General features: G+C 65.8%; 52 protein-coding genes and 1 tRNA gene (1 of these 53 running past the window's edge). 10 read left to right on the forward strand and 43 right to left on the reverse strand.

Annotation, left to right across the window (positions count from 1 at the left end; all coding sequences use genetic code 11):
* The coding region (locus GVL61_RS11555; protein ID WP_200844902.1) for a fumarylacetoacetate hydrolase family protein at positions 1-454 on the forward strand (454 nt) is incomplete at its 5' end.
* A gap of 9 nt (positions 455-463) precedes the next feature.
* On the opposite strand, the gene GVL61_RS11560 is transcribed toward GVL61_RS11555, so the two are convergent.
* Genes GVL61_RS11560 through GVL61_RS11575 form a run of 4 tightly spaced genes read right to left on the reverse strand, consistent with a single transcriptional unit; the run spans position 464 to position 4,618 of the window.
* Positions 464-964, reverse strand: a complete 501-nt coding sequence (locus GVL61_RS11560; protein WP_159980111.1) for a spore coat U domain-containing protein — start codon at positions 962-964, stop codon at positions 464-466.
* Positions 965-984: 20 nt separating this feature from the next.
* Complete coding sequence (locus GVL61_RS11565) at positions 985-3,333, reverse strand: fimbria/pilus outer membrane usher protein (RefSeq protein ID WP_235037645.1); 2,349 nt, start codon at positions 3,331-3,333, stop codon at positions 985-987.
* A gap of 33 nt (positions 3,334-3,366) precedes the next feature.
* Positions 3,367-4,050: a molecular chaperone gene (locus GVL61_RS11570; protein ID WP_159980123.1), complete on the reverse strand. Its 684-nt coding sequence runs from the start codon at positions 4,048-4,050 to the stop codon at positions 3,367-3,369.
* Between the two features lie 37 nt (positions 4,051-4,087).
* On the reverse strand, positions 4,088-4,618 hold the full coding sequence (locus GVL61_RS11575) for a spore coat U domain-containing protein (RefSeq protein ID WP_159980125.1): 531 nt from the start codon (positions 4,616-4,618) through the stop codon (positions 4,088-4,090).
* A gap of 235 nt (positions 4,619-4,853) precedes the next feature.
* Between GVL61_RS11575 and GVL61_RS11580 the strand changes: the two genes are divergently transcribed.
* Positions 4,854-6,080, forward strand: coding sequence for an MFS transporter (locus GVL61_RS11580; RefSeq protein WP_159980127.1), 1,227 nt, complete (start codon positions 4,854-4,856; stop codon positions 6,078-6,080).
* 78 nt (positions 6,081-6,158) lie between these two features.
* Here GVL61_RS11580 and GVL61_RS11585 read toward each other — a convergent pair whose 3' ends face one another.
* The 35 genes from GVL61_RS11585 to GVL61_RS11755 form a co-directional block, all read right to left on the reverse strand.
* Positions 6,159-7,193, reverse strand: a complete 1,035-nt coding sequence (locus GVL61_RS11585; protein WP_159980129.1) for an alcohol dehydrogenase catalytic domain-containing protein — start codon at positions 7,191-7,193, stop codon at positions 6,159-6,161.
* Entirely contained in the window at positions 7,190-8,380 is a 1,191-nt protein-coding gene (locus GVL61_RS11590; protein ID WP_159980131.1) for a sulfotransferase, read from the reverse strand. Before GVL61_RS11590 ends, GVL61_RS11585 begins: the two co-directional genes overlap by 4 nt.
* A 16-nt stretch (positions 8,381-8,396) precedes the next feature.
* Positions 8,397-9,569, reverse strand: a complete 1,173-nt coding sequence (locus GVL61_RS11595; protein ID WP_159980133.1) for a hypothetical protein — start codon at positions 9,567-9,569, stop codon at positions 8,397-8,399.
* Between the two features lie 11 nt (positions 9,570-9,580).
* Positions 9,581-10,420, reverse strand: coding sequence for an SDR family oxidoreductase (locus GVL61_RS11600; RefSeq protein ID WP_159980135.1), 840 nt, complete (start codon positions 10,418-10,420; stop codon positions 9,581-9,583).
* 241 nt (positions 10,421-10,661) lie between these two features.
* The gene (locus tag GVL61_RS11605) at positions 10,662-11,648 is read right to left on the reverse strand and encodes a bile acid:sodium symporter family protein (protein ID WP_159980137.1); all 987 of its coding nucleotides are present in this window, start codon (positions 11,646-11,648) and stop codon (positions 10,662-10,664) included.
* A 19-nt stretch (positions 11,649-11,667) separates the two neighbouring features.
* Entirely contained in the window at positions 11,668-12,612 is a 945-nt protein-coding gene (locus tag GVL61_RS11610; protein WP_200844903.1) for an NAD(P)-dependent oxidoreductase, read from the reverse strand.
* Complete coding sequence (gene proB, locus GVL61_RS11615; protein ID WP_159980141.1) at positions 12,609-13,757, reverse strand: glutamate 5-kinase; 1,149 nt, start codon at positions 13,755-13,757, stop codon at positions 12,609-12,611. Before proB ends, GVL61_RS11610 begins: the two co-directional genes overlap by 4 nt.
* A 253-nt stretch (positions 13,758-14,010) precedes the next feature.
* On the reverse strand, positions 14,011-15,069 hold the full coding sequence (gene obgE / locus GVL61_RS11620; RefSeq protein ID WP_159980143.1) for a GTPase ObgE: 1,059 nt from the start codon (positions 15,067-15,069) through the stop codon (positions 14,011-14,013).
* Between the two features lie 181 nt (positions 15,070-15,250).
* Positions 15,251-15,326: transfer RNA gene (locus GVL61_RS11625), tRNA-Ala, on the reverse strand.
* Positions 15,327-15,456: 130 nt separating this feature from the next.
* Entirely contained in the window at positions 15,457-16,224 is a 768-nt protein-coding gene (locus GVL61_RS11630; protein WP_235037646.1) for a hypothetical protein, read from the reverse strand.
* Positions 16,225-16,390: 166 nt separating this feature from the next.
* Complete coding sequence (locus GVL61_RS11635) at positions 16,391-17,131, reverse strand: Bax inhibitor-1/YccA family protein (protein WP_159980145.1); 741 nt, start codon at positions 17,129-17,131, stop codon at positions 16,391-16,393.
* 168 nt (positions 17,132-17,299) lie between these two features.
* Positions 17,300-18,109, reverse strand: coding sequence for a pyrroline-5-carboxylate reductase (locus GVL61_RS11640; RefSeq protein WP_159980147.1), 810 nt, complete (start codon positions 18,107-18,109; stop codon positions 17,300-17,302).
* 120 nt (positions 18,110-18,229) lie between these two features.
* Positions 18,230-18,751: a YbjN domain-containing protein gene (locus GVL61_RS11645; RefSeq protein WP_043971182.1), complete on the reverse strand. Its 522-nt coding sequence runs from the start codon at positions 18,749-18,751 to the stop codon at positions 18,230-18,232.
* Between the two features lie 184 nt (positions 18,752-18,935).
* On the reverse strand, positions 18,936-20,963 hold the full coding sequence (locus tag GVL61_RS11650) for an SPOR domain-containing protein (RefSeq protein ID WP_159980149.1): 2,028 nt from the start codon (positions 20,961-20,963) through the stop codon (positions 18,936-18,938).
* Positions 20,964-21,215: 252 nt separating this feature from the next.
* Entirely contained in the window at positions 21,216-22,703 is a 1,488-nt protein-coding gene (gene ftsZ / locus GVL61_RS11655; protein ID WP_159980151.1) for a cell division protein FtsZ, read from the reverse strand.
* Between the two features lie 281 nt (positions 22,704-22,984).
* Positions 22,985-24,265 carry a cell division protein FtsA gene (gene ftsA / locus GVL61_RS11660; protein WP_159980153.1) on the reverse strand — a complete coding sequence of 427 codons (1,281 nt, stop codon included), beginning with the start codon at positions 24,263-24,265 and terminating at the stop codon, positions 22,985-22,987.
* A gap of 16 nt (positions 24,266-24,281) precedes the next feature.
* On the reverse strand, positions 24,282-25,241 hold the full coding sequence (locus GVL61_RS11665; protein ID WP_159980155.1) for a cell division protein FtsQ/DivIB: 960 nt from the start codon (positions 25,239-25,241) through the stop codon (positions 24,282-24,284).
* Positions 25,238-26,191: a D-alanine--D-alanine ligase gene (locus tag GVL61_RS11670; RefSeq protein ID WP_159980157.1), complete on the reverse strand. Its 954-nt coding sequence runs from the start codon at positions 26,189-26,191 to the stop codon at positions 25,238-25,240. The genes GVL61_RS11665 and GVL61_RS11670 overlap by 4 nt, the downstream gene beginning before the upstream one ends.
* Complete coding sequence (locus GVL61_RS11675; protein ID WP_235037647.1) at positions 26,188-26,751, reverse strand: DUF4262 domain-containing protein; 564 nt, start codon at positions 26,749-26,751, stop codon at positions 26,188-26,190. Before GVL61_RS11675 ends, GVL61_RS11670 begins: the two co-directional genes overlap by 4 nt.
* Entirely contained in the window at positions 26,748-27,644 is an 897-nt protein-coding gene (murB, locus tag GVL61_RS11680; RefSeq protein ID WP_159980159.1) for a UDP-N-acetylmuramate dehydrogenase, read from the reverse strand. The genes GVL61_RS11675 and murB overlap by 4 nt, the downstream gene beginning before the upstream one ends.
* Complete coding sequence (gene murC / locus GVL61_RS11685) at positions 27,645-29,063, reverse strand: UDP-N-acetylmuramate--L-alanine ligase (RefSeq protein WP_159980161.1); 1,419 nt, start codon at positions 29,061-29,063, stop codon at positions 27,645-27,647.
* A gap of 121 nt (positions 29,064-29,184) precedes the next feature.
* Positions 29,185-30,456 carry an undecaprenyldiphospho-muramoylpentapeptide beta-N-acetylglucosaminyltransferase gene (murG, locus tag GVL61_RS11690; protein ID WP_159980163.1) on the reverse strand — a complete coding sequence of 424 codons (1,272 nt, stop codon included), beginning with the start codon at positions 30,454-30,456 and terminating at the stop codon, positions 29,185-29,187.
* Entirely contained in the window at positions 30,453-31,649 is a 1,197-nt protein-coding gene (locus GVL61_RS11695; protein WP_159980165.1) for an FtsW/RodA/SpoVE family cell cycle protein, read from the reverse strand. The genes murG and GVL61_RS11695 overlap by 4 nt, the downstream gene beginning before the upstream one ends.
* A complete protein-coding gene (murD, locus tag GVL61_RS11700) occupies positions 31,649-33,010 on the reverse strand; it encodes a UDP-N-acetylmuramoyl-L-alanine--D-glutamate ligase (RefSeq protein WP_159980167.1) in 1,362 nt (453 codons plus the stop codon). Before murD ends, GVL61_RS11695 begins: the two co-directional genes overlap by 1 nt.
* A gap of 13 nt (positions 33,011-33,023) precedes the next feature.
* Positions 33,024-34,094 carry a phospho-N-acetylmuramoyl-pentapeptide-transferase gene (gene mraY, locus GVL61_RS11705; RefSeq protein WP_159980169.1) on the reverse strand — a complete coding sequence of 357 codons (1,071 nt, stop codon included), beginning with the start codon at positions 34,092-34,094 and terminating at the stop codon, positions 33,024-33,026.
* Positions 34,095-34,111: 17 nt separating this feature from the next.
* Positions 34,112-35,605, reverse strand: a complete 1,494-nt coding sequence (murF, locus tag GVL61_RS11710) for a UDP-N-acetylmuramoyl-tripeptide--D-alanyl-D-alanine ligase (protein WP_159980177.1) — start codon at positions 35,603-35,605, stop codon at positions 34,112-34,114.
* A gap of 7 nt (positions 35,606-35,612) precedes the next feature.
* A complete protein-coding gene (locus GVL61_RS11715) occupies positions 35,613-37,073 on the reverse strand; it encodes a UDP-N-acetylmuramoyl-L-alanyl-D-glutamate--2,6-diaminopimelate ligase (protein ID WP_159980179.1) in 1,461 nt (486 codons plus the stop codon).
* Positions 37,070-38,848: a penicillin-binding protein 2 gene (locus tag GVL61_RS11720; RefSeq protein ID WP_159980181.1), complete on the reverse strand. Its 1,779-nt coding sequence runs from the start codon at positions 38,846-38,848 to the stop codon at positions 37,070-37,072. Before GVL61_RS11720 ends, GVL61_RS11715 begins: the two co-directional genes overlap by 4 nt.
* Positions 38,845-39,387, reverse strand: coding sequence for a hypothetical protein (locus GVL61_RS11725; protein WP_159980183.1), 543 nt, complete (start codon positions 39,385-39,387; stop codon positions 38,845-38,847). Before GVL61_RS11725 ends, GVL61_RS11720 begins: the two co-directional genes overlap by 4 nt.
* Entirely contained in the window at positions 39,384-40,385 is a 1,002-nt protein-coding gene (rsmH, locus tag GVL61_RS11730; RefSeq protein ID WP_159980185.1) for a 16S rRNA (cytosine(1402)-N(4))-methyltransferase RsmH, read from the reverse strand. Before rsmH ends, GVL61_RS11725 begins: the two co-directional genes overlap by 4 nt.
* On the reverse strand, positions 40,382-40,888 hold the full coding sequence (locus GVL61_RS11735) for a division/cell wall cluster transcriptional repressor MraZ (protein WP_159980187.1): 507 nt from the start codon (positions 40,886-40,888) through the stop codon (positions 40,382-40,384). Before GVL61_RS11735 ends, rsmH begins: the two co-directional genes overlap by 4 nt.
* 337 nt (positions 40,889-41,225) lie before the next feature.
* Positions 41,226-42,023, reverse strand: coding sequence for a GldG family protein (locus GVL61_RS11740; protein ID WP_235037648.1), 798 nt, complete (start codon positions 42,021-42,023; stop codon positions 41,226-41,228).
* Entirely contained in the window at positions 41,995-42,348 is a 354-nt protein-coding gene (locus GVL61_RS11745; RefSeq protein WP_159980189.1) for a hypothetical protein, read from the reverse strand. Before GVL61_RS11745 ends, GVL61_RS11740 begins: the two co-directional genes overlap by 29 nt.
* 40 nt (positions 42,349-42,388) lie before the next feature.
* Positions 42,389-43,414: a cysteine synthase A gene (locus tag GVL61_RS11750; protein ID WP_159980191.1), complete on the reverse strand. Its 1,026-nt coding sequence runs from the start codon at positions 43,412-43,414 to the stop codon at positions 42,389-42,391.
* 199 nt (positions 43,415-43,613) lie between these two features.
* Complete coding sequence (locus tag GVL61_RS11755; RefSeq protein ID WP_059151654.1) at positions 43,614-43,931, reverse strand: 2Fe-2S iron-sulfur cluster-binding protein; 318 nt, start codon at positions 43,929-43,931, stop codon at positions 43,614-43,616.
* A 105-nt stretch (positions 43,932-44,036) separates the two neighbouring features.
* Here GVL61_RS11755 and GVL61_RS11760 point away from each other — a divergent pair, with 105 nt between their 5' ends.
* Positions 44,037-44,654 carry a DNA-3-methyladenine glycosylase gene (locus GVL61_RS11760; protein ID WP_159980193.1) on the forward strand — a complete coding sequence of 206 codons (618 nt, stop codon included), beginning with the start codon at positions 44,037-44,039 and terminating at the stop codon, positions 44,652-44,654.
* 39 nt (positions 44,655-44,693) lie between these two features.
* On the opposite strand, the gene GVL61_RS11765 is transcribed toward GVL61_RS11760, so the two are convergent.
* Positions 44,694-44,984 (reverse strand): 4a-hydroxytetrahydrobiopterin dehydratase, encoded by a 291-nt coding sequence (locus GVL61_RS11765; protein WP_159980195.1) that lies wholly within the window; start codon positions 44,982-44,984, stop codon positions 44,694-44,696.
* A 47-nt stretch (positions 44,985-45,031) separates the two neighbouring features.
* Between GVL61_RS11765 and ccmA the strand changes: the two genes are divergently transcribed.
* The 5 genes from ccmA (at position 45,032) to GVL61_RS11790 (ending at position 49,177) form a co-directional block, all read left to right on the forward strand.
* A complete protein-coding gene (gene ccmA / locus GVL61_RS11770; RefSeq protein WP_159980197.1) occupies positions 45,032-45,655 on the forward strand; it encodes a heme ABC exporter ATP-binding protein CcmA in 624 nt (207 codons plus the stop codon).
* Complete coding sequence (locus GVL61_RS11775; protein WP_159980199.1) at positions 45,652-46,311, forward strand: heme exporter protein CcmB; 660 nt, start codon at positions 45,652-45,654, stop codon at positions 46,309-46,311. Before ccmA ends, GVL61_RS11775 begins: the two co-directional genes overlap by 4 nt.
* 93 nt (positions 46,312-46,404) lie before the next feature.
* On the forward strand, positions 46,405-47,559 hold the full coding sequence (locus tag GVL61_RS11780) for a sulfotransferase (RefSeq protein WP_159980201.1): 1,155 nt from the start codon (positions 46,405-46,407) through the stop codon (positions 47,557-47,559).
* Between the two features lie 33 nt (positions 47,560-47,592).
* Positions 47,593-48,216: a carboxymuconolactone decarboxylase family protein gene (locus GVL61_RS11785; protein ID WP_159980203.1), complete on the forward strand. Its 624-nt coding sequence runs from the start codon at positions 47,593-47,595 to the stop codon at positions 48,214-48,216.
* 481 nt (positions 48,217-48,697) lie between these two features.
* On the forward strand, positions 48,698-49,177 hold the full coding sequence (locus GVL61_RS11790) for a hypothetical protein (protein WP_159980205.1): 480 nt from the start codon (positions 48,698-48,700) through the stop codon (positions 49,175-49,177).
* A 152-nt stretch (positions 49,178-49,329) separates the two neighbouring features.
* Here GVL61_RS11790 and GVL61_RS11795 read toward each other — a convergent pair whose 3' ends face one another.
* Both GVL61_RS11795 and GVL61_RS11800 read right to left on the reverse strand, forming a co-directional pair.
* Entirely contained in the window at positions 49,330-50,211 is an 882-nt protein-coding gene (locus GVL61_RS11795) for a transglutaminase family protein (RefSeq protein WP_159980207.1), read from the reverse strand.
* Positions 50,211-52,706 (reverse strand): circularly permuted type 2 ATP-grasp protein, encoded by a 2,496-nt coding sequence (locus GVL61_RS11800; RefSeq protein ID WP_159980209.1) that lies wholly within the window; start codon positions 52,704-52,706, stop codon positions 50,211-50,213. Before GVL61_RS11800 ends, GVL61_RS11795 begins: the two co-directional genes overlap by 1 nt.
* A gap of 29 nt (positions 52,707-52,735) precedes the next feature.
* On the opposite strand from GVL61_RS11800, the gene GVL61_RS24965 reads away from it, so the two are divergent.
* On the forward strand, positions 52,736-52,885 hold the full coding sequence (locus tag GVL61_RS24965; protein WP_235037649.1) for a hypothetical protein: 150 nt from the start codon (positions 52,736-52,738) through the stop codon (positions 52,883-52,885).
* Between the two features lie 96 nt (positions 52,886-52,981).
* Here the strand turns inward: GVL61_RS24965 and GVL61_RS11805 are convergent, their stop codons facing one another.
* Complete coding sequence (locus GVL61_RS11805) at positions 52,982-56,353, reverse strand: DUF2126 domain-containing protein (protein WP_159980211.1); 3,372 nt, start codon at positions 56,351-56,353, stop codon at positions 52,982-52,984.
* 289 nt (positions 56,354-56,642) lie between these two features.
* On the opposite strand from GVL61_RS11805, the gene GVL61_RS11810 reads away from it, so the two are divergent.
* Positions 56,643-57,671, forward strand: the 5' end (the start) of a protein-coding gene (locus GVL61_RS11810; RefSeq protein WP_159980425.1) for an RNA degradosome polyphosphate kinase. It continues 1,152 nt past the right edge of the window; the window shows 1,029 of its 2,181 coding nt (coding positions 1-1,029); the start codon lies at positions 56,643-56,645; its stop codon lies beyond the right edge, outside the window.

A 57,671-nucleotide genomic window follows, 5' to 3' on the forward strand; every position in this document is an offset into this window, starting at 1 on the left:
CCCCGAGGGCGACCCCCGGCCCCTGCCGTACCTGTGGGACGAGGCCGACCAGGCCGCCGGCTCCTTCGCGCTGAACCTTGAGGTCCACCTGTCGAGCGCGGCGATGCGCGAACAGGGGCTTGCACCGCTGCGCCTCAGTCATGGCTCGGCAGATGCGATGTACTGGACGATCGCGCAGATGGTGGCCCACCATGCCTCCAACGGCTGCGCCCTGCAGAGCGGCGACCTGCTCGGCACCGGCACTCTCTCTGGCCCGAGCGAGGATTCGCAAGGCAGCCTGATGGAAATCACCCGCAGCGGCGCAAAGCGGCTGACCCTGCCCACCGGCGAAACCCGTGCCTTCCTGGAGGACGGCGACGAACTGGCACTGTCCGGCAGATTCGAGGCGGAAGGCTTCCGCCCCATCGGCTTCGGGGCCTGCACCGGCATCGTCGAAGCGGCTCGGACGGTCTGACCCGCTGCTTCAGAACGTGAAGGTCACCACGATCGAATCGGCATAGGCGCCGGCCTTTACGTACTGGCTTACGGGTATCCGCCCATAGGCCGTCTTCGTTGCGTTGAAGCTGAGCAGGTTGTTGATCGTCATCGTCTGCGATGTTCCGCCGTTGCTGCCGTTGCCCCAGATCGCGGCATAGCCGTTGTCCTGATAGATGTTGTAGCCCAGCCGCGCAGTGCCGTTGGCCATCTGCCGCGCCGCCGCCGTAGTGGATGTGCCCGCACTAAGCCCCAGATCGACCGTGGCGGTCATCGGCACGCTGACCGAGATGCAGCTGGCATTGACCGTCGCAGTGGCGGCTGCCGGGCTGCTACTGCCCGGATTATAGGTCCCGAAGCTCAGGTTGGTGGCTGAAACGCTGCAAATGCACACGATGCAGCCCGCCGCCGAAGCCGGCGCGGGCGGCACAAGCCCTCCGGCCAGCCCGCCGAAAGCCAGCGCGGAACGGATAAAGGCGGCACGGCTCATGACCTTGTGTCCTTCTGCTCTCATTTCTGCGCCCATTCGGTATCGGACACGCAGGCGGTCGGCGTGATGGCGGTCAGCCGGGCCTCGCCCGACAGCTGAGGAATGATCGCACGGCACGATCCTGCCGGGCCTGACACGCGCAGCGCAGCGCCGCCGACATAGGCGTCGATCCAAACCTCGCCGTCGTAGCCTACGACACCGATGCCCCCCGCCCAGGCGAATCTCGATCCGATGCGGATCGGATTGCCGTGGCTGTCGACCAGCCGCAGCCGCGCGCCCTGCTCGGCCGCGCCGCCGAAGGACACCCGCACCGCCTGCCGCCAGCCGGGCGCGATTACCTGCGCCGCCGCATCCAGCCCTTCGTCGACGGGCATGTCGGCCGGGTCCACGCCGATGTGGTTCTCGGCATAGGGCTGCAGGCCGGTGACGATCACCCGCCGCCCCGTCTGCGCCTTGCGGGGCCGGGCGCGGTTCTCCACCAGCACGGTGACCGGCGTATCGCTGTCTACATCGACCAGCGCAAAGCCCTGATCGATGTGCTGGGTGGCCAGCAGCGTGCCGTCCACGCGCAGCAGTCCGCCGCGCGCGTTGACCTGCACGCCTTGCTGGCCCTGCCGCTGGGCCGCGTCGATCCGCACGTCGCCCGCGCCGGTGCGATAGGACACCCCGCCTTCTACCCAGGCGGTGCCCCGGTCCACCCCGGCCAGCGCGCGCAGGCCCATGCCGCTATCGTCGGGCAGGCTCTGGTCATAGGTAAGCGCAGCGCGGCCCTGTTCGGCGATAGCGCTGACATGGCGGCGCGGCCCCAGCGGCACGGTGAGCGAGCCGAAAAAGCCCAGATCCCGGCTGCCACGATCGCTCTGCCTCTCCCGGCGCGGCTCGCTGCCGCGCGCGGTGTACTGGACACCGACCGACAGGTAGCCGCCCCGCAGGTTCGTGGAATAATAGACCGAGGCAAGGTCGAAACGGCTCGGCGCTTCCCCGCCGATACCCTGACGCAGGCGCGCATAACTGGCGTTGATGTTGCCCACCCATCCCAGCGACAAACCACCCGCCACCGCCAGTTCGCTGCGTCCGCCGCCGTTCTGGCGTGCCTCGCCCACTTGCCGGAACCGGGCGTCGGCGTGCTCGTAGCTGGCGCTCAGGGTATAGGCTGCGGTGATGCGCTGTGCCTGCGCGCGGATCAGGGTGCCGGTGCCCGCGCTACCCTGCGAAACCGCGCCCGAGAGCGAAACTTCACCCAGCGGTTCGATGACCATGGCCCCGCCCAGCCCGGCCATGCGCGTTGCCTGACTGACTTCGACGCGCCCTTCCACGGTCAGCCTATTGGTCAGGCCCCGACGCAGCCCGGCAGCGGCGAACAGCGGCCCGTAGGCAAAACTGTCAAAGCCGTAGTCCTTGCGCAGCGCCCCCGCCTCCACCGCGAATTCGCTGAGACCGGGGCGCAGCAGGTTGGGGCTGGCATAGAAGCTGCGCGTCACCTGCCGGGTGTTTCCGGCCAGATCGCGCACGCTCATCGTCACCTGCCCGGCGCCCGTCAGGCGCGGCTGCAGGGCAAGATCGAACGTCCCCGGCCCGACACCCAGCGACTGGCGCGAACTTTGTGAAAGCAGCTCCACCGTCGAAGGCGTCAGCGCGCTGCCCGATATTACCGGCAGCGGAAAGTTGATCGCCTGCGGGTCGAGCGAAAAGTCGGTACCCAGAAACACGCCGCCATAGAGCACCGGCCGGCTCCACGGCGCACCGCGGCCCACCGTATCGCCCAGCACCAGCCGCATGCGCCGGTCCGGGAAATCGCGGCGAAGCGCCGTGTCGAGCCGCACCACGCCCCGGTTGCCGCTGTCCACCAGAAAGCTGGAATCGGCGACGCCCCAGCCGCCCGAAAAACCGGCATCGACAAGCCCGCTCAGCTGCGCCTTGCCGCTCCAGTTGGAGGCGGTCAGGTCGTAGTCCAAGAACTGCGCGGGCACAGCGGGCGCGACCGGCACCCTGCGATGGTCGGCATCGATGACGAGGCGCGGGAACAACGTAGCATCGGCGTCCACGCGCAGGATGCCGCCGTCCGTGTCGAGATGCGCGACAAGGCCCTTCACCCCGTCGAGCGAGACATAGCTTTCGCCTTCGAGGACCTGCGCGGGTGTGAACACCCTCCCGGTCAGGCCCCAGGCCTCCAGATCGCTGCGCCGCGCCAGCAGGCGGCCCTCATGCACCAGAAGCAGACCGGGCTCTGCCATCACCTGCCCGTTGACGACCACGCCGACCGGCATCGGCAGCGCGGCCGCGCCGGGCGCTTCCTGCGCCGATACGCATCCCGCGCCAAGGCCCATGGCCGAAGGCAGGGCGAGAACTGCCGCCAGGGCGGCCCTCATATGTCGGGGCGCGAGCGGCATCGGCCGGGCCCATTATTTCGCAGGATCGAGAGCGACGTCGAATTCGCCCTCTTCGGCGCGTACATGCGCGGCCGAAACTCCGCCGGCAGGCAAGCGCTCCACCGGCACCACCTGCGCGCTGCCCGCCAGAAGGTAGAAGGCGCGCTCGGTGGCAACCGCGTCGCCGCCTGCACCTTTCAGGGCGACGGTCAGCACCTTGACGTGGGCAGTGCCCGAATTGGCAAGCCGTAGCGCCTTGCCGGACAGCGAGGCGGTCAGGTGCGGCGCGGCCTTGTCGCCCGCGCGGAATACCGGGATCGAGATGCGCAGCAGCGTCTGCACGGTGCCGGGAACGTCGAAAGCGGGATCGGGAAGCTGGTCGACGATCAGGCGCCACTGCCGTTCGGCCGGGTTTGCCGAAGCATCGGCGGGCAGGCTGCACCGCACCAGCCGGGTAGCGCCCGGCGCGATCGCGGCAATGGCGGGATTGATCACGAAACCGGGGTCGGGCCCCAGGATGTCGGCGCCGCTTTCGTCGCGGCTCCAGGCATAGCTGCGGATCTGCACCGTCACGGGCTGGTCGGAACTGTTGCCCAGGGTCAGCGAGCAGAAACGGCGGCCCGCAGCCACATCGACGCGCACCGGCATGACGCTGAGCGAACCGGCCCGCGCCGGTGCGGCGCCAAGCGCGCCGAACAGGGCAACGAGCGCGAGCACGGCCGCGGTCGATACAGGTACGCGCCGGCTGGTCATCTCAGTAAGTGACCGTGACGGTGACGGAGTCGGTGTAGGCACCGGCGGTGGTGTTCTGGCTGCCGGGAATGCGGCCGTATACGGTGTACGCGGTGGCAGTGGTGCCGGCGGTGCCGGTCACGGTGTCGGTGCCGATGGTGTTGCCCCAGTTGGTGGCGCGGGTGGTGTCCTGATAAAGCGCGTAGTTGAGCGTATGGCCGCTGCTGGTCAGCTTGCGCACGGTGGTGGTGGCACCGGTGCCCCCGCCAGCGCTGAGGCCGACGTTATAGGCCGTGCCCTGGGTGCAGGTCACGTTAAGCGTGGTCGATGCATCGACGTTGGCGGTCGAGATCGGATTGTAGGTCCCGAAGGCCAGCGGGCTGGCCACGACGGTACAGGTAGCCTGCACGGTCGCCGTCACCGCGATGGTGTCGGTCGCCGTTGCCGCCAGTGCGGCCTGGGGAGCGAGGGTGAAACCAGCGGCCAGGACAAGCCCGGCGGCAAGGGGGCGAAGGCAGGCCGGAGCCGTGCGGGTATGGTGAACGTTGCTCATGGCAGACGTTTACCAAGCGGTCCTTGCGCAGCCTTCCAACGTCCCCCCCGGTGTTCCCCGTAAGCGGCACGCAAGCATTCGTCAGGCCCGGACATGTCCGCCCGCAACGCTCGGGCGATTTCGAGTTGCCCCGTTGCGAAAACCCCGATGTCTGACGGCGCTGTGCTTTTGCCGCGCGGGTGCAACTGGCAAGGTCCGCGCCAAGGGAGACCAACTTCCCGGGAGAGACGAAACCTTGCGCTATCTATCGGAAATCGCGGCCGCCTGGCGCCCGCTGCTCGCCGCGACGCTGGGCATGGGCACGGGCATGTCGATCATCGGGACGGTCACCAGCGCCATTGCGCCCACGCTCGTCACCGATGCCGGCTGGTCGAAGGCGGACTTCGCCATGGTGGGCACGCTGGGCCTGCTGACGGCACTGGCGATGCCGTTCATCGGGCGCCTGGCAGACGTTCTGGGGGTCAAGCTGACCGCGCTGATCGGCATCGTCGCCATGCCGCTGACCTTCCTGGCCTACAGCTTCAACGGCGGTTCGTTTCGGATCTATCTTGCCGTCTTCATCTTCCAGAGCGTGGTCTGCGTGACGACCACCGCCACCGTCTATACCCGGCTGGTGGTGCAGCACGTCATCCATGCACGCGGGCTTGCTCTGGCGATCGTCGCCTGCGGACCGGCGCTGTTCAGCGCGGTCGGCGGGCCGATACTCAACGAATTCGTCGAGGCCAACGGCTGGGCGGCAACTTACCGTGCACTGGCGGTCTTCGTGGCGGTCACCGGGGTCGTGACGTTCCTGCTGATCCCTTCCACCGGCCGCAACCACGCGCTGGCCGTCCTGACCCCCAAGCGCCGCGCCCGCGACGACTATCCCGAAGTGTTCCGCGAGCCGGCGTTCTGGATTCTCTTCGCCTCGATGTACCTTTGCAACCTGCCGCTGACGCTGATCCTGGTGCAGCTCAAGATGCTGGTGCTCGACAACGGCATCACCGGCGAAGGCGCCTCGATCATGTTCACCGCGCTGGCCCTGGGAATGCTGCTGGGGCGGTTCATCACCGGCGTCGCGCTCGACCGTTTCGCGCCGAACCTGGTCTCTTTCTTCACGCTGGGGCTGCCTGGCATCGGGCTATACGTGCTCGCAACCAGCTACGACGCGCCTTCGGTCGTTACCGCCGCCATCTTCAGCCTGGGCTTCGCGGTGGGCGCGGAAGGCGACATTCTGGCTTATCTCGTCGCACGGCATTTCCGCTCGGGCATCTATTCCAGCGTGCTGGGGTTGCTGACGGGTGTATGCTCGCTGGCAGCGGCCTCGGGAGCGATGCTGCTCAGCCTGACGCTGGCGCGCACCGGCAGCTTCAACACGTTCCTCGTCATCACGGGGACATCGGTACTGATCGGCTCGCTGCTGCTTCTGCTGCTGCGCCGCCCCGCGCACGTCGAAGTCGTCGGGGAGCCGACGCCGGCCTGAACGCCTTGCTGATCCGCCCTGAATACTGCCCCACCGTCCGCTTCTCATGAGCGGCGACAGGGGTTCAGGGCGGCAGGCTCAAAGCCCGTTGCAGTGGACGTGAACTTTCGTTTCGGCATTCGGCCCCCGCAGGTTCTCGAACATCGCCGGCAGATCGGCGAGGCCCACACGTCCGCTGACGATGGCCTTGGGGTCGGCATGGCCGCCGCCGTGGATGCTGTCCCGGTCGAGCATCTGCGCGATGGTGAGAAATTCGCGCATCGAATAGCCGACCGCGAAGTGCATCGAGACGCACTTGTAGCTGGCCATGCCGGGGATCACCGGATCGGGCGAGGTACAGAAACCAAGGCTGACGATCCGCCCGAACGCCGCTGCATGCAGCACCGACCTGCCGAGCATCCCTTCCGCGCCTACGCATTCGAGTACCACCTGCGGCGCCCCGCCCAGAGCCTCGACCACTTCGCCCACCTCATTGTCGCCGAAAGCGACGAAAGCGTCGGCGCCCATCTCGATGCACAGGTCCTTCCGGCGCGAAGAGCGCGACATCGCGACTATTCGCCCCGCGCCCAGCCGCCGCGCCCAGTAGATAGCGTAAAGCGCCACCGTCCCGCCGCCCAGCACCAGAACCCGCTCGCCCGGACGAATCCTGGCCATCTGCGCGCCGTAGAGGCTGATCGCCATCGGCTCGATCAGTGCACCGTCCGCCATCGAGAGCGTCGAGGGCAGGCGCGTTGCCACGCTCACCGGGACTTTCGCCAGCTCGGCGAAGCCGACCGAGGCCGTCACCGTGCTCTCACGGCACAGCACGTTGTTGCCGTGGGCCGTGCATATCTCGCAGCTCCCGCAGGCAACCGAGGGCAGGACTGCCAGCGGGTCGCCCACCTTCCAGCCCGTCACACCCTTGCCCACTTCGGCGACGGTGCCGGCATATTCATGCCCGAACTGGACCCCGTTTCCAAAGTCCCAGGCACCGCCCCTCGTCATCGACAGATCGGTGCCGCAGATGCCGCAGCGGTCCACGCGAATCAGAAGTTCGCCGGGGCCGGGCTGGGGATCGGCGATCGTCTCGATGACGATGGGCTTGCCCTGCCCTGGATATATTGCTGCCTTCATGACCTTTTCTCCAGCAGGTCGTAGCGCTGGATATAGTCGGTAAACGGCGCGCGCGCCTCATCCGTGCTCATGCCGTAATCGGTAATGGAGTAGCGGTGGACACCCCGGCTGAGTTCCGGCTTTTCATCGATACGCCGCCCCAGCGCCGCGCGGGTTTCCTCGGGAATCTCCATGTCGATGAAGCGATAGATCGCCTCCACCGTCTCCATCGGCCGGGCATGGAAATCGGCATGGACGACATCGAGCACCTGTCCGGGGAAAGCTGCGCGTACCGCGTCCGCCTTCTTCACCGCGTTCGCCCATTTGGCGACTTCGCGGCGCAGCAGGTTCTCTGCGCGCTGCCGGGTCCGGTCAGGTTCCATCAGGCCGTTCAGGTTCATCAGCAGCGAAACGAGGCTCGGCAACGCCTTGCCTGGATCGCGGTGTGTCTGGATCACCCGCGCATCGGGGAACACTGCAAAGAGCAGGTCGAGATGCTCGATATGTCCCGGATTCTTGAGCAGCCAGCGCTTGCCCGGATCGTTCGCGCCGATCAACTGGACGCAGCGGTGGAAGTGACGATAGGCGCCCGCCTCGCTGGTGCATTGCCACCAGGCATCATAGGTCGCGGCCGACCAGCCGCACGACCACAGGTTTGAGACGAACGACTGACGCAGTACCATGCAGCATTCGTGCACTTCCTCGGCGGCGCGAAAGTGCGCGGCCTTGGCATTCGGCGCGGCGGTATATTGCGCGTCGAGCGCGGCCACGGTCTTGCGGTACTGCGGATACTCGGCCCAGCGCTCCATCGGCGGGCGCGGCATCGGGCTGTCGAGCAGCCACGTCTCCAGTCCCTGGAACCGAGGGTCCACCGCCAGCAGCCGGTGCAGTGCGGTGGTGCCGGTGCGCGGCACTCCGGTGATGACCACGGGCGAGAGGATCCCCCGCGCGTCGAAACCGGGATTGGCCTTCATCGCCGCGACCGCCTGCGCCCGCCCGCGCAGTACGCCCACGACCATCCCCCACGCGGCCCGGCGCCCCATGTCCGAAAAGCGCGGATCGTAGTCCATCGACTGCAGCAGCACAGTGAGGCCGGGCAGGTAGTCGCCCGGACCGAAATCGTCCGAGCCGACCTCGGCCGCGACGATTTCGTGCAGCTGGGCCAGCGAATGGCGGAACGCGCCGGGCGGATCGTAGCTCAGGTCCATGCGCTGCGCCGTTCCTTCACCAGCGCCTCCTGCGTTGGCAGGCAACCACGCGGCGGCGGATTTCCTCGGCGCGCTGCTCGGGACTTACGGCGGGGGTATCGGAGGGAAGATGGGCGCGCAGGTCCGCCAGCTTGACGCGCGTGATCGTGGGGACCGGCTCGCTGTCGCAATCGTACCAGCGGCCATAGATGCCGCCCTCGGTGTAGCCGGCGGGGTCCAGCCAGTTCGGGACGCCCGGATCGGTAAGTGCGATCACGCCCCGGTACTTCCCGTCGCTGGACAGCGTAGCCATCGCGCCATTGGTGCTACTCAGGCGGTAGACGTATTCGAGCGCGTTGAAATAAGGATCGTTGAGCTGGACGTTCCAGTAAGGCGCGCGCGCCGGAATGTCCGTCTCGATGATCAGTGCCTCGTCGTCCTCCAGTTGGAAGCAGGCCGGCCAGTAAGTCTGTTTCACCAGCGCGCCAGGGTAGCGGACCGGCTGGAACGTGTTGAAGCCCACGCTCTCCTTCACCCCGTTCTGCATCGGATAATAAAGCGCCGTCTTGCGTGCCGGCAGCTTAGCCATCTCCTGGATGCGGCGCAGGATTTCCTCGGGCGAAAGCCGCGGCTTCGGACCTACTGCATCGAGGCACTCGATCGAGATCACCGGATCGATCTCATTCGCCCAGTCATACATCCGATAGCGCGTGAACATACCGCGCGCGGATGGGTCGATCGGTGCCCAGTGGCCGTCATACCCGTCTGGCCGCCTGGCACTGAAGATGATCGAGAAATCCTCACCCAGAGCAATACCAAGATCATTGGTGTCGAGTTCGTTGTGCCCATTGGGGCGCGGCATCTCGTCCACCGTGCCCGATAGCGCGGCCTGCGTGGTGAAGGACAGGATGCGGCAGGTGCCCCGATTACCAGAGACCCGGTAGGTCAGGTCGCCCCGGATCGGCGACTGGACGTAGATGTCGTCGGGGTTGGGCTGCAGCGTGTAGACCGGATTCCACAGCGGCGCCCAGTCGGGATGCTCGGAATCGGCGTGGAAATACATGAAGTAGGAATAGGACAGACTGGCCATCGACTGCCGATAGACGTCGGCGCGGTATGCCGGATCGTCAGGCCGCCAGGTATCCTTGAGGTTGTCGACCGCGCCTTCGAGGTTGGCGAGATAGGAAAGGATGCTGTGCTCGATCTGCATGCTCATTCTCCTCAGCGGCCGCCGGTCATGAAGGATGGGTCGATGGCGCCGGTGTAGACACCGCTGGCAAAGCCTTGGTCAGTCAGCAGGAAAGCCCCGGTGACGGGGGCATTGAGGCGCGAATTCAGCAGTACCAGTGGCCAGGCCTGTTCCTCCGCCGTAGCCATCCGGCCGAGTGAGGGGTAAGGCCAGGCATCGAGGAAGCCCTCAGGCAGGTGCTGCCCCTGCTCGTCCATGAAGGCTGTCCTGGTCGGACACGGACCGATTGCGTTGAGGCGGATGCGTCGCTCGTTGCCCAAGCGCACGGCGGCGTTCTGCACCCAGACCACTAGCATCTCCTTGGACGAGGTATAGCCATCCCGCACGCGGTTGGCCGGGTCTGCCTCGCACCACGCCGTAGCGGCATCCGGGTCGGCGATCGCCAGCATTTCCAGGCTCTGCACCAGGTTCTTCTGCCAGCCCAGCGCCGCGTCGGACGAGATCAGGGCGATCCCCGCGCCGTCGCCCAGGGCAGGCTCCAGACACTCCACGAAATAGCGGGTGCCGATGTAATTGACCTTCATGCAGTAAAGCGGGCCCTTCACGCTCGGCGGCAGGCCAGCGCAGGGAAACACGAAGTCGATGGGCGCCTGCGCGCCAAGCGCTTCGGCCACGGCGCGAACGGCCGCGAAATCGGCGAGATCGCATTGGTGAAAACTCTCGTGCGCGACCGTTGGCGCGCGAATGTCGACGATATGAACGCGCGCGCCCAGTTCGCTGAGGATGCGCGCAACCTGTTCGCCCATCCCCGAGGCCCCGCCGGTCACCACCACCGTCTTGCCGCCATAGCCCAGGCCATCGAGGTTCAGCATCGCACCGCTCTCCTTGCTCTGCCCCCATTTATCGGGGAGTCGCCGATATTGATAGTACGTACTATCTTATGCGACCAGAGAGCGCCCATCGCCCGGGCGGAAAACAGATAGTGCGCAAGTGCTACTCAATCAGGAGCATTCGAACCCCTCCTCGTCATTGCAGGCATAACGAAGCAACCCGGGACCGCGTAAAACCGCGCCGGGCTGCTTTGTTAATTTGGCAATGACGAAAGGCGGAGGGCTACTCTGCCGCCACAGCCTTGGCGGTTTCGTTCTCCGCCGCGAATTTGCGGGCGAGAACGGCGCAGACCATCAGTTGGATCTGGTGGAAGAACATCAGCGGCAGGATGATCGCCCCCACCTGCGCCGCCGGGAACAACACCCCGGCCAGCGGCACGCCCGTTGCCAGGCTCTTCTTGGAACCGCAGAACAGCAGCACGATACGGTCCTCGCGCGGGAAGCCCAGCATCCTGCCGACCAGCGACGCCGCCACCATCACCACTGCCAGCACACCGAGCGAAAGCAGCGCGATCAGGCCCAGTTCACCCAGCGTCACCTTCTGCCACAGCCCCTCGATCACGGCGGCCCCGAATGCGGTGTAGACCACAAGCAAGATCGAGCCGCGATCGACGTATCCGAGCAGCTTCTTGTTGCGCGTCACGAACTTGCCGATCCAGGGGCGCAGGAAATGACCCGCCAGAAACGGCAGCAACAGCTGCGAGGCAATGGCGATGACCGGATCTGCCGAGAAGCCCTGGCTCTTGCCGGTAATCAGCAAGGCGGTCAGCACCGGCGTGATGAAGATGCCCGCGAGGTTCGAGAACGAGGCGCTACACACCGCTGCCGCCACGTTGCCGCCGGCAATCGCGGTGAACGCAATCGACGACTGCACGGTCGAAGGCAGCAGCGTCAGGAATAATACGCCCGTCGCCAGCGACGGTTCGAGACCGGGTATCGCCCGCACGCCCAGCCCGATAATCGGGAACAGCACGAAGGTAGTGGCCGCCACCGTCAAGTGCAGCTTCCACGCTTTCGCCCCATCGAGCACCGCCTGCCGCGAGAGCTTGGCGCCGTGAAGGAAGAACAGCAGCGCAATGCCAGCATCGGCCACGCCGGCGGCGATATCGGCCCAGATCCCCCGTGCGGGAAGCACCGAAGCCAGACCGACCGTGCCAACCAGCAACAACAGGTAAGGATCAATGTTCAAGCGCGCCAGCAGAGCCTTCATCGGTATTACGTCCTAACCGTCAAAGCCACTTCTGCTCGCGATACCACTGCGCGGTGGCCTTCAGGCCTTCTCGCGTTTCGATGCGGGGTTGCCAGAGCGTGGCGGGAACCGCAGCCTCGGGCGAGACCACCCAGTCCGGATGGCTGAAATAGGCGGCACGGTCGAGCGTCATTTTTGCGCGGGTGCCGCGCAAAAAATTGTCGATGCGCGCCACTGCGGTCAGCATGCGGCGCGACATGCCGATCACGCGCGGGCGTTTGCCCATGGCCCAACCGATCGCCATCGCTGTCTCGTAGTGGTCCCAGCCCTGCGGCTTGCCGTCGTCCGGCTCGAAAACACGGCCGCTGACGCCGTCCGTCACTTCGCCCACCATCTCGCCGTCGCCGGGGACCAGTGCCACCAGCAGCCGCGCCAGATCCTCGACGTGGATCATCGAGGCGCGCCCGTCCTTGGGCATTGGCAATACGCCCCAGCGTACAGCCCGGAAAAGCTCGAACATTTCCTTGTCGCGCGGTCCGTAGATCGCGGGCGGACGCACGATGGTCCAGTCCAGCGGGCTGGCCATAAGGTATTTCTCGGCCTTGGCCTTGGACGCGCCGTAAGCGGAAAGCTCAGGCTCGCGCGCAGAGAGCGAGGAAACGTTGACGAAGCGGCGCACGCCGGCTTCAATCACCGTCTCGATCATGTTGAGCGTGCCGGTGACGTTACCTTCCTCGAACCCGGCGGCATCGGGCGCATTGACCACCCCGGCGACGTGGATCACGCCTTCGGCCCCGCGCATGAGGTCGGCCAGCGCGGCACGGTTGCCCAGGTCGCCGCCGACCCAGTCGACGTTCCGGCGCTCGGGCTGGGTGCGCCGGGTCAGCGCGCGCACCGCATAGCCCGCCTCGAGCGCGGCCTCGAGCACGGCCTGGCCAACAAATCCGGTCGCGCCGGTCAGGGCGATGATGGGGCGTTCTATCACTTCGTGACCACCTGAGACTTCATCACCATCTGGTCGCGGTGGACCACCGACGAGCGTGGCGCATAGCCGAGCACGCGTTCCTGATCGCTGGAATGGAGACCGACGATCGCCGCGCATTCAGCGCCGTCATACTCGGACAGGCCATGCGCCAGCACGCGGCCCTCCCCGTCGACGATGGCCACCGGATCGCCCCGGCTGAACACACCCTCGACCGCCGTGACACCCTTGGCCAGCAGGCTGGAGCCACGACCCAATGCGGCAGCAGCTCCGTCGTCGACGATGAGTTCGCCCTTGAGCCGCAGACGCCCGCCCAGCCACGCCTTGCGCGCACCGGCCTTGCCGCGCGGCACGAACAGAGTGCCGATGCCTGCCGTGATGATACGTTCGACCGGCCTGTCGTGCTGGCCATTGCCGATGACGAGGCAGATGCCTGCCAGTTGCGCGATCTCGGCGGCCTGCAGCTTGGAAACCATGCCGCCCGAACCCATGCCGGAATTCGATTCGGTGCTGGCCATTGCCTGCACTTCGGCGGTCACGCCCTCGACCACCGGGATCATCTGCGCGCCCGGCAGCTTGGGGTGGCGATCGTATAGACCGTCGATGTCGGAAAGCAGTACGACCGCGCTCGCCCGCGCCGCCTGCGCCACGCGCGCGGCAAGGCGGTCGTTGTCGCCGAAGCGGATTTCCTGGGTCGCCACAGAATCGTTTTCGTTGATGACGGGCACCGCGCCCGCATCGAGAAGGCGGCCCAACGTGGCGGTAACGTTGAGGTAGCGGCGGCGGTCTTCCAGATCTTCCAGCGTGAGCAGCATCTGCGCGGCAGTGATGCCGTGGCTGCCCAGCAGCTGCGCCCACAGCCCCGAAAGCGCGATCTGGCCAACCGCGGCGGCGGCCTGCGCATCGGCAAGGCTGCCGCGTCCGCCCTTTTCCAGCCCCAGCGTCGCCGCGCCCAGCGCGATGGCGCCAGAAGACACGACGATCACGTCCTGACCCCGGCTGCGCGCCTCGGCGATCTCGGCGACAAGACCCGCCACCCAGGCACGCCGAACACCTTCCGGGCCGACAAGCAGCGCCGATCCCACCTTGATGACAAGACGGGGAGACAGGGATGCGTCGGAAAGGTCGGAGAGTCGGGAAATGGGCATGGGAACGCCAGCCTCTAGGGTAATCGCCACGTGGAGGAAAGCACGAGCTTACGCGGATGGACGCGGACGAGGAACGGGTGAGACGCTAAAGCCGGGGTGCGCGGGGCGGTGGCTTTGGCAGGCCAAGCCTGCACCGGGTGCGCGATATTCGAGCCGGCTCCGTGCGGCGGCCTGCCACCCGGAGCGCACTGCACCTAGCCTCCGCTCAGGCCGATCCTGTCGAAGCCTCCGCGCCCGCCTCCCCGCAGCTACCTCAGATGGGCGACCACGGCTTTTCGTCCAGCTCTTCCTGTGCGCCCTGGGGACGCTCGGTCACCGTCGCGGCAGGGAGATAGTCGATGATCGCGTCCAGCAGCTTGGACATACCCCTGCCGGTGGCGCCGGAGATCGGGAAGACTTCGTCGGCCCCAGCCTTCAGGAGCAGCTTGGCAAAGTCCGCCGCAAGCGCATCGTCGACAAGGTCGCACTTGTTGAGCGCGACCAGGCGCGGCTTGTCCGACAGCTCTTCGCTGTAGGCTTCCAGCTCCTCCTCGACGATATGCATCGCCTCGACGGGATCGGCGTTGGAAATATCGATGAGATGCACCAGCACGCGGCAACGCTCGATGTGGCCGAGGAACCGGTCACCCACGCCCGCGCCTTCGGCGGCGCCGGCGATCAGGCCCGGAATATCCGCCACGACGAACTCGCGGTGCTTGTGCGTAACGACGCCCAGCTGGGGTCGCAGCGTGGTGAAAGCGTAATCGCCCACCTTGGCCTTGGCGTTCGACAGCTTGTTGATGAAGGTCGACTTGCCCGCGTTGGGCATGCCCACCAGGCCGACGTCGGCCAGCAGCTTGAGGCGCAGCCACACCCACTGCTCAACAGGCGCAATGCCGGGTTGGTGCTGGCGCGGGGCGCGGTTCGTGCTGCTCTTGTAGCTGGCGTTGCCCCGGCCGCCCATGCCGCCTTCCATGAAGACTACGCGCTGGCCGGCCTGCGTCAGGTCGAGGAGCACGGTATCGCGGTCCTCGTCATCGGCGATGACCTGCGTGCCGATCGGAACCTTGATCACCAGATCCTTGCCCGCCGCGCCGTTGCGGTTCTGGCCCATGCCGTGGCCGCCGCGCGGGGCTTTGAAGTGCTGGGTATAGCGGAAGTCGATCAGCGTATTGAGGCCTGCAACGGCCTCGAAGATGATATCGCCGCCCTTGCCGCCGTTGCCGCCGTCAGGGCCGCCGTATTCGACGTACATCTCGCGCCGGAAGCTGACCGCACCGGGACCGCCGCCGCCCGAACGAGTGTAAATCTTGGCCTGATCTAGAAAATGCATGGTTCGTCGCTTCCGGCGCTACTACGGCGCCTAACTTGCGACTGGCCCCGGCTGCCGGGACCCGAAACCGTCCCGTATGTGCCACCTGCCGCAGATAAACAAAAAACCCGGCCGTGTTCCGGGCCGGGTGATGCCCGGATGATTTCCGAACATGCCTAAAACTCTAAATGCTCGTCCTCACTGGTGGAGCCGAGGGGGATCGAACCCCTGACCTCGTCATTGCGAACGACGCGCTCTCCCAGCTGAGCTACGGCCCCGTTCCAGTACTACGCCCCCAATGCAGCTTGCGCCGTATCGGGTGCGTCCCTTTAGCGAAGAGAACCGCGCCCGAAAAGGGCAAAAATGCATGGCGCGCGAATCACAAGAGCCGCGCGCCATGCGAAAGACTTACTGGGCGGAAGCCTGCGTCTGCGCGGCCGGCTGCGCCAGCGTCTGTTCGGATGTGGGTCGCACGGTGATCAGCCCGCCTGCACCATAGCGCGACTGCCATGCGGCAAGGTCTGCCCGGTACTGCTCGTAAGCGGTGAAGAACTCCTTGAACGGCGCCTCCAGCTTGGCGAGGCCCTGATAGGAATAGGTTTCGAACTGGCCCGGCTCGACCGTGACAAGCTCGGCACTGAGTTCCATGGCCGCCTTGCAGAATCCCGCGTCGACCGGCGGCAGCGAGAAGAAATTGTAGACCTGCGTCTGGTAGGTTTCGCGCGCAACGATCGCAGCGCGGCCCTTATGCTGGGTAAGGAAACTGCGGTCGATTTCCTTCGACGCCTTGTCCAGCGACTTGTCGTACGTCTTCAGGAAGCGCTTGTAGCCGTCCAGGATCGGCGCAAACTGAGGCTCGATGCAGTTCAACGCGGCAACGTTATAGCCGGAACGCAGGTTCCAGATCGTCTGCGACGTGGAAATTCCGTAGTTCACGGTGTGACGCTGGCCATCTTCCGCGACCGGCGGAACCTTCATTTCCAGCGGCGCGCCCATCGGAGGGCTTGGCATGGGCGGAATGACGACAACCGGCGGGGGTGGGGGCGGAGGCGGAGGCGGAGCCTTCGCGCAGCCTGCAAGCGCCGCAAGGGTCACGGCGACTGCCGAGCCCGCCAGCAGCGACAGGCGGCGACGCATGCCCTGTTCGCCAGCCCTTATGTCCATCGCGTTGCTCACCCAAAGTTCTCCATTACAGCGCAAAATGTTTAGCGTTACGAGCCCGTAAAGCAAATGCCCGGTGCGACGAAACGCACCGGGCATCATGACTTTTGCAATCTGCACTGTGGATTAATCGCTTGGGAGGCAGTTTCCTCCGCTTCGGTTGCGATCAATCCTGCACGTATCAGTCGCGCTGGCCCAGGAAGCTGAGCAGGAACTGGAACATGTTGATGAAGTCCAGATAGAGGCTCAGGGCGCCCAGGATCACGGCCTTGCCGACAAAGTCGGTACCGCGAAGCTGTGCGTACTGGTTCTTGAGCATCTGCGTATCATAGGCGGTAAGGCCCGCGAAGATCAGCACACCGAGGACCGAAATCGCCAGCTGCAGCGTGCTGGAGCCGAGGAACATGTTGAGCAGCGACGCGATCAGAATGCCGACCACACCCATGATGAGGAACGTGCCGAAGCCCGACAGGTCCTTCTTGGTGGTGTAGCCATAGAGGCTAAGCGCCGAGAAAGCCGCTGCCGTTGCGAAGAACGTGGTTGCGATCGACGAGCTGGTGTAGATCAGGAAGATCGTCGAGAGCGACATGCCCATAACTGCCGCGAAGGCCCAGTACAGCACCTTCAGGGTCGATTCGCTGAAACGCTGCGCACCGCCGCTGATCGCGAAGACGAAGCCCAGCGGAGCGAGCATGATGACCCACTTGAGCGGGGTCGCCATCACAGCCTGCGTCAGACCATAATTCGCGAAAAGCACTGCGACGACGCCCGAAAGCAGCACGCCCGAGGCCATGTAGTTATAGATAGACAGCATATGCCGCCGCAGACCCGCATCGTACGTAGTCCGGCCGGCGGATTGCCCGTCTAGGCTCGGAGACGCACCGAAGCCCCTGCGGGGCTGGGGGTCGTTCCAATTCGCCATTTCTAACTCCCTTTCGCGGGTCACAGCACAATGCGGACCCGCATGAGAGGGAATATCGCCCCGCCCCGCCGAAGTTTCAAGGAAAACCGGGCCCGGCCATTTGTGACAAAGTGTATAAACGTCCACTTAGCCCCGCGCGCCTACCCCTTCCGGAGCAGTTCCCTGCCGTCAGCCCTTGCGGGCTGCCGCTGCCATCTCGGCATTGCGGTCGCGCGACGCCGTCATCGCATCAGCGATGACTTCAGCGAGGGCACCGCCCGCATCGAGCACGTTCATGCCCGCGCGGGTCGAACCGCCCGGGCTGGCAACCTTGTCTGCCAGTTCGCCCGGCGAAAACTCGGAGGCACCCGCAAGCTGCGCCGCACCTTCGACCATGGCAAGCGCGAGACGCTGCGACTGCGCTTCATCCAGCCCGAGCGCGACGGCGCCGGCCGCAAGACTGTCGATGAAGCGATAGACGAAAGCCGGTCCGCAGCCCGCAAGTGCAGTGACGGCATCGAACAAGTGCTCACCCGCGAGCCATTCGGGCGTACCCAGCGGCGCCATCAGCGCGGTAACGGCAGCGCGGCCGGTCTCGTCAAGACCGCGCGCATCGAGCGCGATGGGCGACTTGCCTATAGCGACGGCAAGATTGGGCATGACCCGCACGGAAGCCCCCACCACGGGAAAACGCGCAGCAAGACTGTCGAATTCGACGCCTGCAAGGATCGAGAACAGAACCGTCTGGCGGCCCAGCAGCGGCGCCAGCAGCGGCGCGACATCGTCCAGCCCCTGCGGCTTCACGCCCAGCAGTACGGCATCGAAGTGGCCTTCGGCAGGAAGCTCACGCAGCAGGGTAACGCCTTCAGGGAGGCCATCGCGATTCGGATCGACAACGGTGAAACGCGAAGCCGGCACACCGCCTGCCAGCCAGCCCGTCAGCATCGCCCCGGCCATGTTGCCGCAGCCTACGAGCAGGATGTTCTGAAACCGGTCCATGTCCATAATCCTCTTGCGCAAAACGCCTGTTCGGCGCGCGGCTTAGGCGAGCGCGATAGACCTGCCAAGACCAAAGCCGGGTCGGTTCAGGCGCGCCGCAGGGTATTCACTGGGCGGCCCTCAGGCTTCTCCGGCGGCGTCGACCATCGCGGCGGCGAGCGCTTCTGCCGGGGTCTTGTCGCCCCAGAGGATGAACTGGAACACCGGGTAGAAACGGTCGCACTCCTCGATCGCGGCTTCCACCACCATCTGCGCCTCGCCCGGACCCAGCAGCCCCTCGGGGCCGAGCATCAGGCCGTGGCGGTAAAGCACCACACCCCCGTTCGACCAGACGTCGAAATGGCCCAGCCAGAGCTGCTCGTTGATGAGCGCCAGCGCTTCGTAGACGGCTGCGCGCTTGCCATCGGCGATGCGGATGTCGGGAAGGCACAGCAATTGCAGCACCCGGTCCTCGGGACGCCAGATCGCCTGAATCTGGTAACTGGCCCAGGCACCCTTCACTTCGGCGGAGATTTCATCCTCGCCGGAATACTCGAAGGGCCAGTCACGCGCCTCAAACAGAGAGGCGAGCATCTCGACGGGCGCGGCTTCGTCGTCATCGCGATCGATATCGTCCTGAACCGTCCTCATAACCTGTGACATCAACCCTCCGCGAATACGGTGCATGGATGCTTCCTGCAGGCGGGATAGCACAATCCGGCACAGGGTGATCGCCTGCGCATAACTGCACAAGCCTGTTCACAGGGTGTGGATAAGAATGAACGCCCGTTCACACAAAGAAAAACCGCCTCTTTTCCTGAACGGTTTGTCGATAATTATCCCGCCATCACTTACCCGAAAGCGCATCCACGACCTGACCCGCCGGGCTGGTCCATGGCAATGTATCGGAGAACCCCTGTTTACGGGCATCGGCGATGAAGGCAGTAGCCGCCTTCTGCGTGGCGAAAGGCCCGATCAGCACGCGATTGGTACGCCCCATCTCGCTGACGTAAGGCTCGCGCCCCTTGAACAGTTCAGGCGTCTCGCGGTTGTAGCGCCGCCAGTCGAAGGCGATCGCCGCCTTATCCCGGCCAACGCCGATCTGGACCCAGATCCGACTTGGGTGCGAGGGCGGCGCGGGCTTCTTCGCCTTAGCCTTGGCGTCCGCGGCAGCCTTGGCTTCGGCGGCCTTGGCTTCGGCAGCCTTGGTTTTTGCGTCCTTCGCCTTGGTATCGACCGCCTTTGCGTCCTTTGCCTTGGGATCGGGCTTGCCCTTGACGTCCTTCGCCTTCTCCTCGACCGGATCGGCTTCGGCGACTTGTGGCAGCTCGATCTTGGGCGGGACCCGGGGCGGCGGCGCAGCCGGGGTTATCATGCGGATATCAACCGCACCCGGCGCCGGGAGGACAGCAGCAGTCGGCTTGCCCAGATCGGCAAAGATGTCAGCAAGAGAAGGCTGGCCGGGACCGGGCGTCGGGGGCGCGTTCACGGCGGCAGGCGGTGTACTTGCCGGCGGCGGCGCTGCCGGCGCTGACGGGGCCTGCGAGGCAGAGGCAGGAACCTGCGAGAGATCGAAACCCGACGCCGCAGGTTTCGGGGCAACCGAGTGCGTTGCCGGAGCCTGAACTGGCGCCGGGACAGCCTGAGCGACGCGGGCCGGAACCGGCGTCGGCGCCTGAGCCAGACCCGGATTCGGGGCAAGGGTCGGCTTGAACGTCTCGACCGTCGAGGGCATTTCCGCCTTGCGTCCCAGCGCCGGCAGTTCTCCGCCGTCACGCTCTATGGTAGGATTTATCTCAGGTGGCACAACCCGGTCCGGATCGGCCGCAGCAAGCGCGGCGGGGCGCGCGGCGACCGGAACCGACTTGCCGGTTTCATCCCTGGCGCCGCGTGTGCGAGGGCCGACCGTCCTTGCCATCCTGCCGGACTTCGACGTGGCGGCAGCGGCAACTTTCGTTCCTGCCTTTACTCCGCCCGTACCGAGCGGCTCCCCTTTGGGGATCAGACCGCCGCCTGCCGCACTGGCGCGCGGCGGCGCATAGGCGGCGATGCGGGCATCGTCGCGGCCGACCTCCGAGGCACGGGGAAAGCGCCCGAGGTTAGCGGCAGCCGCCTGCTGGGCTCTCGTCAGGCGCGGCATGTAACGCAGGTACGGCGCGATGTTCTGGGCGAGCGGAGCCGGCAGGATCTTCTGCGCGACGTCGACCGCTTCATTGGTATTGCCCTCGATCGCGAGCGTGAAGGCGCGGGTGCGCCAGCCGGGCTTGTCCTGCTTGTTGAGCAGCGGCAACAGCGTGCGGTAAGCCGTGCCGCCATCGCCGGCGATCGCCTGGCTGACGGCAAGGCGCGTACGAACCTCATCAGCGACAGCGCCGGAGGTCGCGGTCAGGGCCATCGCGTACTGGCGCTGGGCCGAAGCATTGTCACCGACAAGATCGTAGGCGAGGCCCCGGTCGCCGGAGATCTGCCCGGCGGTAGCGCCGGCCTTCTCCGCCTCGTCGAACAGGGGGATGGCGCTGACGGGGTCGCCGCTGAGGACAAAGGCGCTGCCCATCCCAGCCTTGACACGGGCATTGCCAGGGCCAGCCTCGTCGGCACGGCGATAGAAACCGATGGCAGCAGCATAATCCTGCATCGCCCGCGCCGCATCGCCCGCCTCGATGAGTGCAGGGACATCGCGGGGATTGCGGCCGATCGTGGCGAGGGCGGCGCTGAGGCGCTTGCTGTCAGCACTCGGCAGGGCCTGGACAACGGGACGCGAAACCACTGGCGCGCTCTGAGCCGAAACGCCCGGCGACCATGCCGCAATACCGGCGAGTGCTGCTCCACAGAGCCAGCGCGAAACCAAGTGATCCACCCGCAAGTCCTTCGTCATCCTGCCCGCCGGCCAGCCTCCCCACAAGGCATGTTCCGGCGGCTTACCTGGACGGCCGGGCCATCAGCGCCGGAGCCGCCGCGCGGAGCCGCGCAGCGACGCCCATGCGCGGTGCCCGATGAACCGCAAGCGAACGTGGGGCGATACAGGGCCGAAACGCGAACGAGCCGGCACTTCAAAGAAGTCCGGCCCGTCCCGCATCGGCCAAAACGTCGGGGAGAGACTGGCCCTGCCCCCGACGCGGCATACGTATTACTGGTTGTTCTGACGGCCGAGGAAGCGCGGGATGCTGATTGATCCAGCGTCATCGTCCTCACCCGTGGTTTCCGCACCGGGGCGCGGACGCGACAGGCTGGTCATGCGTTCGAACAGCGTGCTGCCACCGCCGGCAGCCGGCTTGGGGCGCGGCGGCACCGGGGCCTGAGGCACCTGCGCCGCGGGCTGAGCCTGAACGCCGTCGAGCCGCAGTTCGTCCTGCATGCGCGAGCGCGGCGCGGGAGCCGGCTCGGGCGCTGCCGGCGCTTCCACGCCCAGCTCGAACGGCTCGTCCGCTTCGTCGGAGGCGCCCAGTTCGAGTTCGGCGGAAGGCTCGTAAGCCTGCGACGGAGCGGAGAACGACGCGGGCTCAGGAGCCTGGATCGGCGCAGCCGCCACAGGAGCGGGCGCCGGCGAGGCCTGATAGGACATCGAGGACGGCGCCTGGGTCTGCGGACGCACCGGACCGCGTGACGAACCGAGGTTCAGCGGGCGCGAGGCGATCTCGGCCATCTCGGTGGTCTGCTCTATACCGGTCGCGACGACCGACACGCGGATCTTGCCCTGCAGGTCCGGGTTGAATGCCGAGCCCCAGATGATGTTCGCGTCAGGATCGACCAGTTCGCGGATGTGGTTCGCGGCCTCGTCGACTTCGAGCAGCTTCATGTCGTCGCCGCCGATGATCGAGATGATGACGCCCTTGGCACCCTGCATCGACACGCCGTCGAGCAGCGGGTTGGCAATCGCGCGTTCCGCCGCCTCAAGAGCGCGATTCGGGCCTTCGCCTTCGCCGGTGCCCATCATCGCCTTGCCCATTTCACCCATGACCGAGCGGACGTCCGCGAAGTCGAGGTTAATGAGGCCCGGCATGATCATGAGATCGGTGATCGAGCGCACGCCCTGCTGGAGCACTTCGTCGGCGAGCGAGAAGGCTTCCTTGAAGGTGGTTTCGGCCTTGGCGATGAGGAACAGGTTCTGGTTCGGAATGACGATCAGGGTATCGACGTGCTTCTGCAGCTCCTCGATCCCGGAATCGGCGGCGCGCATGCGGCGCGTGCCTTCGAACATGAACGGCTTGGAAACCACGCCAACCGTCAGCACGCCCTTGGCGCGTGCTGCCTCGGCGATGATCGGGGCCGCACCCGTGCCGGTGCCGCCGCCCATGCCGGCCGCGATGAAGACCATGTGGACGCCGTCGAGCAGGCGCTCCAGCTCTTCAAGCGTTTCTTCGGCAGCAGCGCGGCCCACTTCGGGGCGGGCGCCGGCACCGAGGCCTTGCGTGATGTCGGGACCAAGCTGGATGCGCGTTTCCGCGATCGAGTTGTTGAGGGCCTGCGCGTCGGTATTGGCGACGACGAAGTCGACACCCTCGATCTGCGCTTGAATCATATTGGCGATGGCGTTCCCGCCCGCGCCGCCGACGCCGATGACGACAATGCGCGGACGAAGCTCTTCGATCGCCGGGGGTCCGATGTTAATGCTCATTTCGCTCTCCTGGCAGGCACGTGCGCGAAGAAAAATTATTGACTTGTCTGATGGCACGCTTCGAGTCGTCGAAGCAAAGCATCATAAACCTTTGTCCACAGCCAAAACCGCCGTTCTCGCCGCTCTGGCCGGGGTTTTGCACGGCTGGGCGGCTGGCGGCGCGATGGGGCTTCGACAAGCTCAGTCTGAGCGGCTTCGGGCAGATAGGGAACGCTCTCGAAGCCATCCTCCTCATTCCGCTCAAGCTGGCCCTCTCGAAGTCTCAACGCCACAGCCCAGCCTTAGAAATACTCTCGCAGCGCCTGATAGACACGGCCCACCATGCCCATCCCGCCCAGCTTCACCGTGCGGGTGTGGCCCCTGCCCATCGCGCGGATATCGACCGGATCGGCCGCTGCGTATAGGACCAGCCCCGCCAGCGTCGAAAAGCCCGGCTTGACGTGCGCTTCGGCCAGGCCCGAAAGGTGCGGCACCCGCCCGATGCGCACCGGCTTGCCGATTGCCGCCTGGGCATAGTCGGCCAGCCCCACCAGTTCCGCGCCGCCGCCGGTGAAGACCACCTGCTTGCCCCGCTGGCCGGTAAAGCGCATCGTCTTGAGCGCCTTGTTGATCTCCTCCATCAGCGAGCCGAGCTGGCCGGTGATGACGCCGATCAGTTCCGCGCGCGGGATACGGTTCTTGTCGTCGGCATGGCGGGCGATCGGGCCGGTGCCCTCCTCACCCGGCGCGTTGACGGGGATCATCTCGCGGTGGTCAGTCGGGTTGGCGATGGCCGAGCCGTTGACGCATTTCAGGCGCTCTGCCTGGAAACGGCGGATGCCAAAGGCCGAGGCGATGGCGTCGGTGATGTCGGCCGAACCCATCGGGATCGCCATCATGTCCTTGAGCATGCCCTGCTCGTAAATCGCCACGTTAGTCACCTCGCCGCCGAACTCGACGAGGGCGACGCCCAGATCGCGTTCCTCGGGTGAAAGGCAGGCCTGCCCCGCCGCGATCGGCGAGCCGACCACCGCCTCGACTTCGAGGTGCGCGTTCTGCACCGCCTCGGTCAGATTGCGGATCGGCGCCCCTTCGGCGAGCATGATATGGATGTCGACGCCGAGGCGCTCGGCATGGAGGCCCTTGGGATTGCCGACGCCGTGGGCGCCGTCGAGCCGGTACTGCGCCGGCTGGGCGTGCAGGACCATGCGCCCGTCGGGCTGGATGACGTCGCGCGCCGAGATTAGCAGCTGGTCGATATCCTCCTGCTCGATGCGGCGGCCGCCGATTTCCGCGTCGAACTGGTCGATACGGCTGGCAAGGCCCGCGCCGGAGCAGCCGATCCACACCTTCTGGACGGCGGTGTCGGCCATCTTCTCGGCGCGGTCGATCGCGTCGCGCACGGCGTATGTCGCGGCGGCCATGTCGGTGACGTAACCGCGCTTGATGCCCTGGCTGGCACGGTGGCCCGAGCCGAGCACGACCATGTCGCCCACCTCGTTGATCCCGGCGACGATGGCCGAGATGCGAAACGAACCGATGTTGACCGCGCCGAAAACGCGGGAAATGCGCTGCGTGGCCATTAGAGTTCTGCCCCCATCACTGGTTTTCCGTTTCGCCGCCCTCGGAAGCCGGGACCGCCGTGTGCGGCACCGAACCTGCCTTGAGCGCCAGTTCCTGGCCTTCCTGCTCGGGCACGCGCAGGTAGATGCGGTCGCGCGCGCGCATGTCGAAAGCGGTGACCTTGCCGCCCAGCAGGCGGTTGGTGCCGTCGAGCCGCGCGAAGGTGACCAGTGCGCCCGCCGATTCCCGGTCGCCCTCCGGCAGGGCAAGTACCTGACCGGACTGGAAAGTCAGGTTCCAGCGCCGGTTGCCGATCCACTCGGCTTCCTGCACACGCGGCTTCAGCGCGGGCGCAGCTTCCAGCAGCTTACCCAGTACTGTCACCTGCTGCCCCGCGCCGGGGCCGGAAACGATCAGCTTGCCGCCTGCGTTCTTGCGACTGATCGCCTCCAGTTCATGGCCCGTCTCGTCAATCAGCACGAAGCGATCGGCCTTGCGCAATACCGCGTGCGGCTCGCGCTCGACGATGTCGATCACCAGTGTGTCGGGAAGCTGGCGCGAAACGCGCGCGTCCTTGACCCAGGAGAGACCCAGGAGGTCCTGACGCAGACCTTCGATGTCCACGAGCGGCATGGCCCGGTCCCGTTCGGCCAGCGCCTTTTCGTAGACCTTGAGTTCGTTAATATTCTTCACACCGCGCACTTCGACGCGCTTGACCTCGAAGCCGGTCTGCCCTGCGACCAGCGCCATCTGCTTGCCCGCCAGCGTCGGCAGCCCCGCGAACGAAGCCACCACGCAGACGAGCGCCACCGCGCCGCCCAGAATGGCGACAAGGAAGATGCGCTGAAGCTGCTTTTCGGTGAAGGGCAGCCAGCCCATCGCCGTATCGAGCGCCGAGCCGGTGCGTGCCTTTGCCGCGCGCACCTTGCGCTGCTGCCCCTGCGCGGCGGCGGCCTTGCGGGCTGTCGTGCCCTTGCGCCGGATCGTCTGGCTCATTTTGCGCCTGCTTTCGGCTTCGCGTCCGCGAGTGCCTCGGCGATGATCGCCTCGACCAGTTCCGGGTATTCCATGCCGCAGGCGCGCGCCTGTTCGGGAACGAGGCTGAGCGGGGTCATGCCCGGCTGGGTGTTGACCTCAAGCAGGAACAGGCCCTCGATCCCCTGCGTATCGTCCCAGCGAAAATCGGCACGGCTGGTGCCCTTGCAGCCCAGCAGCTGGTGCGAGCGCAGGGCAAAATCCTTGCAGGCCTGTGCGATCTCGTCGGGGATCTCGGCCGGGCAGATGTGCTCGGTGAGACCCTCGGTGTACTTGGAATCGAAGTCGTAGAAGCCCGACTTGGGCTTCAGTTCGGTCACCAGCAAGGCGCGGTCACCGATCACGGCGGTCGTCAGTTCGCGGCCCCGGATGTACGGCTCGGCCAGCAGTTCGTCGAACTCCTGCCACGGACCCTTCGCGCCCGGCGCAATGGGGTTGCCGTAATTGCCCTCGGCCGTGACGATGGCGACGCCCACCGACGAACCCTCGTTCACCGGCTTCAGAACATAAGGCCGCGGCAGGGGATCGCGCTCGTGGATTTCGGCGCACTTGACCACGCGGCCGCCGGGCATGGGGATGCCGTGAGGGACCAGCGCCTGCTTGGTCAGTTCCTTGTCGATGGCGATCACCGAGGTCGCGAGCCCGGAGTGCGTGTAGGTGAGGCCCATCAGGTCCATCATGCCCTGCACCGTGCCATCTTCGCCCGGGGTGCCGTGAAGCGCGTTGAACACCACGTCCGGCTTTGCCTCTGCAAGGCGCAGTGCGACATCGCGGTCCATGTCGATGCGGGTGACCTTGTGGCCCTTGCTCTCGAGCGCCTTCGCCACGCCCTCGCCGCTCATCAGCGAGACCGGGCGTTCGCTCGACCAACCGCCCATCAGGACCGCGACATGGAGTGTAGAGAGGCTCATGAATTCAGACTCGTTCTGTAAAGCGGGGTTTGCAGGTCGCGCACTTCATCGGAGCAGCCCTTGTCCCAGGGGAACAGGCCGTCATCGACGCCGGGCCAGACGATCTGCATGGCGCGGGTAAATTCGGTTTCCAGCTCAGTCTCGGCAAACCACATGGCGGAGTTGAAGTAGTAGGGCATCAGGCATTCCGCTTCGACTTCGCGCAGCACGCAGCGATGCCCCTTGAGGATGCCCTCGATCTCCATCCAGTCCTCCAGCACCAGTCCCTCGCGGCACAGGTCGAGCACGCCGTTGATGACGGCGGCGGACAGTTCGGCGGAGAAGCCGAAGACGATCACTTCGGGCTGATGCACCGACGCAGGGAAGCCGACCGAATACGCGAAGCGCTCGCCCTCGTCGATGTCGTCTTCGTCCTCCTCGCCGTCATTGCCCATGCCGTCATTATCGGGCGGAGAGACGACGGTGATGTGGCAGCCGAACTCCTCGATATTGTCGAGAATCTGGTCTTCGTGGTGGGAGAGTTCCCAGTCGTGGTCGCTCATCGAGTCTTCGTCGCTCATGACTTGAGGCCCACGCGCTGGATTTCCCATTCGAGGTCGACGCCCGAGCGGTCCTTCACGCGGCGGCGTACTTCCTCGCCCAGATCCTCGATCTGGGCGGCGGTCGCATCGCCGGTGTTGAGCAGGAAGTTGGTGTGCTTCTCGCTGACCTGCGCGCCGCCGATCTGGAGCCCCCGGCAGCCGGCTTCGTCGACCAGTTGCCAAGCCTTGTGGCCATCCGGGTTCTTGAAAGTCGAGCCGCCAGTCTTCGAGCGCAGCGGCTGGCTGGCCTCTCGCGCGGCGGAAATGCGGTCCATCTCGGCCTGGATCGCCGCCGGTTCGCCGGGGCGGCCCTTGAAACGTGCGGAGACGACGACCGCACCTTCGGGCAATTCGGAATGGCGGTAGGTATAGCCAAGATCGGCGACGGTCAGCGTAACCAGTTCGCCCGAGCGCAACACCACCTCGCAGTCGATGAGGATGTCCGCGACCTCGCCACCATAGGCACCGCCGTTCATCCGCACGAAACCGCCCACTGTACCGGGGATCGAGCGCAGAAATTCGGCGCCTGCCACCCCTGCATCGCGCGCGATGGAGGAGACCAGAATCCCGCTCGCCCCGCCGCCGCAGATGAGCGTGACGTCGTCCGCCGTCACTTTGGCGAACGTCTTGCCGAGGCGGATCACGACGCCGGGCACCCCGCCGTCACGCACGATCATGTTGGAGCCGAGGCCCAGCGCCATGATCGGCACTGCCGCATCAAGACCGCGCAGGAAGTCCTGCAGGTCGGCCATGTCTTTCGGCTCGAACAGCCACTGCGCATGACCGCCCGCCTTGAACCAGACGAGCGGCGCCAGCGGCGCGTTCGGCGTCAGTTTGCCACGAACGGAAGGAAGGCTTGCCGCCTCAATCACCTAAGCGCTCCGCACCCGAATGGCTTCGGCCAGACCGGCCGCCCACTTGGTGATGTCGCCCGCGCCGAGGCACACGACCATATCACCCGCCTGCACCGTACCCGCGAGCGCATCGGCCAGGGCATCCGCTCCGGCGATGACCTGCGCCGAGCGGTGCCCGCGTGCCTTCATTCCTGCGACCATTTCGGCGCTGTCGACGCCCTCGATGGGCTGTTCGCCTGCCGCGTAGACCGGGGCCGCATAGACAACGTCCGCATCGTTGAAGGCGCCCTGGAAATCTTCCATGTGATCGCGAAGGCGGGTGAAGCGGTGCGGCTGGACCACAGCGATCACGCGGTTCTTCACGCCCTCTCGCGCGGCCGCAAGGACTGCGCGGATTTCGACCGGGTGGTGGCCGTAGTCGTCGATCACGGTGACCGATCCGCCTTCGACCGCGACCTCTCCGACATTGGTGAAGCGGCGTTTGACACCCCGGAACTTGGAAAATCCGGTCTGGATGCAGGAATCCGAGCAACCCATCTCCACCGCCACGCCCACCGCAGCGAGCGCGTTCTGGACGTTGTGGCGGCCCGGCATCGGCAGTTCGATGCCCTCAATCCGGCGGAAGGTGCCATCGCGCTGGCGCAGGGCCACGTCGAAGCGGTTGCCGCCGGGGATCGGGGTCACGTTCTCGCCGCGAATGTCGGCCTGGGCGGAGAAGCCGTAGGTCACCACGCGGCGGTCGCGCACCTTGGGGATGATCGCCTGCACTTCGGGGTGGTCGATGCACAGCAGCGCCGCGCCGTAGAACGGCACGTTCTCGATGAATTCGACGAACGATTCCTTGATCCGGTCGAACGAACCGTAGTGATCGAGATGCTCGGGATCGATGTTGGTGACGATGGCGATGGTGCCATCGAGGCGCAGGAACGATCCGTCGCTCTCGTCGGCCTCGACCACCATCCAGTCCGAAGCGCCAAGGCGCGCGTTTGAGCCGTAAGAGTTGATGATGCCGCCGTTAATGACGGTGGGATCGACCCCGCCCGCATCGAGCAGCGCCGCGACCATCGAGGTCGTGGTGGTCTTGCCGTGGGTGCCGGCCACCGCCACGGTGTTCTTGAGGCGCATCAGTTCGGCCAGCATCTCGGCCCGGCGGACCACGGGGATGCGGTGTTCGAGCGCGTAGACGACTTCCGGATTGTCGCGCTTCACCGCCGTGGAAGTGACGACGACCGCCGCCCCCTCGACGTTCTGCGCCACTTGGCCGATCATGACCTTGATCCCGCGTGTCCGCAGGCCCTCGATCACGTAGCCTTCGGCGATGTCGCTGCCCTGCACCGAATAGCCCAGGTTGTGCATGACCTCGGCGATGCCGGACATGCCGATGCCGCCGATGCCGACGAAGTGAATCGTCCCGATGTCGGTGCCGACGCCCTTCATGCGGCGGCTCCGTGCGAAACATGCTTCGACAAGCTCAGCATGAGCGGGGAGGGGAAGAAATGCGTAGAGTTCATATAGGCGAAATACACCAAGGTCCGCTCATCCTGAGCTTGTCGAAGGATCACTGCGCAGACTCCCGCGCCAGCGCTTCACCGCCTTGCGGCGCAGCGGCCTTTTCCATGCGGATCACGTCCATGATCGGGGCAGCGCCAAAGCTCTCGACCAGATCGGCGAGATCCTTGGCGGCGTTGGGATAACCGCAGTTCCAGGCCGCATGGGCCGCATTGGCCAGCGTATCGGGGTGCTGCGCGATGGCCTGGATCTGCAGGCACAGATCCTTGGCCATCTGCTGATGGATTTCCGACTGCTTCGAGAGCAGCGCGTTGCGCTTGTCGCCCTTGTAGTGGTCGGGCTCCTCGGTGGTGATCGCCGGTTGGCGGATCACGCGGGCACCGCCCGCCGCCACGATCTCACGCGCGTTGGCGGTCTGGTGGTCGTCGGTCGCATAAGGCAGCGGGATGAGGATTGCGGGACGGCCCACGCCGGTCAACTCCGCAATCGTCGAGGCGCCGGAGCGGCCGACGAACAGGTGCGCTCCGGCAAGCCGGTCGGCCATGTCCTCGAAATAGGTCGCCAGTTCGGCCGGAATACCGTGCGAGGCATAGCGCTGGCGCACGCCCTCGATGTCCTCGGGGCGGCACTGCTGGATCACCTGAAGGCGCGAACGCAGCGCCGGGGGCAGCATGGCCAGCCCCTCGGGCACGATCTGCGAAAGCACCCGCGCGCCCTGGCTGCCGCCGGTCACGAGGATGCGCAGCAGGCTGTCTTCCGAGAACTCTGGGAAAGGCTCGTCGCGCAGCGTCAGCACTTCCTCGCGCACCGGGTTGCCGACAAGCGTGACCTTGGCATCTAGCGACGGGTCAAGCCGATCCGTGCGCTCGCTGGAGGTGGCGATGGCATTCACGCGCTTGGCGAAGTAGCGGTTCACCCGGCCCAGCACCGCGTTCTGTTCATGAAGCACCGTCGGCAGCTTCGCCGCGCGCGCCGCGAGCAGCGTGGGGAGCGCGGGATAGCCGCCGAACCCGACGACAGCGGTAGGCTCGAACGTATCGAACAGGCGCAGCGCCATGCGCCGGCCTTCCAGCACGCCTCTGGCGCCCTTGATCCAACCTAGCGGGTTCTTCCCCGCGATCCGGCCGGCAGGCAGGACGTGGGCGGGAAGGTAGTCCGGCTTGCCGGGGATCGCGGCGCCGCGCTCGTCCGTCACCAGTGCGACATGGTGACCACGTGCGTGCAGTTCGGCAGCCAGCGCGAAAGCGGGGATGAGGTGTCCGCCGGTCCCGCCTGCGGCGAGGACATAGTGGCGGGAGACGAGGCCGGTTACCGGGCTCATTGCGACTCTCCGATAGCGCGCAGCGAAAACTTCTCGCGCTTGATGAACGGGTTGCGCCGGGTGACGGCGAGCAGCAGCCCCATGCTGAGGCACATCGCCACGGTGGACGAACCGCCGTAGCTGATGAGCGGCAGGGTCATGCCCTTGGACGGGAACAGCTGCAGGTTGACGAGAATGTTGATGAACGCCTGCCCGCCGAACTGCGCGGCGAAGCCCGATGCGGCGAGCACTGTGAACAGGTCCTCCTCCTCAACCAGCCGCAGGATCACGCGGGTCAGGATGGCGAGGTAGAGCATGACGATGATCATGCAGGCGAGCAGTCCGAACTCCTCGCCGATGACGGAGAAGATGTAGTCGGTATGTGCTTCCGGCAGGGCCAGCTTGCGCGTGCCCATCCAGAAGCCCAGCCCGGTCCAGCCGCCGTTGAGGATCGTGCGCTGTGCAAGGTCCACCTGATCGAACGCGGTGCCGCCGAACAGGAAGTTGTCGATGCGGTTGCGGCCGTTGTCATACGTGAAATACATCAGGACAAGGCCCGCAATGCCCGCTCCGAAGAACATGCCGATGCGTTTCAGATCGATCCCTGAAAGCAGGATCAGCACCAGAAAGGCGCCGGAAAATAGCATCGTCGAACCGAAGTCCGGCTGCAGCATCAACAGAGCGCCCAGCAGGCCCATCAGGCCGAAGCAGATGCCCACCACCGGAATGTTCGGATCGCGCGCCCGCCACGACAGTATCCAGGCGAGCAGGATCGGGAAGCCGCACTTGAGGAATTCCGACGGCTGGAGCGAGATGCCGAAGCGCAGCCAGCGCTTGGCGCCGTTCACTTCCGAACCGACCAGCGGCACCAGCACCAGCGCAATCAGCATCGCTCCGCCCAGCAGAATGCCGAAGCGGCGCGCATTGTCCTTGGTCAGAGTGGAGGCCCAGAACATCGCGATCAGGCCGAGCAACTGCCAGCGCATGTGCAGGTAGAAGAAGTGAAGCTGCGACAGCTTCTCCGCCGAGGTCGACAGACGGCGCGCGCTGGCGGGAGAACCCGCCGCCACTGCCACCGCGCCGATCGCCATGAGGATCAGCACGAGAACCAGTGTCGTGCGGTCGATCTCCTGCCACCAGATCGCAAGCTGGCTGCGCCGGTTGCGGTTATAGCGCTGCGAGGCTGCCGCCGGGTTGGGGGCGATGGTCGCCATCAGGCCCGTCCGTCCCCGGACGCGCTCTCGCCGATTTCGAGGAGCGCCTCGACGATCTGGCGAAAAGCCTGCCCACGCGCTTCGTAGTCGCGGAACTGGTCGAAGCTGGCGCAGGCGGGGGAAAGCATGACAACGTCGCCGGGCTTCGCGGCGGCCATAGCCTCGCGGATCGCCTCGGCCATCATCTCGGAATTGTGAACCGGAATGTGCGGAGCCAGAATTTCGGCGAAACGCGGCCCGGCATCACCGATGGTATAGGCAGCCGCGATGTTGCCGAAGAATGGCGCGCATTCGTCGAGGTTGTCACCCTTGGGCAAGCCGCCGAGAATCCAGTGGATGCGCGGCTGCGGGTCGGGCGGGAATGCGGCGATGGCGGGCGCAGTGGAGGCCGGGTTGGTCGCCTTGCTGTCGTTGATGTAGGTGACGCCGTTCGCCTCGGCCACGCGCTCCATGCGGTGGGGCAGGCCGCTGAAGGTGCGCAGGGCCTTGCGCCACTGCGGCTTCTTGATGCCCAGCGCCTCGACGATGGCGACGGCCACGGCAGCGTTCTGAAGGTTGTGCGGTCCCTGCAGCGAAGGCCATTCCTTCTGGAGCGGAAGAAGGTCCGCGCCGTCGACCATGCGCACGAGGCCCGGCGCGCGGCGCGCTGCCTCGATGTGGGCGATGGCGCGCGTCTCGCGGTCGCCAGTGCCGAAGGCGGCGCTGCGCCCGCTGCCCTGCATCGCGAAAAGGCGCGCCTTGGAGGCGGCATAAGCCTCGAACCCGTCGTAGCGATCGAGGTGGTCCGGGGTGATGTTGAGCAGCGCGGTCACATCGCAGTCGAGGCTATAGGTCAGGTCGATCTGGTAGCTGGACAGTTCCAGCACGTAGACGCCGCCAGCCGGCAGCGGCTCGGTGCCCAGCACGGGCACACCGATGTTGCCGCCCACGCGCGCGGTCACCCCGGCGCACTCGAGCAGGTGGCAGACCAGCGAGGTCGTGGTCGACTTGCCGTTGGTGCCGGTGATGCCGACGACGCGGTGCGGGGGAAGGTCGCCACGCGCAAGCGCGAAAAGTTCGATATCGCCGATCACCGGCACGCCCGCGCGGGCGGCGGACTCGGCGATCGGGTGGCGGTTGAGCGGGATACCCGGCGAGACGACGACGCCGTCATAGCCGGTCAGGTCTGCGGCGACAGGGTCGGTCAGTTCGACCTTGCCGCAGTCGGTCCACTCGCACAGCTGCTGGCGCGCTTCGTCGCGGCTGTCCCAGGCCATGACATGCGCCCCGCTCTCCACCAGCGTCGTGGCAGCGGTCAGCCCCGAGCGGGCAAGGCCGAGGACCGCGTAGCGCTTTCCGGCAAAGACGGGGGAGACGATCATGCGCCCAGAACCCTCATCGCAGCTTCAGTGTGGCGAGGCCGAGCACGGCGAGGACGATCGAGATGATCCAGAAACGGATCACGACAGTCGATTCGTGCCAGCCCTTCTGCTCGAAGTGGTGATGGATCGGCGCCATACGAAAGACGCGGCGGCCAGTGCGCTTGAACCAGAAGACCTGGATGATGACCGAAACGGCTTCCAGCACGAACAGCCCGCCGACGATGGCCAGCACGATCTCGTGGTGCGCGGCGACGGCGATGCAGCCCAGTGCGCCGCCCAGCGCAAGACTGCCGGTGTCGCCCATGAACACAGCGGCAGGCGGCGCATTGAACCACAGGAAGGCAAGGCCTGCCCCCATGATCCCGGCGCAGAAGATCGCCAGTTCGCCCGCGCGCGGAACGTGCGGAATGCCGAGATACGTCGCATAGTCGACGCGGCCAGCGAGGTAGCAGATGATCGCGAAGGTGCCCGCCGCGATGATGACCGGCATCGTCGCAAGACCGTCGAGGCCATCGGTCAGGTTCACCGCATTGCCCGCGCCCACGATCACCACGGCGGCGAAGACGTAGTAGAACGGACCCAACGGAATGTACCGGCCCGACAGGAACGGCACGTAGAGGTTGGTGTTGAGCTGGCTGACGATGATGTACGAAGCGATGCCCGCGACGATAAATTCGAGCAGCAGGCGCACCTTGCTGGACAAGCCGGCATGGTGGCGCTTGGTCACCTTGTCGTAGTCGTCAAGGAAACCGATGATCCCGAACCCGACGGTCACGGCCACGCAGGCCCAGACGAACGGGTTGGTCATGTCCATGAACAGCAGCATGGTGATAATCAGAGAAGTCAGGATCATCAGCCCGCCCATGGTGGGCGTGCCGCGCTTGGCGAGGTGGGTTTTCGGGCCGTCCTCGCGGATCGGCTGGCCCTTGCCCTGCCGGATTCGCAGCATGTTGATGAACTTGGGGCCGATAATCAGGCCGATCACCAGCGCCGTCATCAGCGCCGCGCCGGAACGGAACGTCTGGTAGCGGAAGAGGTTGGACAGTCCCTCGAAATGGAACCATTCTGCAATGAGATACAACATCTTGCGGGGCCTAACCCCTACCCTTCCTGCTTGCTGAGCGCGGTCACGAGAGCTGACAGACCTACCGAATTCGAGCCTTTGACGAGGATGGCATCATCCCGTTCCAGCCCGAACGCGCGCAAGGTTTCGACAGCTTCCCGCACGCTTGGGCAATGCGCGAAGGGCGCGGTTTTGCCAAGGTCGGACGGGCCGGATTTCCCCAATTCCTCGGCTAAAGCGGCCATTTCGTCGCCTACCAGCAGGGCGTAGTCGACGCCCGCTTCGCGGATCGGCTCGGCCAGCGCGGCGTGATAGTCGGGGCCGTGGCTGCCCAGTTCCTTCATCGCGCCCAGAACAGCGATTCGCCGACGCGCCGGAGTGCGGCCGAGCTGCGCCAGCGTGGCCCGCATCGAGGCCGGGTTAGCGTTGTAGCTTTCGTCGATCAGCAGGGCCTTGCGCTGCCCATTGGCGTCCGGTTCGCCGCCTTCGACATCGATTTCAACACGGGCGCCGCGGCCGGGCATGCCGCCCATCTCGGCCAGCGCTACCCCAGCGGCACCGAGGTCGCCCTTGACGGCACGTACCGCGGCCATGACGGCCAGCGAGTTGATGACCTGATGCTCACCCGGCGCGGCGACGGTGTAGCACACGCGGCGATCGCCCATGTCGACGGTGACGAGCGAGCCGCCACCGATCGCGGGCACCGTGTCGAGCAGCCGCACATCGGCATCCGCCGCCTTGCCGAACGAAACGACCGTCGCTCCGCAGGCCAGCGCGCCTTCACGCAGACGGGCATAGTGCGGGCTGTCGATGGGGATGACGGCGGTGCCACCTTCCTCCAGCCCTTGGAAAATTTCGGCCTTGGCGTCGGCGATGGCCTCTTCCGAGCCCAGCATCTCTATGTGTGCGGGCGCGATCGTGGTGATGACGGCAACGTTCGGGCGGACCTGACGGGTCAGCGCGGCGATCTCGCCCGCATGGTTCATGCCCATCTCGAACACGCCGAAGCGGCTGCGCCCCGGCATCCGGGCAAGGCTGAGCGGCACGCCGACGTGGTTGTTGTAGCTCTTGACCGAGCGATGCGCATCGCCCCGGCTGGAGCGATCGAGCGCGGCGAAGATCATTTCCTTCACGCCGGTCTTGCCGACCGATCCGGTAACCCCGATCACCGGGCCGCGAGCGCGCGCGCGGGCCGCCGCGCCAAGGCGTTCCAGCGCCTCCATCGTGTCGGCGACAAGAATATGCGGACCGTCTACCGGACGGTCCACCACCACGGCGGCGGCACCCTTGGCGAAGGCCATCTCGACGAAGCGGTGGCCGTCCATGGCCTCGCCCTTGAGCGCGAAAAACAGGTCGCCGGGCTGGACGTCGCGGCTGTCAATCTCGACGCCGGAGACGGTGAATTCGCCCCCCGATGCTCCGTGCACCTCGCCTTTCACGGCGCGCGCGATGGAGCCTGCGTCCCACAGGACGTGAAGGTTCTCCTCTGCCGCATCGAGGGGCCAATCGAGGATCCGGGCAACAGCTACCATCGTCGTTCTACCTTCCCAGCGAGCCAGCCATTTCCCTGGCCACGGTGACATCGTCGAATGGCAGGACGCGCACGTTGTCGCCGCTGCCGATGATTTGCCCCTGTTCGTGCCCCTTGCCGGCGATGAGGACCACGTCCCCTGCCCCGGCCTCGGCGACGGCGAGGCCAATGGCCTCGCGCCTGTCGCCCACTTCCCGCGCCCCTGCTGCCATGCCTGCCAATACCATGGCGCGGATGGCGGCGGGGTCTTCCCCGCGCGGATTGTCGTCGGTGACGATGGCGAGGTCTGCCCCCTCGCCTGCCACCCGGCCCATTTCGGGCCGCTTGCCCTGGTCCCGGTCGCCGCCGGCGCCGAAGACCGTAATCAGCTTGCCCGTGACGTGCGGCCGAAGCGCGGCAATCGCCGCCTCCAGCGCATCGGGCGTATGTGCGTAATCGACATAGACCGGCGCGCCCGAAGGCGTGATCGCCGCCCGCTCGATACGCCCGCGCACCGTGACGAGGCGCTTCATCGCGTCGAACGTCAGGTGTTCATCACCGCCACAAGCCAGCACGAGCCCCGCCGCGACAAGCGCGTTGGCGGCCTGATACGCGCCGATCAGCGGCAGGTCGATCAGGCGCACCTTGCCGAGGTATTCTATCTCCAGCTTCTGCCCCAGCGCGGTAGGGGTGCGGCTGACGAGGCGGATATCCGCCCCCTTCATACCCACCGTGAACAGCTTCAGGCCGCGCGCTTTCGCGTGGTCAATCGCCTTGTCCGACCAGGCATCGTCCGCCCAGACCACTGCCATACCGCCAGGGGTCACAACTTCGTCGAACAGACGCATCTTCGCGGTGAAGTACTCGTCCATCGTTGCGTGATAATCGAGATGGTCGCGGCTGAGGTTCGTGAACGCGCCCGCAACAACGCGCGGCCCCTCGCTGCGGAACTGCGACAGCCCGTGGCTCGATGCCTCGTAGGCGACGTGCGTCACGCCTTCGCGCGCAAGGCCTGAAAGGTTGGCGAGGAAGGTCACGATATCGGGCGTGGTCAGCCCGGTCGAGACCGTCTCGTCGCTGGTGGTGACGCCCAGCGTGCCGATCGAGGCGGCGCGCTGGCCGGCCATGCGCCAGATCTGACGGACCAGTTCGACCGTGGAAGTCTTGCCGTTGGTGCCGGTCACCGCGACCAGCGTTTCGGGCGGGGGCGCGAAGAACGGCGCGGCGAGCGCCGCGAACAACCGGCGCGGCTCGGCATCGGCGAAGTGGGCCGCGCCTTCGACTTTGGCGTCGGGGTGCGCGACGATAGCCACCGCCCCGGCCTTGATCGCGGCGTCGATGAAGTCCTCACCGTTGAAGCGCGCACCGCGAAAGGCGCCGAATACGGTGCCCGGCGCGATCTTGCGGTGGTCGATCGCAAAGCCGGTCACGTTGGCGTCCGTGCCTGCCGGGGCGATGCCGGCGGCGGCGCACAGCGTGTTCAGTTTCATTCCCCGTCGCTCCCTTGCGGAACCAGCGGCTTGAGGTCGCTGATGTCGATATCGCGCGTTTCGTCGGGCATGATGCCCAGCAGCGGCCCGATGCGCGGAACGACGCGCTGGATGACCGGCGCCGCGTTCCAGGCTGCGGTGCGCTGGAACGAGGTTGCAGCCGTGCCTTGTGGCTCATCCATCATGGCGATGACGACGAAGCGAGGCTTGTCCATCGGGAAGGCGGCGGCAAACGTCGCGATCAGCGAATGGTGGCGATAGCCGCCCGCACCCGGCTTCTCGGCCGATCCGGTCTTGCCGCCCACCCGGAAGCCCGGTGCGTCGGCCTTCCGGCCCGTGCCGTACTGGACGATCATGCGCAAAAGCTGGCGGATACGCGCGCTGGTCGACGCCTTGAACACGCGGCGTCCTTCCGGCACCTCGGAAGCACCCAGTTTCTTGAGCGTCGCCGGGCGCCAGATGCCACCATTGACCAGCGCTGCATAAGCCGATGCGAGGTGCAGCGGCGTCACCGCGATGCCGTGACCGTAAGCCACTGTCATGGTGCGCAGGCGCGGCCATTCGCCGCTCGGCCAGATCGGGAAACCGCGCGCGGGCAGTTCGACGTAAGGCCGCTGGTTCATCGCCAGCGCTTCCATGGTCTGCTTCAGCCGCACGCCGCCCAATTCGTCGGCAATGCGGGCCGTGACGGTGTTGGACGAATGGATCAGCGTCTCGGGCACATTGAGCGAGGCGCCATAGTTGTGAAGATCGTGGATCGTGAAGCGCCCGACGTGCAGCGGCGTCGCCGGCCATTGCTTGCCCAGATCGGACACCACGCCCGCATCCAGCGCGGAGGCGACGGTGATCGGCTTGAATGTGGAGCCCAGCTCGTAGACCTGGTTGGTCACGCGGTTGAAGCCGTGCGGAACGTCCCCATTGGCGGCTTCTTCCGCCGAGATCACCATGTCGGTCGGCTTGACGTGGTTGGGATCGAAGGATGGCAGCGAAGCCAGCGCCAGAATCTCGCCCGTATCCACGTCGAGGATGACGCCTGCCGCGCCCTTTGCCTTGCTCAGCGTAATGGCGGTGGAGAGTTCGTCCTCCAGGGCGCTCTGCACGCGAAAATCGATCGAGAGGACCGATGGCGTCGTGCGCCCTTCGTGGCTGATGAGCTGGTCATTAAAGGCCTGCTCCATGCCCACTTTGCCGTGGCCGTAGCTATCGACATATCCCAGGACGTGAGCCGCCATCGAACCCTGCGGATAGAAACGCGTCGCCTCCAGCGGGAATTCGAGCGCGGGTTCGCCCAGCGCATGAACCTTGTTGGCGTCTTCGGGCAGGATCGACTTGCGCAGGTATCCCGGCTTGCCCGAGCGCAGCTTGCCAAGCAACTCGTCCCGATCGAGATCAGGGAAAATACGTACCAGGCGGGCAGCGACCTCCTCGGGGCTCTGGATCAGCGCAGAGCCTTCGGTCATCGCCTTGGGATTGAACCAGAGTGAATAAACGCGAAAATCGCGCGCCAACGGCACGCCATTGCGGTCGACGATCTCGCCCCGGTTGGGGATCAGCAGATCGCCCAGCTCGCCGTGGCGCGGCGTGACGCCGGTAAAGCCAAGGTAGGTAATGCGCGCCAGAGCGCCCACCGTCACGAGAACGAAGACGCCCAGAATCCACAAGGTGCGCAGCTTCGCCACCAGCAGCGAGCGCTGGCGAACGTTGACGAGCTTGCGCCGGCCGGTCGAGACAGTGGTCGGGATCGAGCCGAGGGAGAAGGACGCCGGGGCGTTCACTGCTGGGCAGCCTCCGCCACTTCGATGCGGGCCAGGCGCTTGCCGATGGCGGCAGCGTCACGCGCGATCGCCTCGCGCTCGGGGTCGCGGCCCTTGACGCCCGGCTTGTCTGTGCTGTCCGGCAGCGCGGCGGCAGTAGCACCCGTCACCGGCGAGACCATCGCCAGGAGCGAGGAACCGTCGCCATCCTCCGGCTTCTCGGCATTGGCGTAGCGGATCGGCTGCGGCGCACCAGGCCCCGCCGCCTTGCCGAGCGCGGCAAGCTGACGCTCACCCTCGATGTATTGCCCGGCGATCGGCGCCTTGTAGCCGAACTCCAGGTCGTTGAGCTGCTTCAGGGCCTGCTGGTTGGAGCGGGTCTGGAACTCGGTTTCGAGGAAGTCGATGTCCTGCTGCACCCAGACCATCCGCTTTTCGGTGTCGTGAACCTGGCTCTTCACGGCATTGACGCGCAGCGTGAGCGCGATCGACACCGCGCCGCAGATCACCAGCACGGAAATCCAGCCGATAGAGCGGACACGGTCACTGGTGAAGTTCATGCGGAAGTCCTTTGGCTGGGGGAACCATCGGTATTGCGAGGGGAGGCGGAAGTACGCACGGCACTGCGCAGGGTCGCGGAGCGTGAGCGGGGATTGACGGAAAGCTCCTCGTCGCCGGCGCGCACCGCCTTGGAAAGCTGAGCAAAAGGCGCAGGCGCCGTGACCGCCTGCGGCAGATGGCGCGAGGTGGTCTGGCCTGCACTGCTGGCATCGCGCAGGAAGCGCTTGACCTTGCGATCCTCAAGGCTGTGGAACGTCACCACCGCAAGGCGGCCGCCCTCACCCAGCAGCGTCTCCGCGCCGGAAAGGCCTGCGTCGAGTTCGTCCAGTTCGCCGTTCACATGGATACGGATAGCCTGAAAGCTGCGGATCGCCGGGTCCTTCTGGACCCCGCCGCCCTTGTAGGCAGGGTTGTAGCCCAGTGCCTTGCGTACCGCGCGGGCCAGATCCATCGTCGTCGCCAGTGGACGCGCCGCCACGATCGCGCGGGCAACCCGGCGCGACTGGCGCTCCTCACCGTAAAGGAAGAGCACGTCGGCGATCTCGGCTTCGTCAGCCTCATTGCAGAAGTCGGCGGCGGACATGCCGTCCTGGCTCATGCGCATGTCGAGAGGACCGTCGGAACCGAACGCAAAACCACGCTCCGACTGGTCGAGCTGCATCGAGGACACGCCGATATCCATAACCACGCCGTCGACCCGGTCGATGTCGACTTCGGCCAGACCCTCGACCATTTCCGAGAAGCGGCGCGCGTGCAGCACCAGGCGGGGGGGAACTTCCGCCAGTTCCGGCCACTTGCCCGGGTTCGCGCGAACGGTCGCGATCGCGTCTGGATCGCGGTCGAAGGCGTGCACAGTCGCGCCCGTGTCCAGCAGGCGGCGCGTATAGCCGCCCGCGCCCAGCGTCGCATCAACGATGATGTCGCCGCCCCGGGGGTTCAGGGCGGCGACAACCTCCTCAAGGAGCACGGGAATATGGGGCTGCTGGGGGGAACTCACTTTTTCTTCGCCTTGGTAATTTCGGCTTCCGCCAGTGAGCGGCACGTTGCGATGGCCGCCTCGAAATCAGGGTCGTCGCCAAGGGCGTAAAGCTCCTCGGGGTTCCAGATCAGTATCCCGGAGCGGCCAATGCCCTGGAAGAACAGCTGCTCGCCGAAGTTGGCGAGGCTGGTCAGTGCCTCGGGCATGGTGAAACGGCCGCTGCCGTCGAAGGGCACCTGCTGGAAATTGTAGAGCTGCATCGCGCGCTTATCGCGGTTGAAGGTGCGCCCGGCGTTGTCCGCACGGGTCTGCTCTGCATCGAGCTGCGGTTCGAATTCATCGACGCGCGACAGGCCGAAGCCGACGAGGCACTTCCATTCGGAGTGCTTGGCAAGGCACAGGACATCCTTGCCACTCGAATCGCGCACGGTCGAACGGAGGACGTTGGGCAGCACGAAACGGTTCTTGTCGCGTAGAAGCGAAAAGCCCTGCCCGCTGTAAATGAATGGCTGCCCCGCCATATCCGCCTGTTTTCGCCCCAGAGGTGACCGTCTCGGACATGGCCGGGCCTCGCCCAGCCGCACACGCGTGCACCCAGGTCCCGTGCCCGAACGGGACACGGCAAGACTCAGTCATTCCGATTGACCGTTCTTCTATATCGGGAAATGTGGGGATTAAAGGGAAATATAGGGATCAGCGGTTATTTATCCGCCGAATAGAGCCATCGGCGACGAACCGAACGGAAATCGCTTGTGCATCCTGGTGCACTTATGACCATAATTCCCTTGAATCGCAATGGTTTTGTGAGGAATCGAAGGTCATCCCCAATGAACCCTGGCTTCACCCCTCCCATCCCCATTAATCACCGAAACGTGCCGGGTCGGACAACCGATTCAGCAATCTGCCAAGAATCACCTGCCGCTGCGGCAGTTCCAGCGAATCCTCGGGAATTTCCAGTAGCGCGGCATCTGCCAGCGCCAGAACCCGGCCTTTTCCGGCACTGCACTCTGCCATGAGCCCGGCAGCCTCAAGCCGGCAATGGGCAACCGCATCCCGTCCCTTCCCCGAATCCGCCCCTTCCCCGGAATTCCCCGGAAAGCGGAAAAACCCCGGCAGGTTCACCGGGATATCTCCGTCAGGCACGGTCACGGCATGCTCTCCGGCGGCCTGCGCATCGTCGAACGCCAGCTCCAGCCCCCACCGGCCGAGTATCGGCGAAAGCATTGCGATGTCCTGGGGGCGGCGGGGATCGCCGGGGCCGAACAGCGAATGCGCGGTCAGCATCGGGTCGGCGAACAGCAGCACGCGTCCGCCGCCCTGCACCCAGGCGTCGAGCGCGACGTTCTCCTGCGCGGTAAGCGGGCGCGGCTGCGCGAGGATCAGGATACCTTCGGCGGGAAACGAAAGCGGCGCCAGCGTATCGAGCGCGGTAACGGGGCCGTGCGCACGCAGTGTTTCCAGCGCCCAGTGCGGCGGGGCGTTGTCAGCGAGCAACCCGCGAATGTCGCCGCTTTCGTTCCAGGTGATCGGCAAGCTGGTGTAAAGCCCGATCGCCGCAACGCGGCGCGGCGGCGCCGTATCGCGCTCGCCGCAACCGGCAAGCGCGATGGCGGCAAGCAGAACGAGGTCAAGGCGCCAGCGGCGCGCCCGGTTCACCGGATGCCTCTGGCGTCGGAGACACAGCGGGCGCCGGGCTGGGGTCAGCAGCGGGGACGACGCCGATATCGGCGAGCGGATCGCTGGCCGTCTTGGTGGGCTTTGCGTCTACCGCCACGACCTGCTGGATCGGGTCCTGCGTATCCACCAGCCGCAGCCGGTCGCGGATGATGTTGGCGAGGCCCACGATGAGCAGCATCGCGCAAAGGCCGAACAGGCCAATCTGCAACCTGTAGACGGCCTGCGAACGCAGTTCACGCGCCGACGGCGGCATGAAATGCGTAGGCGCCTGCAGCGGTTCGAGGATGCTTTGCGGATCGACCATAAAAGGCGGAATGTTTCCTGCCATAGACAGACCGTCTACATCACTTCGCCAGCCAGGGGAAGACCGGCAGGCCCTTCGCTTCCAGCCACTCGGCATTGTAGAGCGAAGAGAGGTAGCGAAAACCCGTGTCGCACAGGATCGTCGCCACGCGGGCTTCACCCTTGCCTTCGGCGACCAGCTTACGGCCCAGCGCCACGGCCCCCGCCACGTTGATGCCGGAGGACAAGCCCAGGCACAGCCCTTCCTCGCTCAGCAGACGGCGGACCCATTCGAGACCTTCTTCGTCGGAAACGCGGAACTGTGTGTCTACCGGCGCCCCTTCGAGGTTGGCGGTGATGCGGCCCTGCCCGATACCCTCGGCGACCGAGGAACCCTCGGCCTTGAGTTCGCCGTGCGCGTAATAGTTGTAAAGCGCTGCGCCGTAAGGATCGGTAAGCGCGATGGTGATGCTCTCGTCGAACGCCTTGAGGCCCATGCCGGTGCCCGCCAGGGTGCCGCCGGTGCCGGCCGCGCAGGTGAAACCGTCGATACGACCTTCCATCTGCTCCCAGATTTCCGGCGCGGTGCTTTCGATGTGGGACTTTCGGTTGGCGATATTGTCGAACTGGTTGGCCCAGATCGCGCCTTCGGTATCTTCGGCCAGGCGGCGCGAGGTGTGGACGAAATGGCCGGGGTTCGAAAACGGCGCGGCGGGAACCAGGACCAGTTCCGCGCCCAGCGCACGCAGCGTGTCCATCTTCTCGCGCGACTGAGTCTCGGGCATGACGATCACGGTCTTGTAGCCAAGCGCATTGGCGACCAGCGCCAGGCCGATGCCGGTGTTGCCGGCCGTACCCTCGACGATCGTGCCGCCCGGCTGCAGCGTGCCGCGTGCCTCGGCATCGCGCACGATCCACAGCGCCGCGCGGTCTTTCACCGAGGCGCCGGGGTTGGCGAATTCGCACTTGCCCCAGATTTCGCAGCCGGCAGCCTCGCTCGGCCCCTTGAGGAGGACGAGCGGAGTATTGCCGATGAGGTCGAGCGTGGAAGGCTGCGCCTGCGGCGCGACAGTCTTGGATGAGGTCATGGCGCGAGAGTTAGGAAGCTCTTCGCCAAGGTGCAATTGATTTGCGCCTTGCCCAGCACAAATCAACGCGTTCGCCCCTCAAAGTCCGTTTGAAAATGCGATACCGGCCCGCTCCCCCACCCGGCCGTCCAACGGCAGAATTGGTGGGGGAGCAGGCTGGCGCAGCAGAACGGGCTTGCGCCCATTCTCAGACGGAGCCTCAGTCTTCCTGCGCGATAGTGACCTTGCAGCCTTCGAGGGCCGAGGTGATCGCCACCTGGCACGACAGGCGCGAATATTCGTTGCGGTGGTCGGAGCTGTCGAGCAGGTCGTTCTCGTCCTCGCTCATGGCGGGCAGCTTGTCCATGAATTCGGGGGCGATGTGAACGTGGCAGGTCGCGCACGAGCAGCAACCGCCGCACAGCGCCAGCAATTCATCGAAGCCACCATCGCGGATGACTTCCATCAGGGTACGGCCCTCGGGAGCCTCAATGTTCGATTCTTCACCAGACTGATTGACGACGATGATCTGCGGCATGGTCTCGATTCCCCTTTGATACATCCTGTATCATAATGCTGCTGTATGCGCACTTGCCGCAGGCTGCTAAAGGCTGCAACCCTCTTTTGCAAGGTAGCCGAAACCATGGGTTTGACCGCGGACCAACTCCGTTCTGGCCTGGACGCCATCGCACGAATCGAACCGTCCATGGCCCGCGCCCTGGAAGTTGCCGGCTACCCCGAGCCGCGCATACGCCCGACTGGCTATGCCACCCTGCTGCGCACGATCGTCGGCCAGCAGGTGAGCGTCGCCGCAGCGGCCTCTGTGTGGGCCAGGCTGGAGGCGCTGCTCGGAGAAGGTATCCACCCCGAAACCCTGCTCGCCGCCGAATTCGACGCACTGCGCGGCTGCGGCCTGTCGCGCCAGAAGCAGGGCTATGCCCGCTCGCTGTGCGAACTGGTGATCGCCGGCAGCCTCGACTTCGACGACCTGCCCGCCGACGATGAGGAGGCCATCACCCAGCTCGTGCGGATCAAGGGCATCGGCCGCTGGTCGGCGGAGGTCTATCTTCTCTTCGCGGAAGGCCGCCCCGACATCTGGCCGGCCGGCGACCTTGCCGTGCAGGCCGGCCTGCACAAGCTGCTGCGACTGAACGAGCGACCCAGCGAGAAGCTGACCCGCGAACTGGCGGAAAGCTGGCGCCCGCACCGGGGCGCCGCGGCGATTTTCACCTGGCACTGCTATAACAATCCAGCGCTTTGAGACGAAAAAGCACCGGGTTACTCCTCCCCGGACAGGAACTCAGACAATCCCGTCGATAAACTTCGCCAGCGCCACGTCGCGGGCACTCAGCCCTTCGGCATCGTGCGTGGTCAGGGTGATGCGCACCTTGTTGTACACGTTGAACCACTCGGGATGATGATCGACCTTGTCGGCCTGGATCGCCACGCGGGTCATGAAGCCGAAAGCCTCGTTGAAATCGGCGAACTTCAGTTCCCGCACGATGGCGAGGCCGTCCTCGCGCAGGGACCAGCCCGGCAGGCTTTCCAGCGCATCGCCGCGTTCGGCGTCGGTCAGGCGGGCAATGGACATTCAGGTCTCCTTGGCAGGTGAGCAGGTTTCTCCTATCGCTCGCCCCCATGCAAGAGGCCGCCCTTTCCCCGACGAGCATCGCCGTGACCAATCTGGCGTGCCGCCGAGGTGACAGGGTGCTTTTTTCCCACCTGTCCCTTGCCCTGAACGCCGGCGAAGCGCTGCAGGTTGCCGGGCATAACGGCATCGGCAAATCGAGCCTTCTGCGCATCATCGCCGGCCTTGCCCCCGCCTTCGCCGGGTCCGTCAGCGTGGAAGGGACCGTCGGCCTGCTCGACGAACTCCCGGCGCTCGACCCGGCCCTGCCGCTTGGGCGTGCATTGGCGTTCTGGCGCGCGCTCGACGGACTTGCGGAGGGCGGACAGGCGGGCGACGAGCTTGACCGGCTCGGCCTCGCTTCCCTGCTGGACGTGCCGGTGCGCTATCTCTCCACCGGCCAGAAGAAGCGCGCCGCGCTAGCCCGGCTACTAGGCCAGAAGGCCAGAGTATGGCTGCTCGACGAGCCCCTCAACGGGCTGGACGGACACGCCGTGGAACTGGCCGAAACAATAACCGCGCAGCACTGCGCCGCCGGAGGGATCGCCGTAATCGCCTCGCACCAGACATTCCGGCTTCCGGCGATGCGCATGCTGCCGCTGTCCGACTTCGCAGTGCGGGAACAGGCAGCGTGAACGGCCGTGTCTTCGCCCTGCTGCGCCGCGACCTTGCGCGCCTCCTCTTGGGAGGGCGCGGAGGCGGAGCGATGCTTCCGGTGTTGTTCTTCCTTTCCGTAGCGATGCTCTATCCCTTCGCAGTGGGGCCGGACGCACCGCTTTTGGCCCGCACCGGCGGCGGCGTGATCTGGGTCGCCGCCCTGCTCGCTGCGATCCTGCCGCTCGACCGGCTCGTCGAACCGGACATCGAACTCGGCATGTTCGACCAGTGGGCCCTGCGCGGCATTTCCGAGGAAATGGTGATTGCCGTGCGCGTGATCGCCCACTGGCTGAGCTTCGGCCCGCCGCTGATGCTGGCCGCGCTCCCCGCCGCCGCCTTGCTGGGGCTGGACGGAAAGACCCTGCGCGTGGTCGAGATCGGGCTGCTGGCAGGTACACCCGGCCTCGCCGCGCTGGGCGTGACGGTCGCCGCACTGACCGCGGGCCTGCGCGGCGGGGCAGCTCTGTCGGGCCTGCTGGTGATCCCGATGGCAGTGCCGGTGCTGATCTTCGGAGCCGGGAGCCTGGGCACCGGCGGTGCGAGCGGCCTAGCCCTCACTGCCGCCGCCAGCCTTGTCCTCATCGCCATCGCCCCTTTCGCGGGCGGAGCCGCAGTACGCGCCGCGCGCGGCTGACACGCCAACATCGCTGCTGCGTTTGGCGGCCACGGTGCGCCCGCGCATAGTACCTTTCGCGAACCGGACAAACCGGACGGAGAGGCGGCAGGCATGGAAGACAGCAAGACCCTGATGGCAGCGGCGCAGGGCGCCACCAACCTGTCCGACTTTGGCGACGACGGCTTTCGCGAAGGGCTGGACCGCCTGCTCTTTTCACTCAACACCGAAGCTCGGCTGAACGCCGCCGGCGACCATGCACTGCGCGACCGCATCCTGCTCCACTTGCGCCAACGCTTGATGGTAGAAGACTGGTACAGGCGCCATCCCGATATCGAGGACGAACAGATTGCCGCGCCCCTTTTCGGCGTGAGCCTGCCGCGCACCGGCTCATCGGCGCTGTCGTATCTGCTCTCCAGCGACCCCGGCGTCCGTTACCTGAGGGTATGGGAAAGTTCGCAGCCCTGCCCGCCCCCCTCCACCGTCACCGGCCCGGACCCCCGGCGCGGAACCAGCGCCAGCGCCGCCGACGAACGCCTGAAAGGCGGCAAGCGCACACCCACCGGGATCGACGGCGCAATGGAGTGCCAGGACCTCATGGCGCTCGACTTCAAGAGCCAGATATTCCAGGCTTTCGCGCAGGTGCCCAGCTATTCCGACTGGCTTCTGGAGGCCGACCATACCGGCACCTACCTCTACGAAAAGCGCGTGCTGAAACTGCTGCAATGGGGCCAGTCGAAGGACGGAACGGCACGGCCGTGGCGGCTCAAGGCACCCACCCACATGCTCTATCTCGATGCGCTGAACACCGCCTTCCCCGATGCACGCTTCGTAATGACGCACCGTGATCCGACCGACGTGATGCTATCGGTAGCGTCCGTCTACACCCAGATCATCGAGAAATTCACCGACCACGTCGACCATGCCTACATCGGCGAACTCAACGTGCGCTGCTGGTCCGAAGCGATGGGCCGTGCGATCGCCTTCCGGGAAAAGGGCAACGATCACCGCTTCTTCGACATCCACTTCCGCGCGATGCTGGACGATCCGCTGGGCAATGTGCGCGGCCTTTACGCCTGGCTGGGCGAAGACGTGTCGCCCGCTTTCGCAGCGGCCATGGCGGCATGGTGGGAGGCCAACAGCAGCACCGAACGCATGGCCAAGCTCGACCCCGCAAAGTTCGGCCTCGAACCCGGTGCCGTGCGCGCGCGCTTCGCCGACTATCTCCACCATATGGACCGCTGGGCCCCCTATTCAGAAGCGGCCTGAAGCGGTTTCCCTTCCTAAAGGACAAGCATGACAATGACGCAGCCCACTACCGGCCGGTACGAATTCGACGCAGATGCACGCATTGCCCAAACAGTGACGCATGGCCCTCGCTACTCCCCTCTGACCCTGAGCGAGGTCAGCCCGGAGGGGCAAGAACAGGTCGACGCGATTCGCACCGCTTTCTCGATCCCTGAAAGCCGCCCCTTCCCCGACGTCAGCCTGATAACACTGCGCCACCCCGGAATGTTCAAGGGCCAGATGGTACTGGGCATCGAACTCGCCGCCAAAGGCACCATCCCTGCCCGCGAGCGCGAACTGGCGGTCCTGCGCCTCGCCCTGCTCGCCCGCGCACCGTTCGAGTGGTGCGAGCATGTCGACATCGGCAAGGCCTTCGGCGTCACCCCCGAGGAAATCGACCGCATATTCGATGGCTCCGAAGCCCCTGGCTGGACGCCTCACGAATCGGCCGTATTGCGCGGCGTTGAGGAATTGCTGTCCGACCACTGCATCGCCGATTCGACCTGGGACGTGCTGGCGCAGACTTACGACGAGAAGCAGATGCTCGAATATCCGATGTTGATCGGTTCGTACCTGATGACGGCGCTGCAGCAGAACTCGCTCAAGATCCAGCCTAAGGGCGGGTTCGATTATCGCTGAAACACGGCGCTGATGCACGGCGCTGATGCAAGCCTCTTCGCCGTGCAAGAGTCTGTGGATAAATTCGGCAAAAGCTGTGAGCAGGGAGGGAAAAGCGCGGTCCGTAAGCGATTCGCGCCATCCTAACTGTGATTCGCGCTGCGTATAAGCACGTACTGCCCGCGGCCTTGGGATGCAGCCCCGCCGAAGGCGCGCATCGCGCTGCGGGCTGCCTCGGCAATCGTGCGGGATCTCTGTAAAATCACCGGAAAACTGTCAGAGGGCCCCTGATTTCCGCCCTTCTGGCAGTTTCCTGTGACCTTCGAAAAAAAGGCCGGGGCGAGCAAGGCAAGGAGCCGCCCCGGCCAAAGGTCACAGGATGGGAAGAACGCCCCATGACAAGCGTTCCTCCGGGCTTGGTGCAGGCTTGACGAGAGGAGCAAGCCGCGCAACAGTAGCTAATGATAATCATTCGCATGTGCAAGCCCTAAGGAGTCACTGCATGTATCAATACGTCGACCGCCCGCTCAGCACCCTCGATGAAGGCTGCCGGTTCCTCGTCTGGTCCATGCGCGCATGGGTCACTGCGATTGGCCAGAAGCGCTGTCCTGCCCAGCTTCTGGCGCCCGCATTCGCCCGCTGGCGCATGATCGGAGGACTCCAGCCGTTTCACCGTGCGATGATGCTGCTCAATCGCGATGCCCTTGATACACTCGCATTCTGCCCGCTGGGATGCAGTCATGTGTCCGAGCATGAGGCGGTGATTCTCGAACTCATCACCAGCCTGCGGGACCGTGGTCCCACCGCGACTCGGGAAACGCTGGAACTGGTGGTGATCGAGGACAGCATCGGCGACCTGCTGGAAACGCTCTCGCGAATCGGCGCGACGATGGCCATCGCAGGAATCTTTCCGGGCGAGCCGGTCGCCGGTCCCGCAAATCCCACCACTCGCAACAGTGCGAATCAGGGTCGCGCCCACTGAGGCGCCCCTCTTCAGCTGGTCTAGTGCGAAATCAGGCAGCGCAGGTCATGCGCTGGCGGAGACCGGCCTCGCTCCCTGCGGATGGAAAGTTTCGAGCGGCACCGATTCCCGACCTTCGCCGAAGCAGGCACGTCCGAGAGAAAGACGGATGCTCAATCCAGAGGGGCGACATCCACCGAGGCGAACATCGTCTGCCCCGAAGACCCCCGGAACGTGCCGTCCAGCGGCGCCACATCGGAATAGTCACGGCCCATGCCCAGGAAGATATGGTCGGTATCGGCCAGACAGTCGTTGGTTGGATCGAACCCGATCCAGCCCAGTTCCTCGCCGCACCACAGGTTCACCCATGCGTGCATCGCGTCGGCACCGACGAGGCGTTCCTTCCCCGGCGGGGGCAGAGTACGCAGGTAGCCACTGACATAGGCCGCCGGGATGCCGTGCGCGCGCGCGGCGATGATCATCACGTGGCTGAAGTCCTGGCAGACCCCACGCCGCTTCACGAAAGCCTCCAGCGGCGGGGTATCCGTCTCGGTGGCGTCGGCATCGTAAGTAAATTCTTTGTGGATCGCGGACATCAGCGCGCGACCTGCCGCCATCACCGGCATCGCCTCGTCGAGAAACGATCCCGCCCACTGCGCGATCTGCGCCTCGGGCTGGGCGATCGGCGAAGCGAAGATGTACGACGCCGGCGCAAGATCTGAGAGATCCGGCTTCTTCATCGCCCGTTCGCGCAGCTCGGCCAGTCCCGGTCCTGCCGCATCGCGCACGAAGAAGGGAAGTGCCTCGACCTCGACCACGAAGCGGCTTTCGATCGTCAACTGCCGGGTCGGCTCGCGCAGGGCGAACCGCGCCTCGTTGACGTGGTAGCCGCCAGGGCCCTCGATCACCTGCCCCGGTTGCGGTTCGAGGCTCAGGATGTAGTCCGAGACGCTCTGCCCCGCCCAGTCCGCCGGGCGCAGCCGCAAGTTGAACTGCGCCATGCGCACGGGCTGCGCATACTTGAGCGTGGTGATATGGCTTACCGAATAGCGCATCACAGGAGCCGCGAGCGCCTTTCCGCTTCTTCGGAATCGAGCTGGAGGAAGTAGCGCGCCGAAATCGCATCCGACAGGCCCAGCAGTTGGTCCTCGATCCCCTCCAGCCGCTCAGGCGTCATTTCCGAAGCCGTCGCCGCCTGCAATTCGCCCAGCAGAGCGCGGGCGGCGCGTAGGGGCGCTTCGGGAATGTTGTCATCCCGCAAGCTAGGCAGCGCGGCGAGATGGTCGACGATCTCGTCCACCTGGAACACCAGCGCGCGCGGGTTGTCAGGGTCCAGCAGCACCAGATCGCGCACGGGATTGGCGACAGGCCCGGTAAGGTATCGGCTACGATAGATGATCTGGCTGTCGCACAGGTCCAGCAGCAAGCCGAGCGCGGCGGCGGGATCGCCGTCCCCGGTTTCGGCGGTCAACTGCCGCGCCATGCGGCAGATCGCCTGCGCGCGCTCCAGCCGCTGGCCGATCTCGAGAAAATGCCACGCGGCGGAGCGCACCATGTTTTCGGAGATCAGTCCGGCAAGTGCGCTGAAATGCTCGGTCAGCCAACGTGTGTTGGTCAGCATGGATTGCGGCTGATCCACCTTGATCGACGGCATCGGGCGGCTGACGATCCGCCAGAAATCGCGCGCAAGGCGTTCGCGCAGCGCCATGCCCACCTGCTGGCGCCGTCGCATCAGCGAGGCGACGCCGCTGGGCAGGCGCGTTTCAGTGAGCGCGCGCGCGCATATCTTGGCGACCGACATCTTCGCTGTCTCCGGGCTGATCGCTCCCCAGTGCAGCAGCAGCGCGGTCAGGCGCGGCAGCACCCCGCCGTCTTCGCTGGGGCTGGAATCGCTCTCCGCCGGGCTGGCGAGGATGGCGCGCACGATGCGCACCATGGTTTCGGCGCGCTCGTTGTAGCGGCCGAACCAGAACAGGTTGTCCGCCGCCTGGCTGGCCAAAATGCCGCCCCCGCGCGAAATCGGCGGTTCGCCCGCCACGCGGCTGCCGAGGTGGTGGCTGGTCGGCTTCTCATCGACGATCCACAAGTCCGCCGACAGGTCGCCCGCCCCCATCAGCGAAGTGGGCAGGGCCGAATTCGACGACAGGCGCACAAAGCCGCCCGGCATCACGCTCCAGCCGCCATCGGGATCGCGGGCCACGAAAGCGCGCACGGTGAAGGGGCGGGGCACGATCTCCCCGTCGATGATCGCTGGGGTGGTGGAAAGGCGCACGATCTCCTGCCCGCAATAGTCCATCGGGCGCCGCCACAGTGCGTCGATCAGCGCCGCGCGCTTGGCATCGCTGAGGCCGGCCCCGGCGACGGGATCGCGGCTTTCCAGCCCCTCGATCGGCTGGCCGAAAGCGGGGAGCAGTGCCAGTTCGTCCAGCCGCGCGGCGACGGTCGAGCTTTCCACCGCCTGCCCGCACCACCATGTCGCGACATTGGGCAGGATCGGCGCCTCGCCCAGCAGGACACGGCAAAGCCGCGGCATGAACGCAGCGAACGCGGCCGATTCGAGCACTTCGACGCCCGGCCAGTTGACCATCTCAACGCCGCCGCCGGCCCAGGCATCGAACAGGTTGGCGACGCCAAGCTGCGACTTCGCATCGAACGAAAGCGGGTCGAGCGCAGTGGTGTCGATCCAGCGCCAGAGCGCGTCGACACGCTTGGGACCGGCGATCGTGCCCACGTAGAGCCGGTCGTCCAACACGGTAAGGTCGCGTCCCTCGACCAGCGGCAGGCCGAGATAACGGGCGAGGTGCGCCTGCTCGGCATATGTCTGGTTGAAGCGGCCGGGGGTGAGCAGCGCGATACGCGGGTTCTCGCGGCGGCAGGCAGAGGCCATGCCGCCCTGCATCTGCGAGAAGAAGTCGGACAGGCGGCGCGCATGGGCATCCGCCAGCAGATTGCCCACCGCGCGCGACATCGCGAGGCGGTTCTCCAGCGCATAACCGATGCCGCCAGCCACGCGCACGCGGTCCTGGAGCACCCGCCACTGCCCACCCGGCCCCCGCGCCAGATCGGCGGCGTAGACGTGGATGAAACGCCCGCCCGGCGGACTGCGGCCGATCATCTTGCGCGCGAAGAACGGGCTTCCGGCGACCACTGCGGCAGGCAGGAGTCCGTCTTTCACCAGCTTCTGCGGACCGTAGATATCGGCGGCAAGTGTCTCCATCAGTTCGGCGCGCTGGACTAGGCCGCGTTCGACCTCGGCCCATTCGTCAGCGCCGACGATCAGGGGAATCGCGTTGAGCGGCCAGGACCGCTCGTCCTCGTCGCCCGTAAGGCGGAAGGCGAGGCCAAGGTCGGCCGCGTGGCGCGCGGTTGCGTCCTGAAGGGCGGAAGGGTCACCATCGGTCAGTCCCGCGAGGCCTGACGCGACCTTGCGCCAGCATTCCGCCACCACCGGCGAGGCATCGCCGTAGAGGTCGCCGCCCGATCCCTTCGCGGAATAGCCGTCAAGCCATCCGGGTGGAGGGGCGGCTTCGGGCTTGGTGTCGGCAGTCATAACCACTGCCTCGAAGGCGGGGTGAACGCATGCGCGTCGCCAACCCGCCTTCTCCGATTATCGTCACCCTGAACGTGTTCCAGGCTCCATCGGAGAGCATTGCCCGCACGCGCGGTTCGCCAGCCGCACCAGCGGTTTACGACATCAATACGCGGCGCCTGGAGCGCTCTGGCCCCTGAAACAGGTTCACGGTGACGGGCGCGCGAAATATGCTGGCCCTCTCCTGAGGGAGAGGACCTTGAAAAACAGGAAACGAAAAACGCGGGCAGCATCCCCTACATTAGCCGGGCAGGCCGCCTGAGGTCGAGAGTGTAGGGAAATTCGCTCGCCGATTCCTCGGACGGGCGTGGCAACGGACCGGGCGAATGGCCGTGTTCCTGGAAACGCGCCTTGCGCCGCGCCTCGGCTTCGTAGCCGTTGACCGGCATCGTATCATAGTTGCGCCCGCCCGGATGCGCGACATGATAGACACACCCGCCCAAAGAGCGGCCGTTCCACAAGTCGTAGATGTCGAACGTCAACGGCGGATGCGCAGGCACCATCGGGTGGAGGCATTCGGCCGGGAACCACGCCTTGTATCGCACGCCGCCCACGCGTTCTCCCGGCCCTACCGGCGTCAATGGCACCTGACGGCCATTGCAGGTGATGACGTGGCGGCCCGCGACAATGCCGGTGGCCTTCACCTGCAAACGCTCCGTGGAACTATCGACATAGCGCACGGTGCCGCCGATAGCGCCGGTTTCGCCCAGCACGTTCCACGGCTCCAGCGCATGGCTGATTTCCAGCGACACGCCGCCGCCCTCGACTTCGCCGTGGACCGGGAAGCGGAACATGCGCTGCGCTTCGAACCACTTCGGGTCAAAATCGTAGCCCGCCATCCGCAGGTCGTCGAGGACACCAAGGAAGTCGGCCCAGACGAATTCGCCCAGCATGAAGCGGTCGTGAAGCTGCGTGCCCCAGCGGACCAGCGGGCCTTCGACCGGTTCGCGCCAGAACCACGCCGCCAGCGCCCGGATCAGCAGTTGCTGGGCGCAGGACATGCGCGGCTCGGGCGGCATCTCGAAGCCCCGGAACTCGACGAGGCCGAGGCGTCCCGTGGGGCCGTCCGGGCTGAACATCTTGTCGATGCAGATTTCAGTGCGGTGGGTATTGCCCGTCACATCGACGAGCAGGTTGCGGAACAGGCGGTCGACCACCCAGGGCGCGGGCTGCGCCTCATGCGGACCGGGAACCTGCGCCAGCGCAATTTCCAACTCGTAAAGCGAATCGTGGCGCGCTTCGTCGATGCGCGGAGCCTGACTGGTCGGGCCGATGAACAGGCCGGAGAACAGGTAGCTGAGCGAAGGATGCCGCTGCCAGTAGGTGACGAAGCTTTTCAGCATGTCCGGGCGGCGGATGAACGGGCTGTCGAGCAGGGTCGGCCCGCCCAGCACGATATGGTTGCCCCCGCCGGTGCCGATCGAGCGGCCGTCGACCATGAACTTGTCTGCGGTCAGACCGATCTCGCGCGCGCAGTCGTAAAGCGTTTCGGTGATCTCCACCGTCTCGCGCCACGAGGCGCTGGGGTGGATATTGACCTCGATGACGCCGGGATCGGGCGTGATCTTGAGGACCATGAGGCGGGGGTCCGGCGGTGGGCCGTAGCCCTCGATCCGAACCGGCAGCTTCATTTCCTCGGCCACGACCTCAATCGAGGCGACGAGTTCGAGGTAGTCTTCCAAAGCCTCGGTAGGCGGGATGAACACGGCAAGGTAATCGCCGCGCGGCTCAACGGTGACAGCGGTGCGCACCGCGCCCTTGATGATGTCCGCCTCCACCGCCGGTTCGGTGAAGGACTTCGGCTCGGGCACGGCGCGGAAGCGCTGCGGGCCGCCGTCATTGGTCTGGTTCGAGTTTGCCTGCTCGGTCACCTGCACGCGGAAATCGGCGAGCGGCTCACGCTCCTCCGCCGTGTCGCGCGGGTGGATATAGGGGAAATCCTTCGGCGCCACGTAAGGCAGCGAACCTAGCGGCAGGCGGTAGCCAATGGCAGAATCGCCCGGAACCGCCGTCAGCAGGCCCTTGCGCACGCGCCAGTGTTCGGAGCGCCAGCGCGGGATCGACTGGTCCTTGCTGTTCCAGCGCTGCACCGGGAGCACGAAGCCCACCGGCTTGTCCAGCCCGCGCCGGTACGTGCGGCGGAAGCGGCGGGCCAATTCCTCGTCCTCGATGCTGGGATCGAGCGGGGTGACGTTCACCGCCAGTTCGTCCTCGCGCAGCATCCATACGCCGCGGTCTTCGAAGACCGGCTGGACGAAGTCCGCGTCGAGGCCCAGCCCCTCTGCTGCAGCGGCCAGCATGTTCGCGGCGGAAAGGATGTCGATGGTGGGCAGCGGATCGGGATCACCGCCCTTTTCCAGCGGCTTTTCGCCGGCGATCAGGCGGTCGTCCTGCCAGATCGGCACGCCGTCCTTGCGCCAATAGATCGAGTAGCCCCAGCGCGGCAGGGTCTCACCGGGATACCACTTGCCCTGCCCGTGATGGAGCAATGAGCCGGGCGCGAACTTGGTGCGCAGCAAGCGGATCAGCTTGTCGGCGTAAGCGGCCTTGGTGGGGCCGACGGCGCCGGAGTTCCACTCGTCTGCCTCGAAATCGGTGGCGGCGATGAAGGTCGGCTCTCCGCCCATCGTCAGGTTGACGCCGCCTGCGTCAAGGTCCTCATCCACCTTGTCGCCGAGTGCGAGGAGACTTTCCCAGCGGTCGTCGGTGAACGGCTTGGTGATCCGCACAGCCTCGGCAATGCGGCTGACGTCCATCTTGAAATCAAAGTCGACTTCGGCTGGCTCCGCCATGCCCTCGATCGGGGTCGCGGAGCGGTAGTGCGGCGTCGCGCAGAGGGGAATGTGGCCCTCTCCGGCGAACATGCCCGACGTCGCATCGAGGCCGATCCAGCCCGCGCCCGGCACGTAGGCTTCGGCCCAGGCGTGGAGGTCGGTGACGTCCTGCAGCACGCCGACCGGCCCTTCCTTGGGCAGCACGTCGGCGACCAGCTGGATCGAATAGCCCGATACGAAGCGCGCTGCGAAACCCAGCCGGCGCAGCAACTGCACCAGAAGCCAGGCCGAATCGCGGCATGAACCAATGCCGACGTCCAGCGTCTCCTCCGGCTCCATCACGCCCGTTTCCATGCGGATCACATAGCCGATGCGCTGCTGGAGCTTGCTGTTGATGTCGACCAGGAAGTCGACCGTGCGGCCTTCGTAATCGGCGTGGGCGGCAACCAGCGCTTCGAACAGCGGCCCCTGTTCCTCAACCTCGAAATAGGCCGAGAGGTCAGTCTTCATGTCTGGCGAATAGGCGAAGGGATATTCCTCGGCCTCGGGTTCCACGAAGAAATCAAAGGGATTGATGACCGCCAGCTCCGCCAGCAGGTCCACCTCGATGGAGAAGTGGTCGACCGGATCGGGGAACACCACCCGCGCCAGCCAGTTTCCGTGCGGATCCTGCTGCCAGTTCAGGAAATGCTCGGGCGGACTGATCGTCAGCGAGTAGTTGGGAACCTCCGTCCGACTGTGCGGCGCCGGACGAAGCCGGATAACCTGGGGGCCGAGACGAATGCGCCGCGAATAGCGGTAGCGGGTGAGGTGGTGCAGGGCGGCCTTGATCATCGGGAGGTAGTGTGCGCGAAACAATGCTGCACCGCAACGATGTTCACTTGTGCAGGTTGCTTAATTCGCAAGACGCGGCACAATACGATAACAATACGCCATCTCGAACTTGATCCGGCACCGCTGACAGCGGTCGGGCCGGGTCTTGGCGACCAGAGTACACAGTCGGCGCGCATCAACTCCGCGGCGGCTGGTGAGTGCAAAGACGACGCGGCAACAATTCGTCGCATCCTGCACGATTGTCGCAAAAGTGTCATCGTGTCATGTAAGAGACACTCGGGTGAAAAAGATGGATATGCTGAACGTTCGCGACCAGACCGAAATCACCGCCGAAAGCGGTGAAGCTGCCGATCTGGGCACCCTGCCCGCGCGCTACTTCAATCGCGAACTCAGCTGGCTCGCCTTCAACGAGCGGGTTCTGGCCGAAGCCTCCAATCCCAACTATCCGCTGCTGGAACGTCTGCGCTTCCTGTCGATCTCGGGCAGCAACATCGACGAGTTCCTGATGGTGCGCGTCGCCGGCCTCGCCGGGCAGGTGCGCCGCCAGATCGAGGAAATCTCGATCGACGGGTTGACGCCACAGCAGGCGCTGGCCGTCACGCACGAAAAAGCGCTGGAGCTGGAACAGGTCCAGCAGAACTCGTGGGAAGCGCTGAAAGTCCAGCTGGCCGAAGCCGGGGTCGCCGTCATCGGCGAGAACGACAGGCTCGACCGGGAGCGTGAGCGCTGGTTGCGCGACTATTTCATCGAACACGTCATGCCGGTGATCACCCCGCAGGCGATCGACCCGGCGCACCCCTTCCCGTTCGTCGCGAACCAGGGCATCGGCGTGCTGTTCTCGCTGACCCGCGTGGCGGACGACGCGCCGGTGATGGAGATGGTGCTGATCCCGGCGCCGCTGCCGCGCTTCGTGCGCATCCCCGGTGAAAAGGCGGCGTGGATTTCGATCGAGGACATCATCTGCCGCAACACGGCGGAACTGTTCCCCGGTTTCAGCCTCAACGGTCACGGTGTGTTCCGCATCCTGCGCGACAGCGACATCGAGATCGAGGAGGATGCCGAGGATCTCGTGCGCTATTACCGCACCGCGATCCAGCGCCGCCGCCGCGGCCTCGTCATCGTGCTGCAATTGCAGGGCAATTTCGACCCGGCAGCGGAAGAGCTACTGCGCCGGCAGCTAGGGCTGGACAAGGCCCTCATCATGAAGACCGAGGGCATCATCGGCTTCTCCGGCCTTTCCGCGATCTGCGACGAGGACCGCCCCGAACTCAAGTTCGAGCCTTATTCCCCGCGCTACCCCGAACGCATCCTCGAGCAT

The organism is Novosphingobium sp. 18050 (assembly GCF_902706195.1).
In the GTDB taxonomy this organism is placed as follows: domain Bacteria; phylum Pseudomonadota; class Alphaproteobacteria; order Sphingomonadales; family Sphingomonadaceae; genus Novosphingobium.

Excerpts from the sequence above, each read along its gene's own strand:
- GVL61_RS11560 (WP_159980111.1), bottom strand. The coding sequence starts at position 964 with ATGAGCCGTGCCGCCTTTATCCGTTCCGCGCTGGCTTTCGGCGGGCTG.
- GVL61_RS11565 (WP_235037645.1), bottom strand. The coding sequence starts at position 3,333 with ATGAGGGCCGCCCTGGCGGCAGTTCTCGCCCTGCCTTCGGCCATGGGC.
- GVL61_RS11575 (WP_159980125.1), bottom strand. The coding sequence starts at position 4,618 with ATGAGCAACGTTCACCATACCCGCACGGCTCCGGCCTGCCTTCGCCCC.
- GVL61_RS11585 (WP_159980129.1), bottom strand. The coding sequence starts at position 7,193 with ATGAAGGCAGCAATATATCCAGGGCAGGGCAAGCCCATCGTCATCGAG.
- GVL61_RS11590 (WP_159980131.1), bottom strand. The coding sequence starts at position 8,380 with ATGGACCTGAGCTACGATCCGCCCGGCGCGTTCCGCCATTCGCTGGCC.
- GVL61_RS11595 (WP_159980133.1), bottom strand. The coding sequence starts at position 9,569 with ATGCAGATCGAGCACAGCATCCTTTCCTATCTCGCCAACCTCGAAGGC.
- GVL61_RS11600 (WP_159980135.1), bottom strand. The coding sequence starts at position 10,420 with ATGCTGAACCTCGATGGCCTGGGCTATGGCGGCAAGACGGTGGTGGTG.
- GVL61_RS11605 (WP_159980137.1), bottom strand. The coding sequence starts at position 11,648 with ATGAAGGCTCTGCTGGCGCGCTTGAACATTGATCCTTACCTGTTGTTG.
- proB (WP_159980141.1), bottom strand. The coding sequence starts at position 13,757 with ATGCCCATTTCCCGACTCTCCGACCTTTCCGACGCATCCCTGTCTCCC.
- obgE (WP_159980143.1), bottom strand. The coding sequence starts at position 15,069 with ATGCATTTTCTAGATCAGGCCAAGATTTACACTCGTTCGGGCGGCGGC.
- GVL61_RS11635 (WP_159980145.1), bottom strand. The coding sequence starts at position 17,131 with ATGGCGAATTGGAACGACCCCCAGCCCCGCAGGGGCTTCGGTGCGTCT.
- GVL61_RS11640 (WP_159980147.1), bottom strand. The coding sequence starts at position 18,109 with ATGGACCGGTTTCAGAACATCCTGCTCGTAGGCTGCGGCAACATGGCC.
- GVL61_RS11645 (WP_043971182.1), bottom strand. The coding sequence starts at position 18,751 with ATGTCACAGGTTATGAGGACGGTTCAGGACGATATCGATCGCGATGAC.
- GVL61_RS11650 (WP_159980149.1), bottom strand. The coding sequence starts at position 20,963 with ATGACGAAGGACTTGCGGGTGGATCACTTGGTTTCGCGCTGGCTCTGT.
- ftsZ (WP_159980151.1), bottom strand. The coding sequence starts at position 22,703 with ATGAGCATTAACATCGGACCCCCGGCGATCGAAGAGCTTCGTCCGCGC.
- ftsA (WP_159980153.1), bottom strand. The coding sequence starts at position 24,265 with ATGGCCACGCAGCGCATTTCCCGCGTTTTCGGCGCGGTCAACATCGGT.
- GVL61_RS11665 (WP_159980155.1), bottom strand. The coding sequence starts at position 25,241 with ATGAGCCAGACGATCCGGCGCAAGGGCACGACAGCCCGCAAGGCCGCC.
- GVL61_RS11670 (WP_159980157.1), bottom strand. The coding sequence starts at position 26,191 with ATGAGCCTCTCTACACTCCATGTCGCGGTCCTGATGGGCGGTTGGTCG.
- GVL61_RS11675 (WP_235037647.1), bottom strand. The coding sequence starts at position 26,751 with ATGAGCGACGAAGACTCGATGAGCGACCACGACTGGGAACTCTCCCAC.
- murC (WP_159980161.1), bottom strand. The coding sequence starts at position 29,063 with ATGAAGGGCGTCGGCACCGACATCGGGACGATTCACTTCGTCGGCATC.
- murG (WP_159980163.1), bottom strand. The coding sequence starts at position 30,456 with ATGAGCCCGGTAACCGGCCTCGTCTCCCGCCACTATGTCCTCGCCGCA.
- GVL61_RS11695 (WP_159980165.1), bottom strand. The coding sequence starts at position 31,649 with ATGGCGACCATCGCCCCCAACCCGGCGGCAGCCTCGCAGCGCTATAAC.
- murD (WP_159980167.1), bottom strand. The coding sequence starts at position 33,010 with ATGATCGTCTCCCCCGTCTTTGCCGGAAAGCGCTACGCGGTCCTCGGC.
- mraY (WP_159980169.1), bottom strand. The coding sequence starts at position 34,094 with ATGTTGTATCTCATTGCAGAATGGTTCCATTTCGAGGGACTGTCCAAC.
- murF (WP_159980177.1), bottom strand. The coding sequence starts at position 35,605 with ATGGTAGCTGTTGCCCGGATCCTCGATTGGCCCCTCGATGCGGCAGAG.
- GVL61_RS11715 (WP_159980179.1), bottom strand. The coding sequence starts at position 37,073 with ATGAAACTGAACACGCTGTGCGCCGCCGCCGGCATCGCCCCGGCAGGC.
- GVL61_RS11725 (WP_159980183.1), bottom strand. The coding sequence starts at position 39,387 with ATGAACTTCACCAGTGACCGTGTCCGCTCTATCGGCTGGATTTCCGTG.
- GVL61_RS11735 (WP_159980187.1), bottom strand. The coding sequence starts at position 40,888 with ATGGCGGGGCAGCCATTCATTTACAGCGGGCAGGGCTTTTCGCTTCTA.
- GVL61_RS11745 (WP_159980189.1), bottom strand. The coding sequence starts at position 42,348 with ATGGTCGATCCGCAAAGCATCCTCGAACCGCTGCAGGCGCCTACGCAT.
- GVL61_RS11750 (WP_159980191.1), bottom strand. The coding sequence starts at position 43,414 with ATGACCTCATCCAAGACTGTCGCGCCGCAGGCGCAGCCTTCCACGCTC.
- GVL61_RS11755 (WP_059151654.1), bottom strand. The coding sequence starts at position 43,931 with ATGCCGCAGATCATCGTCGTCAATCAGTCTGGTGAAGAATCGAACATT.
- GVL61_RS11760 (WP_159980193.1), top strand. The coding sequence starts at position 44,037 with ATGGGTTTGACCGCGGACCAACTCCGTTCTGGCCTGGACGCCATCGCA.
- GVL61_RS11765 (WP_159980195.1), bottom strand. The coding sequence starts at position 44,984 with ATGTCCATTGCCCGCCTGACCGACGCCGAACGCGGCGATGCGCTGGAA.
- ccmA (WP_159980197.1), top strand. The coding sequence starts at position 45,032 with ATGCAAGAGGCCGCCCTTTCCCCGACGAGCATCGCCGTGACCAATCTG.
- GVL61_RS11780 (WP_159980201.1), top strand. The coding sequence starts at position 46,405 with ATGGAAGACAGCAAGACCCTGATGGCAGCGGCGCAGGGCGCCACCAAC.
- GVL61_RS11785 (WP_159980203.1), top strand. The coding sequence starts at position 47,593 with ATGACGCAGCCCACTACCGGCCGGTACGAATTCGACGCAGATGCACGC.
- GVL61_RS11790 (WP_159980205.1), top strand. The coding sequence starts at position 48,698 with ATGTATCAATACGTCGACCGCCCGCTCAGCACCCTCGATGAAGGCTGC.
- GVL61_RS11795 (WP_159980207.1), bottom strand. The coding sequence starts at position 50,211 with ATGCGCTATTCGGTAAGCCATATCACCACGCTCAAGTATGCGCAGCCC.
- GVL61_RS11800 (WP_159980209.1), bottom strand. The coding sequence starts at position 52,706 with ATGACTGCCGACACCAAGCCCGAAGCCGCCCCTCCACCCGGATGGCTT.
- GVL61_RS24965 (WP_235037649.1), top strand. The coding sequence starts at position 52,736 with ATGCGCGTCGCCAACCCGCCTTCTCCGATTATCGTCACCCTGAACGTG.
- GVL61_RS11805 (WP_159980211.1), bottom strand. The coding sequence starts at position 56,353 with ATGATCAAGGCCGCCCTGCACCACCTCACCCGCTACCGCTATTCGCGG.